Origin of the sequence: Nocardia amikacinitolerans NBRC 108937 (assembly GCF_001612615.1) — a bacterium.
Classification (GTDB): Bacteria; Actinomycetota; Actinomycetes; order Mycobacteriales; family Mycobacteriaceae; genus Nocardia; species Nocardia amikacinitolerans.
Genome location: NZ_BDAU01000033.1, coordinates 115,343 through 160,455 on the forward strand (window position 1 = coordinate 115,343; position 45,113 = coordinate 160,455).

Consider the following 45,113-nt stretch of genomic DNA (forward strand, 5'->3'; position numbering starts at 1 on the left):
CGGCATGCCACCTCGTGAATGCCGCTGCCGGCCGAAAGTCCCACTGGGGGCGCCTGACTCGAAGTCGGGCGCCCCCAGTGGTTTCAGGACAACCGTGCCCGCAGCCAGGCCGCGGTGAGCGCCAGGTTGGCGGAACTATCGAAGGCGGGATCCTCGTGTCCGGCGCCGCCGAGCACACAGTATGTCGAGTCGACCCGCGCTCGAGCGAGGGCGTCGTGCAGCATCCGGCTCTGAGTTTCCGATGCAATGTGGTCGCGGTCGCCGTGGGCGATGAGGAAAGGCGGAGCGGCCGAGTGCACGCGCGCGAGTGGACTGGCCGCGGCGACCTCGGTGTCGTCGACGGCGATCGAACCCCTTCCGAATAGGGCGGATTCGACAGGTGGGGTGACGACCAGCTGTTCCAGTCGAGTTCGCCTGCTGTTGGCGATGAGGTCGCTGGGTGCGAACCAGGCGACGACGGCCTGTACCGAACTGGCTCGGTCGGGATGATCCCCGAGCCGGCCTTCCAATTCGGTGTCACCGGCGGTCAAGCCGACCAGAGTCGCCAGACAGCCCCCCGCGGAGGCGCCCCACACGCCGATACGATCGACGCCGAGGCCGTGGGTGGCGCCGCACGCGCGTAACCACCGTACGGCGGCTTTCACATCGTGCACCTGGGCCGGGTACCGCGCGTCCGGGGCCAATCGATAGTTGACGGCCGCCACTGCGATCCCATGGCGCGCTATTGCGGACAATCGCTGGTCCGCGTTGTCCTTCTTGTCGCCGACGGTCCAGCCGCCGCCGTGCAGATAGACGACGACGGGGACTGGCGTGTCGGAGACGGGGCGATGAAGATCGAGAGTGAGCTTCTGCGTGCCGACGGTCGCATAGGGCAGGTCGTAGTCGATCTCGATGCGGTGTGCGGTGTTGTCCATGAAGTGGGTCCTTCCAGTGAATCTCGGGATCGCGTCGCGAACTGAGATGTCAGTCGCGTGCGGCGTCGAGGTAGGCGAAGACCAGGCCGCCGAGCATGGCCGCGTTCTTCTGGAACTGGATGCGCTGCTGCTTGCGAATCGCTGGTTCATCGGTGGTCCAGTAGGAGTGGCCGGCAAAGGTGGTCGGCACCAGCGATGCGAAGAGCGCCACCGCAGACAGGCGGGGCATGATCCCCAGCGCCAACAGCATGCCGCCCACGGCCTGCGCGGTGCCGTTGGCGCGCACGATCAAGGTGTCGTTGGACGGGATCGGGGCGACCTTTCGGATCGTCGCCAGTGTGCTCGCGGCGAGTTCGACGCGTGCACCGGGCTCGCGCGCGGCTTCCCATCCGAGCACGGCATAGGTGGATCCGGTAAGGATCCGTGCGGCAGTACGGAGCGCGTTCATACGCGGGTCCCCTTCTCGTGTTCCGGTGCGGTGATCGTTGACGGCCGATCGGTCGCCCGGCGCTGCCGCGTGGCGAGGTCGGCCTTCGAGCAGTGCCGGGTCCGTCCAAGCCGACCGAGTGCGGGGCGCACCACCAGAGACCGCACCGGGTGTCCTCGCAGGCGGGCCATGGTTCCAGGGACGGTCAACTGCTCGCGGTCTTCTGTATAGCAGAACATTTTCCGCTGTGCGAAACTTTCCAGAGTTGTCCTGTCAGAGCTCAGGCGAGAATCTGACCGCCGTGAAACCGCTCGAGGTCTTCGATGAGAAAGGCGACCGTCTCCACCGCTTGCATGGCATATGTGAGCTCGTCGCCGACAGCGCTCACGACGGTGACGGTGTCCGTGGCCTCGTCCGCCCAGCGGGCGAACAGGCGACGGTATGCGTCGTCGGCTCGGTCCGCCAGTGCCTGAACTTTGCCGCGATAGACCGAGAGCCCGATCGGATCCGGTTGGACCCGAAGAGCTTCCATGGTGCGGCGAGTGCCTTCGTCGAGGAGTCCGATCAGGGTGGTGAGCTCGTCGGGCAGGGCGGTGAGACGGTGCCGATCGGCCTGCGCTGCCGCCGCGACCAAGTGGTCCATGACCACGTCCAAGGCTCGGCACAGGCGGCGGAGATCTAGGGATTCGGCATCGGTGCGAGCACCGGTCGCGAGCACGGTGCACATCCGGTCGACCAGCACGTCCCCGGCTCGACCCAGCCGCGCCATGCGCTCACTGATCTCGCGATGATCGGCGTCCGGCCCGCTCAGGTATCGGAGCGTCTGGGCTCCGTGCACGAGGTTGTGCGCGACAGCTCGGAAATAGTCGCGGACGCTATACGGTATGAAGGTTTCTTCCTGCGGCATGATTTGCTCCTGTGCTTCGCGGATAGCCGGCACGGCGCGAGCTCACGATCGGTCGATCACGGGGTTGGCGGCTAGCGCCTCGGCGCGTCGCTGGAGACGCTCAGCGAGCTCGTCGGTCCGAGTTTTCAGTGTTTCCTCCGTCAGCCCGTCCGACGTGGGCACCGTCGCGGCCACCTCCTCGGTGATCTCGACGGCTCGGCCGTTCGCGAAGAACTCGTCGTACAGCTGCCGGTACGCGTCCTCGTACTGCGCGGTGAACGCGCTCGATGCGAGGTATCGATCGATCAGCGTATTGCCGATCTTGATTCCCGAAGCGCCCGAGGGCATTTCCGGGGGAATCTGTGCGTTGCCGCCCCCGAACGAGATGATGATCTCGTCGTGCGGGCCCGCTGTCGAGTCGCTCTGCAGGACGAGATTGAGATCCCAAGAAATGATGGAGAATTTCTGCGTCTCCAAGTCGTACCAGAGAAAGCCGTTGCGGCCGGGACCGGAGATGTCGTCGAAGTTGACCAGCAGGTTCTGAGTGGCGGTGTACCGGGCCAAGGATGCGGTGTCGACCCGGTTACCGAGTTCCGCCGCGAACGTCGCGTCGTCCGCCTCGTCCAGCCATTTCAGGAAGGAGATGATTGGCTGCAAGTCCATCGAACCCTGCCCGTTGACCTGAGTGAACTGCTCGGCGTAGGTGGTCTGGTCGTCGCCCTGGTAGCTGAAGTCCGCGTCCGCGGTGACCTTATATAGCACGCCGTCGCCCTCGGTCAACGAGTCCGCGTAGCCCTCGTCGGGATGTTCGAGAATCAGCCTGGTCTGGGATGCGGAACCGTTGACCGAATACACCGCGTAGCCGTACCGCTGGGTCGGTTGCCCGGACTCGGCGGTGATCTCCAGCGCCACCGCCTCGTTGAGTACCGGAGATCCCGGTCGGATCGACAACTCGGTCATCCCTTGATATGCCCGGCCTTCGACGTACTCGTTGAAGCTGAGCAGCAGCGGCAGCGAGGCGGGATCGTCCACGCTGAGGATGACCATATTCGCCGGTCCCATTCCTTGGCCCGCTTGGTCGCCCCTGGCCGGTGCGTGGGCTCCACCGGTTGCGTGGTCGGCGCCGGGCCGCTGTTCGCCACCGGGTTGTTGGGCGCCACCTAGTTGTTGCGCGCCGCCCGGCCGATGTTCGATGCCACGCAGGCTCATCAAGGTCGAATTGCCCTTCAGCCGGGCCGCGACATCGGTGAGTAGCGTGCCGTCGATTGTGACCTCGGCACTGACCCAGTCCTTTTCCCCCTCCTTTTGATAGGTCTCGATCATGTCCTGATATTCGGCGGCATTGATCTCGACGGTGATCTCGTGCTCGGTGGTCGCGTCGAACAGGTCGACGGTGCCCGCGATATTCTCGGTGATCGGCGAGCTGATCACCGACGCGTCACCGGTGATCAGCGGCCGTATCGGCGCCGTGCCGAAGACGGTTGCCATGACAGTGACGAAGACGCCGAACGCGGCGGCCAGTTTCCAGTTCTGCCGCAGTGACCTCGGAAACCGGTGGCGTAAGCGCGATTTCGGCGGCTGAGGGGCTCCAGCGGATGACATCAGATATCAGTCTGGTCGTAGCCGGTCAGCACCGTGACGCGCTGACCGGTGTTGACGCCGCTGAGGGCGGAGATCAACTCGGCGGGCCGGACGCCCTGCTTCAGCTGCGCGGTGTAGTAGAACTCGGTCAAGGCCCCTGCGCGGACGCTTTCGGTGCTGACCAGCTCGAACTCCTTGGTGTTGGCCACCAGGATGTCCTCGACCACGGCCTGATAGCCGGGCTCGGGCGGCACCTGCACCTTGATCACCTGCCGCTGCACGTCCAGCTTGAACCAATTGAAGCGATGCATCAGCAGCAGCACCAGGCATATGGCGACGGTGGCGGCGATGGCGAGCACATAGAAGCGGGTGCCGGTGGTCATGCCGATCGCCATCACCAGGAAGATGAAGCCGACGTCTCGGGTCTCCTTGATGGCGTTGCGGAATCGGATCACCGACAGTGCACCGACCAGCGCGAACGCGCGGGCGATATTCGACCCGACGACGAGCATGATCAGGCTGATCACCATGCCGACCACGACGAGGGTCTGCACGTAGGACTGGCTGTAGGAAATGTTCTTGTGGGTCCGTTTATAGACGAACGCGATTATTGACGACAGGACGAACGACAGCGACAGCGACACCACGATGTCGAAAGTGGTGAAGGTGCCGCTCAGGTCCTGGATGTCGAGATTCATGACTGTACCTCTGCGCGCGAGTCGGGACGATGCGCCGCGAAATCGGCTATGTCGTCGAGTGATTGGAACCGAGAGCGCGGAGCGAGCCGGTAGGCCTCGACGCTCTGGCAGTACTTCGAGATCCGCACGACCGACATGTTCAGCCGTGCGGTGAGATCGGAGACCCAGTACGGAATGCGCTCGTTGGCCTTGATCTCCACGATGCACAGGTGTGGCGGGATGATGAAGCGGTTCTCCGTCACCGCGCCCAGATGGAAGTCGCGGTCACGCCCGTGCACCCGGTGATCGATGGTGGCGCGCAAGCCGAGATCGGAGTCGGTGCCGACGAACGCCTCCCGGTTGTAGCCGGTGGTGACGATCGGACGCAGGTCCAGCTTGGTAACCAGCTCGCTGACTTCGTTGACGAAGGCCTGTTGGCGCCCCTCCAAGGAGATATCGAGACGGCCAGCGCACAACGCGCGGGCTTGATGGTACGGCAGCCGGATGCGTCGCTTCTGCGTCACACGATTCACCCGCTGTTTGATCTCGACGAAAACCGGTGTCTCTTCGGTCACTTCGCCCGGGTCGCCGTACAGGCGCAGCCGCAATTTGCGGCGGAACTTCAAGCCTTCGATCTTCTCCCAGTAGAAGCGCAGATTCCGGGTGTCGTAGTACAGGCTGGTCACCGGGTAGCCGCCGGCGTCTCCATGTGCGTCTGCGGCCATGCGGTCGCGCAGTGCGGCACGCAGCGCCGGGACGTCGCGCTCGTCGGCCAAGTACTTGATCTCGTACCGGTTGAACGCGTGTAGTGCGCTGGCGGTCTCGGTGACCACGCTGCGTTCCTCGTCGCTGTGGGCGACTATGGAAGTGCCGCCGGTGTCTTGGACGGTCCGGCCATTGAAATTGGACAGCCGTTCGAACAGTTTCACCGTTCCTCCTCTGTTGTGGACGTGCGGACCACGCTGCAATCGGCGATCTATCCGATGCTGAAAGGCTGTCCGTACACGGTGACCTTGGTCTTCGAACCCTTCTGGTACGCGGTGACATTCGCGTACAGTCGTGCCTGCGCGTAGCCGGCGCAGCCGGTGAGCCCGAAAGTCTTGTCGGTGAAGGTGAGGCTGCCGTTGTTGCCTTCGAACGTGAAGTAGCCGACCGTTTCGGTGTCGCCGTTCTCGTCCTTCTGCTCGATCTGCAGGATCGAATACCGCTTGACCTCGCCGGGCCCGAGCGTGACATCGCCGCCTGCCGCGGCGCTGACGGCGATGTCGCCGTCGCCGAGCTCGGCATCGCCGCCAGCGTCGGCGCCGGCACCGAAGGCGACCTGGCACCCGATGATGTAGCCGACCTCGATGCGGCCGCTGGTCATCGACTCCGCGCCGGTGACGGCGACATGGCCGGAGACCCAGACGTTACGGTGCAGCGGTGTGGCGCCCATCGATGGCGAAATCGTCGCGGAATCGTCGCTGGTGACCGTCACGATCCCACCGTCGATGAGTGTCTCACTGACAGAGACCGGCGGTAGTTCGACGAATTGATCGGCGTGCGCCGCGCCTGGCGACAGAAATCCGAGCGCGACGGCGGTGCCGCCTGCCAGGCTGACGATGCGAATAGCGCGGCTGCCGAGGGTCCTGTTCAAACCGTGTCCTTGTGCTGTGCTGATCATTCGAGCCTCAGCCGATGCTGAAGGGCTGGCCGTACAGCGCACCGGTGTACCGGTGCGCGCCATTGTCGGTGGTCAGGCTGACAACCGAACGGGCCTGCGCGTAGCCGCCGCAACCGGTGATCTCGATGCCCTGATCTCGGTATCGGATGCTCGCCTTGCCGTCGACGAGGTCGATATCGGTCACCTTCGCGTACTTCACCTCGCCCGCGTTCAGTGGCACCGCCAATCCCGCGGAGACCGAGGGGGAGTCGAGGTCGATCGTGGCACCGAGTTCAGCCTTCAGTCCCTCGAGATCGACCTGGCAGCCGACGAGATAGCCGATTTCGAGCTCGGTTTCGACGTCCGCGGGCGCTGTCCCGGTGGCGTTGCCGCTGACCCACGCGGTACGACCGGTGCCGTTGGCGTTGAGTGCGGGGGAAATCACGGCATGCTCGCCGAAGCTGTTGAAGAAGTACGGGCCCACGGTTCGTTCGCCGCCGGGGAGGTCTATCGCGGTGTCGGCGTGCGCGGTGCCCGCGCAGGTGGGAACCGCGATAACGGTGGCGATCAGCCCCAGTCCGATCCGGCGCCGGTATCCCGCCATCCGATTGTTGTCAGTTCGCATCGATGTCTTTCGCGTGCAGGGTTTTTGCTGGTCTGTCGACCGTTGTGTGGCTGCCGTGCGCCGCGAGCGGAATGCCCACGTGATGTTGCGCGCGGAATCACGCAGCAGCCATCTAGAAGACAAATGGATGAAGCTCAGGTGAATGCCCGACGAACCTGGCAGATTGCTGTGAGCAACGGTGCGGGTCAGTGCGGGTGGCGTGTGCGCGTCTCGAATCGAGAGCCCTATCCTGGACCGGTGCACGACCGCGTCAAGTCCCGCGCCGCGATCGGTTTGGTCGCCGGCGACGACTATGTCATCAGGCCGTTCGGCCTGGAGGAGGTCATGCTGTGGTTGCGGGCGATCCTGCGCAGGACCGCCGGGCCCGAACCGGACCCATGGCAACCTCGGTTGCGCCTGGACGTCGACGCCCACCGGGCGCATCGGGCGGGCGTGAAATTTATTTGTGTGCGACAGAATTCGGCCTGCTCGAGTATCTGATGGTGAATGCCGAGCGAGTGGTGAGCAAACAACAGATCATCGACCGGGTGCGGGGCGGGGAGAAGGGGCGAGACGGACGAGTGGTGGAGACCTTCATCAGCCAGCTGCGCAGGAAGGTCGACACCGGCCATCCGCCTCCGATACACGCCATCCGCGGCGTCGGCTACACCCTCCGGCTGACGAGCGATCGTTCGTGAAGGCTCCGGTACTGCCGCGCCGCTGGACGCTGCGCACCCGCTTGCTGGCGGCGCTAATGCTGATCGCGGCCTCGGGCCTCGCGGCCTTTGGTGTGTTGAGTGTACTGCTCCTGGATCGCTCGCAGCTGGAACGAGTGGATGCACAGCTGAGCGTGGTCGCCGGGGACATGGCTGGGCAGGACCGGCCGCCGCCCCCGGCTCCCGCGCCGGGTAGCCCACAGGTCCCGTCGGATTTCCGCGTCATGTTCTTCGACCTCCGTGGTGATCAGATAGGCCGGCTCGGCGCCCCGGGGCAAGCGGGAACGGTTCCGGAATTGCCGCCGATGGACGCCGCGGCGGTGGCGGCCCGCGGTGCCGCTCCGTTCACCGTCCCAGATCAGACGAACACGAGCATCCGATGGCGGGTGAGCGCTGCTGTCCAGGCCCCAAACTCGGCCCAGCCCGAGGGTGGGACGGTCGCGGTCGCAATGTCGCTGGCCACCTCGGATGCCACCACCGAGCGGTTGCGGACGATCGAGCTGGCGGCCGGGATTGGACTACTGGCCGCGATGGTGCTGATCGCAGCCGTGCTGGTCCGGATCGGACTCCGCCCGCTCGCGCGCATCGAGCACACCGCCGAGGCCATCGCGGGCGGTGACCTGGATCGGCGGGTCGGCGACACCGATGCGCACACCGAGACGGGACGGCTCGGCATCGCGTTCAACGTCATGGTGGCGCGACTGTCTACGGCGATGCGGCAACTGGAGGATTCCGAACAACGAATGCGGACATTCGTCGCAGACGCCTCGCACGAACTACGCACGCCGCTGACGACCATGCGTGGCTATGCCGAGCTGTACCGCCACGGTGGTGGCGACACCGAATCGGACGTCGGGAAGCTGATGGAGCGGATCGAGGCCGCAGCCATCCGGATGGGCCTGCTGGTCGAAGACCTGCTTCTGCTGGCTCGCCTGGATGAGCAACGACCGCTCGACCTGGCCGAAGTGGACCTCGGAGCGATCGCCGCCGACGTCGTGGCCGACGCTCGCACCAGAGCGCCCGCTCGCGAGATCGGCGTGGATGTGCCTCCGACGCCGCGGTATGTCGTCGGCGACGAGAACCGGTTGCGCCAAGTGGTCACCAATCTGGTGAACAACGCGCTGGTGCACACGCCGGGCGCCACAACGATCAGCGTCGTGGTGCGGGTGCAGCTCTCCGCCGCGATCCACAGTGAGATCGCGGCGGAGGCCGGCGCCGAGTTGCCGGATGCCGATGAATACTTGGTGCTCGAGGTGGCCGACAACGGTCCCGGGATACCGAGGGCGAAAGCTCCGCACGTATTCGATCGTTTTTACCAGGCGAGCAAATCGCGTTCCCATGCAGCAAGTTCCGGCCTCGGCTTATCGATCGTCTCGGCGATCCTCACTGCGCACGGTGCGCGGATACAACTGCTCACCACCCCGGGCGCAGGGGCGACATTCCGTATCCTATTCGCGCCGCGATGACACCCAGCAGGGATTCCAGTCCTTTGCCAGCGCAAGACGGCGCTCCAAATTCTATGCGGCGCGAGTCGGGTCACGTTCACGAGCCATCCATGTCCTTTGCTTGGTATGGCGATCGACTGCCTCAGGATGATGACTGAAGATGGTCCCCGCGATAAGCGGGCTCTCCCGCAGGGAATGAGACACAGCTGATTCGCAGCCGCGCGGGAGGTTTCCATGAGCTGGCCGCACCAGGATGGGAACGGTCAAGGGGGTCGGCGAATTGTCGCGACCGGCTCACCCGAGCAGAGGAGATACGAATACATGATGAAATCGAAGCTCGCCAAGGTAACGGTGATCGGGGGAATCGGCCTCGGTATGATCGGCCTCGGTGCCGGTGTCGCTAGTGCACAGCCGGGTCCTGGCCCGGTCCCTGGCAATCAGAATCCCGGCCCCGGCGGACCCAACTCAGGCCATGGCAATCAGAATCCCGGTCCCGGCGGACCCAACCCGGCGCCAGGCCCTCACCAGCCGACGCCGCGCGGCTTCTGGCTCTTCAACCAGTGGATCCCGTTGCCCTGAGCTCGCCAGCTGAGCTTCATCTGGATGGCCCGGTGACACGATACGACATAGCCCCGCTCCTGAGTTCGGTGTGAGCGGGGCTTCGTCGTATCGCGAGGCGCTACGCGGCCGCGCCACGATCGACCAACCTCTGTGTGAGCGCTCCTTCCGAGTCCGAAGAGGTCGTCCCCGACACTCGGGGTCATGCGAGCCCGCGCGGCAGATTGACGGTGAAGGTCGCGCCCTGGCCGAGTTCGCTTGTCACGCCGACATGGCCGCCGTGCGCCGTGACCAACGCATGCACGATGGACAGGCCGAGTCCGGTGCCCCCGCTGGCACGGGTGCGTGAATCGTCGGTGCGGTAGAAGCGCTCGAATACGCGAGCCGCGGCGTCTGCCGACAATCCGGGACCCGCGTCGATCACCTCGATCCAAACCTCCTCGGGGCAAGGCGTGAGGCGTACCGTGATCGCCGAGTCGGCGGGGGTGTGGGTGAGCGCGTTGCCCAGAAGGTTGGACAGCACCTGACGCAGCCGAGCCGAGTCTCCGACCACGTCAAGGGTGCCGACGCCTCGGACGAGCTCCAACGAGATCGATCGGGCGGGTACCGACGATTTCCGCGGCTGTGGGGCGGCCATCGCCCGTGTGCTGTCAACCGCGTCGCTCGCTAGGGCGAGCAGGTCCACCAGTTCGCGTTCCAACGGGCGATTGGCGTCCAACCGCGCGAGCATCAGCAGGTCCTCGACGAGCAGACCCATTCGGCCCGCCTCACACTCGATCCGTCGGAGCAGCATGCCCGCGTCGGTGCTCGCACCCTGCCGGTAGAGTTCGGCGAAACCTCGGATCGTTGTCAACGGTGTGCGCAGCTCATGGCTCGCGTCGGCGACGAATCGGCGCATTTTCGCCTCGGATTGGCGTGCGGCTTCTTCCGAGGCCTCGGTGGCCGCGACGCCCCGTTGGATCTGGGCCAGCATTTCGTTGAGTGAGCGAGCGAGATGGTCGACTTCGGTATCGATGTCGCGCACCGGCAGTCGCCGATGTAGGTCGCCGCCAGCGATGGCGGCGGCCGTCCGCTCCACCTCGCGCAAGGGGCGCAGGCTGCGCCGGATCACCAGGTAGCCGAAGACCCCGAGTGCGCCGAGGGTGGTGAGACCGGTGCCGATCTCGAAATAGATGAGGCGGGAGACGATGTCGGAATTCTCAGTGAGCGGCATGCCGATCGTGGTGGAGCCGTATTGGTTGGCGGTGGTAAGCACCCGCCACCGGGTGGCGGCGCCATCTGCCGAATTCACCGTCACCGTGAGACCTTCGGGTGTCGATGTGAGATCCGGCGTCGTGCCGTCCGCGCCCGGCAACTGCTGCATGACCTCTCCCGCGGCGTTCTTACGCAGTTCGTAGAACCGGCGTGGTTGCTCTTCCAGTGATATACCCACGACGGGAGGGTTTGGTAAGTCCGCCGGAACCCAGCTTGTCCGACCGTCCTCGGTGACGATCTGCGTCATCTTCCTGGGTTTCGCCCATGATCGGGCGGCGTCCTTTAGTTGTTCGTCCACTCGGGCGGTCAGGGAACGGCTCAGCGCGGAGGTCACCGCGGCCCCGGAGGCGAACAGCGCCGCGGCCGACAGAGCGAGCAGCGCTATTACCAGTCCGACGCGGAGCGGAACGGCCGCTGCCCGTCGGGCGAGTGCCTCGCGCAACCTCATGCCCGTGTCGAGCCCGGTTCGCGCAGTACGTAACCCACGCCGCGCAGCGTGTGGATGAGCTTGGGATCGGTGGTGTCGATCTTGCGGCGCAGATAGGAGACATACGATTCGACCACCCCCGCGTCGCCGCCGAAGTCATAGCGCCACACGTGATCCAAGATTTTCGGTTTGCTGAGCACCTTACCTACGTTGACCATGAAGTACCGCAGCAGCGTGAATTCGGTGGGCGACAGCGAAACCGGCTCGCCCGCCTTCCACACTTCGTGACTGTCCTCATCGATTTCGATGTCTGCCACCGTGATCCGCGAGTTCTCCTCGGCCGCGACGAACCGCCCGGACCGGCGAAGGATGACCCGTAGCCGTGCGATCACTTCCTCGAGGCTGAACGGCTTTGTCACGTAGTCGTCGGCGCCGAGGCTGAGCCCGGTGATCTTGTCCTCGACCGCGTCGCGGGCCGTGAGGAACAGCACCGGCGCCTGTATCCCGTTGGCGCGCAGGCGGCGCAACACCCCGAATCCGTCGATACCGGGCATCATCACGTCCACGATCAACGCGTCGGGTCGAAACGATCCGACTTTGCCCAGCCCCTCGGCCCCGCTGGTCGCCGTCGCGACTTCGAAACCCTGGAACCGCAGGCTGACGGCCAAGAGTTCGGTGATGGTGGACTCGTCGTCGATGACGAGAACACGCGCCTCCTGATTTCCACTGCTCATGGGATCTATCGTTGGTTCGTCACCTACGCGCGACCTCAGCGAAAACTGTGTGTCCGCTGTGGCTGGTTGTCGAGCGGTTCGACAGTGCATTAGCCAGCGGTTCATCCGACAGCTTGCAATGGCAGGATTTGACCACTCGCCGGGTCGATTCCTGTCGATGCGTCATCCGGCGGTTTCGCGGGTTCGTCGGTGGCGCTCGCCGGCCGGATGACGACTTGGAGACAATTCCTCGGCGGGCGTGTGGCCGCACGACCGGCGGCCACTGGTGACGTCAGAGCCTCTTCACCTAATGGCAAGTGCTGCAGTATCATTTGCAGCGCATTCATCGCTGGCAGCCTCAGGTGCGGTGACGATTTCCGCCCACTGGCTCGAGATCACGGTTGACCGGCTTTGGGCTGATCGGCCTTCGGTTTGTCGGCCCAACGTGTCGTGCCTTCCTCGGCGTTCAGTGTGGTCAACAAGTCGATGCCCGATGCGACCAGCGTGGGTCCGCCCGCGGCCACGGTGCCGAGGATGCCGCCGACGCTCGCGCCCGTCACCAGTCCAGTCACGCAGCCTGCGACCAGCGTGACGACGCACCCGATGGCAGCGCCCACCGCGGTGCCGAGAAACGCGCCGATGGAGGTGGCCATGCCGAACTGCGTGGAGAACTCGTTCATCGCGTGCTGATTCTCCGCCTGCGACGCGATCGGTTTGACGATCAGCGGGCGGCTGACCTCGAGAGCGCTCGGCTGCCGCGGAGCCAACGTCAGCACAGTGCCGTCCTTCTCGACGACACCCTCTACCGGGACATCCACGCCGGCGACGGTGAATGCCAGCGGCAGCGTCAAGACGGTGTGTCCGCTGTCGTCGGCGAGGTCGACGACGTCGACGACGTCGGTGGCGGAGACGGGCTTGCCTGTCTCGTCGATTGCCGTGCCGTTGATCTCGGTCAGCCTGGCACCCGAGGCCACCTCGTCTCGGTGTGCCTTCGTCACGGTGAAGGTGCCGTGTTTTACGGTGGCCACCACCGTATGGTCCACGAGCTTCGTCGAATACACGATGTCCGGCCGCACCACGACGTCAGGTTCGGCATGCGCGGCGCCGGCGGCGAGGGTGAGTGTTCCGACGACCGCGATGGCCGCCGCGCTACCGCTGCGGGGTTTCATACTGTCTCCCTTTCGATCAAAGGAATTTCGTACATGCGTTCCCGTGCTGTTTTCGGCAATTCCACCGCGTGGGTTCGGCGGAGAGGGAGACGCATGTGGCGATCAAGATCGGAGGAAGCTTAGCCGAATGGTATCGATAGATGCGAGTTCATAGTTGAAAATCCCCTGCGGTACGGGTGAATTCACGGAATTGATGAAAGAAGGAGTATGCGTCTTGCAATTCTGGATATCCGACGCGTGGTCGCTGTGAGATTTCTTCTAATTCGCTGGAAAGGGGCCGGGACGCGCTCGGCCCTAGATCTTCCGTGCTTGCGCTGGGATGTGATGTTCGGACGAACACTGCGACACAGATCGGTTCAGCGGCTTCGGCCCGCCGCAGCCGGATGTCAGCGGCCGCCGTCCGATGGTACGGCGCAGCATGCTCGAGGGCAGCCTGCCGGCGGCCATGTCGCGGCGCATTCGCCAGATGCCGCGCAAGTCCTTCAGCGCGGTGTCGACGATGTCGACCCGGCTGTCCGGGTCGTCGATCCAGTCGACCGGCACTTCGTGGATGCGCAGCCCGGCGCGTTCGGCGATGACGAGCAACTCGGTGTCGAAGAACCATTCGCCGTCCTGAACCAAGGGGAGCACCTGGCGGGCAACGTCGGAGCGCATTGCCTTGAACCCGCACTGCGCGTCGGAGAACCGGGCGCGCAGTGTGGCTTTGAGGATGGCGTTGTAGCAGCGCGAGACGAACTCGCGCTTGGGACCGCGGACCACCCGCGATTTGCCGCTGAGGCGGGTGCCGATGGACAAGTCGGAGTGCCCGGTGAACAGGGGGGCGATCAACGGCAACAGTGCGTTGAGATCGGTCGACAGATCGACATCCATGTATGCGACCACCGGGGCGTCGGAGGCCAGCCAGGCGGTGCGCAGCGCCCGTCCGCGGCCTTTGGCATCGAGGTGCACGACGTTGACGTTGTCGTACTCGCTCCGGATCAGATGCGCCAGCTGAAGCGTCGAGTCCGTACTCGCGTTGTCTGCGATGGTGATTCGAGTTCGGAAGGGAAACTGCGCAGCCAGGTGTTCCTCCAGGCGGTACACGCAGTCCGCGAGGCTGTTCTCCTCGTTGTACACCGGAATCACAATGTCCAGCGCGGGATTCGGGATCGGAGTCAGAGTGGTGTGCGGGGCAATGAGTGCTCGTGTCATGTTGTCCACGATCACGTTCGTGCCTGCCGTGGCCCTGGAACGAGGCTGCCAGCTCGCTGTGAATGGATTTGCGGACGGTCGAGCGGAACCCTGTGCGGCGATGGGTGGCGCGCCTTCAGCAACTTCCCAGCTGGGCCTGCGGCAGATCTGAGGTACGTCGCCGACCATGAATGACGTGGCGCTAACGGAATTCGGTGCTAACCGTTGGATGCCATGCACTTCCCGCGAGAAAATTCCTCATCCTGAATCCCTCGTGGGAAATCGAGCCGCCGGGCGAGGCCTTCCAATCCACTCGCTCGGCGGCTCCTGTGCTCTTCTCCTCGTTCAGATCGTGCACGGATTCTTGCAGCCGTTCGCCGGACCGTGCTTTCGGGCTATCTCGGCGGTGGATGGCGCTTTCGGCCGACCCGATTGCCCCGGACCGTGAGGGGGTCCGGGGCAATCCGGTCGGCCGAAAGCCTGCGGGGATCCGAAGAATCGCGCCCGGGGTATCCGCGTCTTCGACCGGCGTGTCGAGGATGCACGGGGTACGAAAAGACGCCATAGCATTCCCCGGCCGGGAGCGTCGCAAACTCCCGATTGGGCGATTTGCGGAGTTCGTCGACGTCTGTGCGCATCAGGGTGGGATTGCTCAGGTATAGCTGACGTCGCGAGCGGCGACTAGGATCGATCGCTATGTTGGCGGAACGCAGAGCACGGACGGGGCGTCTGCCTGCGGAAATGGACGATTTCGTCGGCCGCGATGCCGAGTTGGACCAGATTGTCGGACTGCTGTTGTCATCGGCCCGGTTGATCACGTTGGTAGGTCCGGGGGGTATTGGGAAGACACGTCTCGCGACCGAGGTGGTCCGGCGGATCCGTAAGTCGAGTCGGATACCGGTCTATTGGGTGCGGCTGGCGCGGCTCACCAGAGGCTCCGATGTGGCCGCAGTCGAGAAGGTAGTCGCCTACACCGTGGTCGAGTCCGATTTCTGCGGCCGGTCCGAGTGGGACGCGCTGATCGCCAAACTGGCCATGACCGACGAGTCGGAGCGGAGCAAGAAGTCGATCCTGGTGATGGACAACTGCGAGCACGTGCTGGATGGCGCCGGACAACTGATCTCGGAGTTGCTGGAGATAGTGCCTGGCCTGACCATCTTGGCTACCAGCCGTGAGGCGGTGGGTTGGGTCGACGAGCACGTTGTGACGGTTTCGTCGTTGTCACTCCAGGAGGCCGTGGCGTTGTTCCGGCAGCGCTCGGAACTTGCCGGTCACCCCATCGCGACGAAGGACGAGATTGCGATGGCGTCGCGGATTTGCCGCCATATGAATAACTATCCGCTATATATCCGGTTGGCGGCCGCACGGCTGATGCGTCGGCCGTTGGCGATGATCGTCGAGGAACTGAGCGGAGAGGTGACCGACAAGCGGATGCGATGGACGCACTGGCCGCGGTTCGGGGCCGAGACCCGTCACAGGGGAGTGCGCGACGCGATCGTCTGGTCCTACGACCTGTGCCTGGACCAGGAACGGCTCCTTCTGGACCGCATGTCGGTCTTCGCGGCCGGCTACGACACGGGTCCCGGGGAGGACTCCCTCTCCGACGCGGACGTCGGTGTCGACCTGGAAGCCATCGAGGTGGTCTGCGCGGACGATCCTCGAAGGACTGGGGACCACCCGGACCAAGTCGAGTCCACGACTCTACCGGTCGAGGATATCGGCCGCGTGCTCGAGCGCCTGGTCGACCAGTCCCTGGTAACAGCGCACATCACAGCGACCACGGTGCGGTATTCCCTGCTGGAGAGTGTCCGCGTATTCGCTGGACAGCGGTTGCAAGAACGCTCCACCGCAGAGGTGGACGAACCAGCACGCCTCGCGCAACGGCATCGGCGCTATTATCTGGACAAAGTCGTTGCAGCGCAGAAGAATCGGCTCTTCACTGGCTACCGCGAACTACAGGACTGGATCCGCGCGGCCTGGGACAATTTCGCGCGGGCCATCGAGACGAGCATCCCCTCCGGCGAGCCTGCGCTGGGTATGGAAATCGCGACAGGCATGATGCTGCTGCCGATCGTCAAAGGATCGCCGCACGAAACGTGCGGGTGGGCTGAACGTACACTCCGCGCGACCCGCGCGCTGACATCGGAGCCGAATGAACCCCAGATCAGAGCTATGGCGCTGATCGGGTGGTCCTACCTAATGTCGGGCAAGACCGACGAGGGTCAACGAATGTTCACGGAGTGCGTTGCCGCCTGCCTCCGTGACTCGGCAACTTCTCCGGACTGGCGGGCGACGCCGCAGATCGACGCGGGGCTGCCCGCTCCCGCCGAATTCGTATGGGGCGCGGAACTGCTTCTAGTGCACCGGGATCCCGTCGCTGTCACCCTGTTTGCGCGCGCTCGGGAGAAGTTCGGCGCAGTCGGGGACATCGGTTTCGAGGTGATGTGTTCGAATATGGAGGCGTGGGCCGCGGGCTTCGTCGGATCCGAAGATCAGGCCTTGCGGATCACTCGCAGCCATCTCGACAACGCCACCGCGTCCGGCTCCGAGTGGATCACAGCTCTTGCCGAGAATGCGCGGGCGGTAGCGCTGGCGAGGCATGGAAACCCCAGGGAGGCGTTGGCGGTAGCTCGCAGCGCGTTGGCGCATCACCTTTCGACTGAGGACAAATTGGGTGAATCGTGGGCGGTGCATATACGCATATTCGCGTTGGGGCTGATCATCGCTGATATGACGGCGGCAGGGAACGCTGACCGTGCCGAACTCGCCGCATTGGCCACCGAAACCGCACGACTCGCGGGCGGGGCCGCCACCTTGCGCGCGCGGCTAGGTGTCGCACTCGGTGATCTGCGACCTTTCACCGACGAAATCGACAAAGCGATTGAGCTCGCCCGCGAGGTGCTGGGACAGAAGGCATTCGCCACCGCGCAGCGGCAGGGCAGCCTGTTGCGTCCGGAGGCGCATGAGGTGGAGCGGCTGGCGCTGGGAACGCTGTCCATGGACCGGTTGCCGATCGACCATCCCGCCAGAAAGGAAAGTTCGTCACACTGGCACGAGCTTTCCACGGCTGAGCAGCAAGTGGCCGTTCTGGCGGCCGCCGGATGGACGAATGCTGCGATTGCGATCCGTCGAGGAAGTTCGTCGAAAACCATCGACGCCCAGATGGCCGCGATTCTGCGCAAGTTGATCATCACCTCGAGGGAAGAGATCATCAAGCTGGTTCCGGAAAATCAGATCGGTCTGGTCCGGGTAGAAGCGACGAAGCGGCCGCATCGGACAGCGAAGAAGCGATCGGGGTGACATCTGGGTGGATGAGGCGCACTCTGTGGCGCGACCGATCCGAGGCGTCCGCGTGCCCGTCCCGTGTGGCCGAGGGGCGTAGGTAGGTAGATAGTGAGCCGCGTCACCGACTGGCTCCGAGTACTCCCGATGCGCGCTGCCACCTTAGACCTCGAAGCTCGAGTGGTCCGTCGGAAACACAGTGCGATGAGGTCGTTGATGAGTACGAACACCTGGCCCGCTCCGGCCGAGCAGTCGGAGAGCCCTTCGTCGTCGGACGATGCCGTGCCCTTGTTGGATCCCGGAAAGCTGATTCAGGCGATAACCGGAAGGGTTTCCGGCGGCTCGGCACTCGTCGGGTGGGCGAGGGAACTCGGCGATCTGCACGCTGAACTGGTTGCCATCCAGTTCGGGCGGGCGTCCCGATCCGGCTACGTCGACGGCGACCGGATTCATGCCGAGATCGATCGAACGGTCGATGAGATCAACGCGTGGGCGGCGCGGCATGTTCGGCGTGTCAAATGTGCACGTAAACATACGCATTCGCTGGGCGAGGTGATCAGCCATATGGCAAGAACCTACGCCGAGGCGTGGTGGACGGTACTGCATACGTCGGACGTCGCCCTGTGGCATGAGGTGTGGTCTCAGCTGGGTGAAGTGCGGCAGGGCTACGCGGATATGGTCGTGGAAATACGTGCGCGGCATCTTCAGCTTCCGCTGGGCGCGCGCGCGATTCGGAAGCGCGGAATCGAATGATGCCGCGCTCGATGCTTATGCCGTCGCGATATCGGACGACGGCAAGGCCGCCCGCCCGTCGTAGGTAGATAGTTTGAGGCCCCGTGCGGAATAGTTTCGCAAGGCCCCGATGTGCGATATCCCCTCGAGCCTGCATGCTCGAAGAGTCATGAGGTGGTGATGCACTCGAATCATTCTTCGGCACTTTTCACCTCGACGAAGGTTCGCTCGGACGCGAAGTGGCAACGGCGCCGATCAAGGTTCACAACGGCGTGAACTCAGCCGCGTCCGAGACGGACCTGCTTCTATATCTGAGGACGGTTCTACGTGACCAAGGAATACTGCTCCCGGTGCGGAACGGCACTACTGTCGGAGATCGAGCGTCATCGACGCCTGCACGTTCGCTGTTCGACTTTCGAGGAACGTGCCAGCGCTCGAATGACTCCCGCCGATTGGGACGCCGTAGCCGACTGGCTCGATCCAGGTCGAAACCATCGAAGGGGGCAGATGGGGGCCGAATAGCGGCCCACTGTCCGGCGGCAGCATCATCGCGAGCCGACTGAGACGCCGCTGCAGTCACAGCTGCGCCGAGAACCGGCAATGCCACGATGCCGACCTAACGCCTCGCACCACTGGTATGCCACTGAGGAGGTATCGCATCCGTGACCGGAAACGATGGACGGAGTTGCGGTCTTTCGCAAGCCTCACCATCGTCTTCATCCAGATCAGGCCGAAAGGCGGCCGCGGAGCCGGAGGGCGGCCAGCGCTGCCCGCGCGATTTGGTCCGGTGGCGCATCGATCCCGATTTCGGCCACTTGCTCGTCGGGTGTCGGATCCTCCAGGGTGCGCAGTTGGGAATCCAGCAGGCCAGCGGGCATGAAGTGGTCGAGCCGTGTGATCAATCGCCGGTGCAGTTGCTCCCGAGTGCCGATGAGATGAATGAAGGTCACGATCGAGCCGGTCCGTCCGGGTACGGCGCTTCGCAGTACATCTCGGTAGGACCGCTTGAGCGCCGAGCAGGTGACAATCCCTGAGCGCCCGGCCCGGACCTGTACTTCGATCCATTGTGCAATCCGGGCCAACCACGGCCATCGATCGGAATCGGTGAGCGGTTCGCCGTCTGCCATTTTCGCGATGTTCGCCGCCGGATGCAGATCGTCGCCTTCAACGAGTTCCCAGCCCAAAGCCGCGGACAACATCCCGGCGACCGTGGACTTCCCCGAGCCCGACACTCCCATCACCACGACAATGTGCGGTCTGGCTGCACTGTGACGCGGGATATCAAAAGGTTCCGGCACATTTCCTCCTTGGCGGCAACGCTGCCGTGTGCGGCTCTATACGACGGCGCTGAGTGTGAGGACCCCGGCGAGTCCGACGACTGAAATGACGCACTCCATCACCGTCCAGGTCTTCAAGTTCTGCACGACATCGAGACCGAGGTACTCCTTCACCATCCAGAACCCAGCGTCGTTGACGTGTGAGAGGAACAGTGATCCAGTGCCGATCGCCAACACCATCAGAGAGGCGTGGGTGGATGTGAGATCGGCTGCCACCGGAGCCAGAATGCCTGAAGCGGTCACCGTCGCTACTGTCGCTGATCCGGTGGCCACCCGGATGACCGCAGCCACACACCACGCCAGCAGCAATATCGGCAGGCTGCTATCACGCACTGAATCGGCCACCCAGCTGGCGATGCCGGTGTCGACCAGTACCTGCTTGAATCCGCCCCCGGCACCGACGATCAGCAGAATGCCCGAGATCGGCGGAAGTGCGCTGTCCATTGTGGCGGCCAGGTCGGACCGGGTCATCTGTGCCCCACGGCCGAATACGACGAGGCCGACCAGCACGGCGAGTCCCAGTGCTACCACCGGTGTGCCGAAAAAGGTGACCGCTTGCTTCAGCATCGACCGGGACTGCGGTGCCATCACGTCGGCGACGGCGCTGGCCAGCATGACGACGACCGGCAAGCCGATGACAGCCATAGTGGCGGCGAAACCGGGCCGCGGGCGATCCGGCGACGAATCTGGGGTGAGGGCATGATGTTCGACATTGTCGGTGCCGGGGCGGGCGCTTTCGGAATCGCTCTGCGCGGGGCCGCCCACAGGCACATTGCTGAGCAGGCTCGGCACCGGGACCCGGACCCAGCGACTGGCCAAGGTCGCGAACAATGGGCCGGCCATAATGATCGTGGGTATGGCGACGGCGACACCCAGCGCGAGTGTGAGTCCGAGATTCGCCTGCAACGCAGAGACTGCAACCAGTGGGCCCGGGTGCGGCGGTACGAGGCCGTGCATGGCCGACAGTCCGGCCAGGGCAGGGATCGCGACGGTGATCAGCGACAGCCCCGAGCGCCGTGAGACGAGAATGATCACCGGCATCAACAGCACCACGCCGATCTCGAAGAACATGGGCAAGCCGATCACGGCTCCGACCACACCCATCATCCACGGCAACGTATGCGGCCTGGAGTGTCGGAGCAGGGTGTCGACTACTTGATCGGCCCCACCGGAATCGGCGAGGAGTTTGCCGAACATGGCCCCGAATCCGATGAGGATTCCCACGCTGCCCATGGTCGAGCCGAACCCGCTCACGAACGACTTGACGGTGTCTGCGGCACCGAGGCTGGCGACCACGCCCACCGCGACCGCCCCGAGTGCCAGGGCCAGGAAAGGGTGCACTTTGAGCCAGGTGATGAGGGTGACGATCAAGGCGACACCGGCGAGGGTGGCAACGATCAGTTGCGTGCCACTGGCGTTCGCGGCGGCTTGGGCGGCGAGCATTGGCGCAGCCAGTAATTGGTGATGATTCATGACACAACTTCGGGTCGAGACGGTGATGCATGCCACTATGGCGGATTAGTACGATGAAATCAAGGATCGTCGTTCATAAGTAGTACGTATCGAACGGCTGACTGGATACGTGTGCTCGCCGGCTTCGGCGCATGCCAGACTGAAGCGGTGGATGAGGTCAGTGGTGGGTGAGTGTGGCGAGCAGCGCCAGTTGCACGAGTCGGTGCTCGATCAGCTGGGGTTCGAGATCGTTTCCGGTGCGCTCCCCGCGGGGGCCCGGATCTCCGCGGAGGAGATCACAGCACGCTTCCAGGTGTCGCGAACGGTCGCGCGGGAAGTGCTGCGTGTCCTCGAATCCCTCGACATGGTGCGGATCCGGCGTCGGGCCGGGGTTACCGTACTAGACCAGCGGGAATGGAATGCTCTGGATCCCAAAATGATTCGCTGGCAGCTGGCCGGTCCCGGCCGCTTCTCGCAGCTGGCCTGGCTCGCCGACCTACGCTCGGGTGTCGAGCCCCTGGCTGCTCGATTAGCCGCCACACACGCCTCGCCGACCCAGTGCGGCGAGCTGACCGCAGCGGTGATCGGCATGTCAGCGACTGCCCGGGCCGCCGACACGGCAGCCTATCTCGAACACGACATGCAGTTCCATGCGACACTTCTAGCCGCGTCAGGAAATCCGCTGCTGGTGGCGTTCGCACCGATCATTCGGGAGGTGCTGGTCGGCCGAACGGAACACGCGCTCATGCCGCACCACGCCGACCCCCGCGCCTTGCAGCTGCACCTCGACGTAGCCTCCGCGGTACAAGCCGGAGACGGTGCGGCCGCGGAAAGTGCGATGCGGGAGATCGTCATCGAGTCGGCGACGGCGGTCGCCCGTCTAGAAGAACAGCCCCAAGCCGATCCGGGCCTATGACAGGACCGGCGGTGGCCACCGCGATCGCTGCATCCGCTGGGGCGAGCATTCCTCTGATCCGCGGATCAGGCGAACAGCTTCTCGGAATTCCCGCGCATCACATCGGCGAGCCTGTCACCGGCGAGTTGTGCCGCGTTGTCGAGCGCTTCTGCGTTGGTTCGCCCTTCAGTGAGGGGTGTGAAGGGCCAGTCGCTACCGTAGTGGATGCGGGAAAGATCGGCGACACCCAGCAGAGCGGGCAGCTGGTCCGGGAGCGGCGACCCGGCTAGGTCGAAGTGCATCTGCTTCAATGCTTTTCGCAGCGGCTGGTCCTTGCCGGTCTGTCGTCCGCCCAGGGCGTCGATGCGTGAGCACAGGACCGAGAGGGCAGCTCCGCCGTGCGGAACGATGACGCGGATATTCGGGTGGCGCTCTGGGACGCCTTCCAGCACCATGTTGGCGATGGTGCGGGTGGTGTCGAAGAGAAACTCGATCATCGTGTTCGGGTAGGGCAGGCCGGTGTCCAGAGTGCCGCAGGCGGTGTGAGGGCTCGTTGGATGCAGGAACAGCACCGCTTTGCGGCGATTCAGTTCGGCGTAGACAGGTTCGAGTACGTCGTTGCCGAGGTAGGTGCCGTTGAAGTTCGTTTCGAACACCACACCGGCGGCACCGAGATCATCCAAGGCGTAGGCGATTTCGGTCAGCGCCCCGTCGATATCGGGCAGCGGGGTCGAGGCGAAGAAGCCGAACCGGTCGGGGTGGGCGGTCTTCAACCGTGCGCCCTCTTCATTTACCCGGCGGGCCAGCGTGCGCGCGGCGATGTTGTCGGTCAGGTTGACACCCGGAGAGGTGATCGAGACATATTGCTTAGTGACACCGAGCTGGTCCATCGCATCGAGCGCCGCGGACTCGCTCCATTGGGGCAACACCGGGATCCCGTCGGGTTTCGAAAGGCCCGCTGCGACCATCTCTTCCCGATAGAAGTCGGGCAAGTAGTGACAGTGCACGTCGATCCGTGGTGTCGCTGTGGGCGTTTCGCTGCTCGGCTGTTGGTCGGCGCACGCCGTCAGTAGTGGAATCGATACGGCCGCGGCAGGCACCGCTGCTGCGGCGGTGCCGAAGACCCTGAACGCGGTCCGGCGATCGAAATCAACCATCTATGTCTCCTGAAAGGTGGCGGTGGCTGACAGAGCGGTCCGGGCTATCGCGTCTTGTCCACGACGGTCTTGCCGCCCTGGATCACAAGCTGCACATTTGCCAGATCGGTGATGCTTTCGGCCGGATTGCCGGACACCACGAGCAGATCCGCCAGTTTCCCGGCCTCGACAGTCCCGAGCCGATCCGACAATCCGAGCACTTCGGAGTTCGTTTTCGTCGCGGCCTCGATTGCTCGCAGCGCCGGGATCTGCTGATCGTTGACCATCATGACCAGCTCGGCGAGCAACCCCCACCCATGTACATCGGGTTGGTGCGCATCCGAACCGACCGCCAGGCGCACGCCGTGGTCGTAGGCGCGTTGGACCAGCTTGTGACCTGCGGTCAGGGTGCGCAGGTCCACCTCTTCGAGCGGCTGTGTCGTTTGCGCACTGACGATCATTGTGGGCGTCACAACCGTGCCCCTCTCCGCCATCAGCGCAAAGGCGCTGTCGTAGGCGGATTCGTCCGTCAACTGCCCCGAACGTGGAATATACATGTGCTCGATATGGTCGACACCCAGCTCGATCGCCCGCATCGCGTCCTCGGCGGTCTCGGTGTGGGCCGTGACTTTCAACTTGTTGCGATGTGCCGCGGTGACAATGGCGGCTATCACATCCCATGGCAGCTTCTGTCCGTTTCCGGCGCCGTTTGGGAACACAATGCCTGACACGATCACTTTGATCAGATCCACGCCTTTCGCCGCGAGGTCATCGACCATCCGGGTCGCCTCGTCGGCGGTCGTCGGCATGCGCGCCGCTTCGGCCGCTGCGGTCGAGTCATTGGCCCACACCGTGCCATTGGGGTGGCCGCCCTTCATCTGGAAGCTCGGGCCACTGGTTACGATCCGGGGTCCTGGCACAGCGTTGCGTGCGACCTCATCGCGTACTTGCAGTGAATCATCGAGAAAATCGCCCAGGCTGCGCACGCTCGTCACTCCGTAGTCCAAGGAACGTGTTCGCGGCACCGCGTAATCATCAGTCAAAGTCCGGCCTCCGAAAGCGGCACTGCTTCCGTTCGGCAATCCGCCCAGGTGTACGTGGGCGTCTATCAACCCCGGCAATATCGTCTTGCCGCGTAGGTCCACAACTGCGGCACCGGTGGGAGTCGGAATACCGGCTCCCAAGGACACGATCCGATCACCGGAGACGACGACCGTCGCGTTCTCGACCGCCGGTCCGCCCCGGCCGTCGATCAGCCGAGCGCCGGTGAATGCCCGGACCTGGGTTCCGGTAGGTGCGGAATCGGAACCCGGTTTTCCGGAGCATGCGGCAGCCATTGCCAAGGGCGCTACCGCCATGCCCATTAGAACCTTTCGGCGCTCAACTGAACCACCGTGTGCCACCAAGGTATGCGTCCTTATGTCTCAGAGAATGGGCCAGCGCGGAGTGCCGGTCGGATGCTTCGGTTCCCCGCTTGTTTGCTGGTTGCTAGAACACACGGTGAATCTCAGGCTAGTGCGCGGCGAAACTGATAACTCTCTGGGAACGCCATCGGGATGGCCCGGAGACCTCATCGGCGCTCGTCCGGTGACCTCCCGCATCCAGTCCGATGGCCTTCCCATAACACCCTCCGTGACCTCGGGTGTTGCGACCACCGGTTGAACCTGAGCAGTTCACCTCTTGGGTTTTCGGTGAGAAGATCCGATCGGCCGGACTACTGCCGTCGTTCGGGACTGTCGGTGACGGGCTCGACAACGCCATGATCGAATCCTTCTGGTCGTCGATGCAGATCGAACTGCTCGACCGCAAGAAATGGAAGATTCGCGTCGTCGACTCGCGAACGCGGCCTTCGGCTACATCGAGATCTTCTACAACCGCCAACGCCGCCACTCCTCCCTCAGCTACCGCACCCCGATCACTTGCGGTTGAGTGGTTCTGTCGAGCCTAGGTTCTGGCTGCCGAGGGATTGATTGAGCCCTGGTTCATGCGCTGCGGCGGCATGAAGATCGTCACCGAACTGTACAAGTGCGTGGCAGCCATGAGCGGCCGGTCGTGCACCGCTTGGATCCGGAGGTTCGAGTGAGCGAGATCGGTGTGACGAACCCTTGGGAAGCACTGCGTGATCAGGCGCAGGGTGGTGCGTTGGAATTCCATCCGCGAGCGGCGCTCGAGGTTGTGGAGGTGGTGGTCGAGCTCCTCGGCGGTGTACTGGCCATTCGTGAGAACGCGACGCAAGTGGAGCACTTCGAACCGCTGTCGAACTTGTCGTCGGGCGAAGCGCTTGCGGTGAAATTCGCGAACAAGGGCGTCGAACTCGGGCGGATCCTCGACGGGCATGTCGCTGTTCTCCGGAACATGATCGAAACTTTCGTCGACGCGGGCCGGCAGTACGCTCGTGTCGAGGATTTGAACGCGGAGGAACTCGGGCGCGTCACCACGCCCCGAGAAGCATCGACCGCGCTGGGACGTTCACCGGAATCCACGCCCATCGCCGGTGACATCGGCAGCGACGGACGTTATCGGGATCCGGGCGATTGGCTGGATCCGGTTGCCGCTCACGAGGTCGACCCCATGTCGGAACAGCTGCGGGAACACGACGAATTCGAGCCGTCCACGATCAGGGACGACATCGAGAACCCCAACGCCCTGCTCTACGAGGACCTCTACGAGCTGGGTCAGAGCATCCGCGCCCAGCAGGTGGCCGACGCGGGCGGGCGTTGGACGTGGATGAGTGAGCAACTCGACGCGATTACCGTCGAGTACGCCAATCGCGTCGATTCCGTGACGGTGGACCAGTGGCGCGGTGCGGGACGTGAGGCGGCCGTCGTGGCTGCGCGGGCGTACGCCGATGGTGTTCGGCAGCTGTCGAACAGCATGGGGCTCATGGCGGACAACCTCGCCTACACCGCGGGGTGGCTGGAAGCGACTCGGGTGAGCATGCCGCAGGAACCGATGAATCCGGCCGGGTCGTCTCGTGCCTTGCCCGCGAACATGGATCCCTACGGCCAGTATTCGATGTCTTACACCGTGGAGGATCCTACTCCTGAGTATCAGGAGGCGCTGCGACAGACGTATGGGGTCGGCATCGATGCCTCGGCCGTCCGGGTGCCGATTCTGCCGCCGGTCGAGTCTGCGTTCGCCCAGGTGCCGGTGCTAGAGCAGGGCGTGGAGGGCGGTGGCGGCGGACAGGGTTCTGGTGCCACGAGTACCGGCACCGAAACGGTGACTGCCGCTGTCACACCGTCGCCGGTTACGGTCGCGGGCGCGGCGATGCCGGTGGCGCCCGTTCCCGCCCCCGGAGGCGGGACGTCGCCTCTACCGACGGTTTACTCGGAACCGGACGCACGTCCGGCGCCGACGACTCCCGCCATGGCGGGTTCAGCGCCGCGCAGCGCCGGGCAGAGTGGGGACAGTACGCGGGAAGTCGCGCGATCACTATCGCCTGATCTCGGTCAGGGTCTGCCTGCGGCTCTGGGGCAAGCAGCTCAACAGGTCTCGGCCGCCCAACGCCCGTCGTCGGGTTCGGCGCCGCCCGCAGCCGCCCGCTCGTTGCCGCACCACGCGTCAGCGGAAGCCGGATCCGGTGCGCGCGGTGCGGGACACTCGACACCAACCGTCGCCGCTCCCAAGCATGACCCGGCCCGCATGGCGAAACTGTTTCCACGCGCGGCCCTGCCTGTCGAACCCGGAGGTGTCGGCGCGGCGGATCGCTTGGCGGCCGCATCGAACTCACCCGGCGTGCCAGGGCCCGCCGGGATGGGTGGCGCCGCCAATAGTGGTGACAAGCGCGACGGGCATCGGCGCGCCGCCTACCTGGAATCGTCGCACCACTTCGAGGAGGCGCTGGGCGAGGCGCCTCGGGTGGTCAACACTCCGGTGATCGAACGATGACGACATGGACACTCGACGACTTCGAGTTCGTCGTCCTGTGGGAACGGTTGCGCGAGGGCTTGCTACCACGCCCTTTCACCTACATCAGCCGGATTCCGCTGGAACGCGACTATCAGCGGGCACGCCGCGAGATCCGGGAACGGTTGCGCACCACGGTATCCGCCGAACTCGAGCGGGCCATCGATGTGGTCGCCCGCCCGGATATCCGGGTGCTCGTCCGCGGCGTCGACGGCAACAACCCCGGCGATCCACGCGGCAGCATTCGGATGCTTGCGGTGCGTCGCGGTGCGAACGGCTATCTGCTGACCCAACGACCGGGTGAAACGATCCAGCACAGTGCGGGTTTCACGATCACCGACTGCGATCCACTGCGCTTGGCCGATCGTGTGGTCGCCGCCCTGCCCGCCATGCCCGGTGGTGGGCACGACGTCGTGCTCCCGATTCCCGACGAGCCGAGCTGCTACGACGACCATGTCGCACCGCCGCGGATATCGGCAGCCTGGCATGACACCCACGAGTCGCTCGGCAGGCAATTCCTGCAACAACAGCCTGCGCGAGTCGGCACGATCGAAATCATCCAGGGCATATCCGTTTTCGGTCCACGCGGTCGCTCCGCGAGACGACTCCACTGGCGAGACCTGCCCGCCGACGGCCGCTACGTGATCCCGAATCGCCAGCCCTACTCTGCCCTTTCCGCCGACAGAGAACGCTTCGTGCGACTGATCAACCACGAGATCGCCGCCGTGGTCTCAGCTATCAAAGACCAGCGATCCTGACTCGGCGGTGCGGGGCGGCCGCCATATTCGTCTTGGCGCCGCGTGGCGCGACTCCGGCAGTCGTAGGCTTCGGGAGCGGTTGAAGCCTGTCGAGCGGGGAGCATCGCCGCGCTGTGCGTATTCGGGGCGAAGCCTCGCCTACCGATGGCCGCCGCGCGAGACCAGATACGACCGCAGCACCACCCGCAGCTCGTCGACCAGAGTGGGCCGCTCATCGGCGTCGGCCTCGACGATGAGCGGCATCAGGCCGCGCAGGAGTTGGATGGCGATGGTGGTGACCCGGTGTCTGTTCGGCGGATCGAGGTCGGGGAAGACCGATCCCACCAACGCCTCGAAGCGCTCATGCAGCGCCGTGTGCGCTGGGCCGACGGCCTCGCGCAGCGGCTGGGGCATGTCGGTGCGGGCGAACAGGGCCTTGAATCCGGGGTGGGCGAGATTGAACTCGACCAGTGGGCCAAGCAGTCGATCCAGCAGGCCGTCCAGGTCGAGACCTTCGGACTCGTCGGGGACGTCGTCGCCGAAAAGTTCGAGCTGGCCGCGATAGTACTCGGCGAGAGCGGCAGCGATCTCATCTTTGTTGCGGAAGTACTGATAGAGGGATCCCGGTGAGATGCCCGCGGCCGCGGCGACCGCGTTCGTCGTGGTCCCCTCGTAACCACGTTCCGAGAGGACCGTCGCGGCGGCGCGCAGGATGTCTTCGATGCGACGGCGGCCTCGCTCCTGACGGCGCACCTCGGGCATGGTCCTCCTCTTGAAAATGCGAGCAACTACTCGTAATATCGGCGATTGCGAGTCTTTGATCGCATATTACGGAGCTTAGCAGAGGGGCCGACCGTGCTCGCATCGTTCATCACCCGCCGTCCTCGCGGCCTGCTCGTCGCAGTGGTGGCGCTGTTCGGTCTGCTGACCGTAGTCGCCACCGGGACGCTGAACAGCCTGTCGCTCAACCGATACGAGAACGCGCACTCCGAATCCGCCTCGGTGCGTGCCGATCTGGCCGCGACGTTCGGCACGGGCAGTCCGAATGTCGCGGTGCTCGTGACGGCGGCCGACGGCGACGTGCGCGCACCCGCCGCAGCGACGGCCGCCGCGCGGCTCACCGATGAGCTCGCGGCCCATCCTGCGGTGGCAGAGGTCCGCTCGTTTTGGCAACCGGGATCTCCGGATACTCTGGCCAGCAAGGATTTTCGATACGGTCTGATCCTGGCTGTCGTCCCTGGCGACGCCGACCAGGTGCGCCGTGATGTGCTCCCTGGCATCGAAACCGATTTGCTCCGCGCGGCTGATCCCGCGATCACGCTGACGCTCGGCGGTGCCGACGAAGTCTTCCGAGATGTCGCCGCGCAGGCCGCCACCGATTTCCTGCGCGCCGAACTGATTGTGATTCCGCTGGTGCTGCTGCTTTTGTGGGTGGTGCTGCGACGGTGGGCGCTGGCGTTGGTGACGATCGGGATCGGCGTCTTCTGCGTGGTCGCCGCGCTGGCGTTGCTGCGTGTGGCGACCATGTTCGTCGAGATATCGACCTTCGCCGCGAACATCGCGCTGGTCTTGGGAATCGGGCTCGGCGTCGACTACGGGTTGTTCATGATCTACCGGTTCCGTGAGGAACTCGGCGCGGGCGCGGCGACAGCCGACGCCGTGCGGTCAGCGGTGAGGGGAGCGGGTCGGACCATAGTGTTCAGCGCCGCGACAGTCGGTGCGAGCCTGGCCGTGCTGCTGGCCTTCCCGTTCCCGTTTCTGGCGTCGTTCGCCTACGCCGGGATCGCCGTCGCCGCGGTTTCGGTGCTCGCCGCGGTGGTGATCCTGCCCGCCGCGTTGCGGCTACTCGGCCACCGCGCAATGCCGCGGCGGCCCGCGGGCGGCCTCGAGACCGGGTTCTGGTTCCGCGCGGCACAACGGGTGATCCGCAGACCGGTGCTGGCCAGCGCCGCGGCGCTACTCGTGCTGGCCGCGCTCGGCGCGCCCGCGCTCGGCGTGAACTTCGGCCCGCCCGACGACCGCGTGCTCCGCGCGCAGCATCCCGTGCGGTCGATGTACGACACGATTCGTGCCGACTTCGCGACCGAGGAGGCCGACGCACTCCAGGTGTACGCCGGCGCGGCCGATCCCGGCGGGCTGCCCGGCTACGCCGCAGCCCTGTCCTCGATTCCCGGTGTATACCGGGTGGATTCGGCCGCGGGCTCGTTCGCGGGCGGCATTGTGGTTGGCCCGCCGTCGGTGGGGATGGCGTCCGACGCGGCGACGTGGCTACGCGTGGTGCCGACAGGCGAGCGGCTTGTGGCCGACCCAGTCGGGCTGGTCGCTGAGATACGTTCGATGCAAGCGCCGTTCGAGGTGCGGGTCGGCGGCTATCCCGCAGAGCTGGCCGACTATCGCGACGGTGTGGCGGCCCGCCTGCCGCTCGTCGCGCTGCTCATCATGTTCGTCACCTACGCCGTGCTGTTCTTGATGACCGGCAGTGTGCTGGCCCCATTGAAGGCGGCGGTGCTGAACATGGTGTCGATGTCGGTGATGTTCGGCGTGCTCGTCTGGGGTTTTCAGAACGGTGCGCTGGCAGGCCTTCTCGGCTTCACGCCCACCGGCAGCATCGAGCCGAGTATCCCGATCCTGATGTTCTGCGTCGCCTACGGCTTGTCGATGGACTACGAGGTCTTTCTGCTGTCGCGGATCAAGGAAGACTACGACCGCACCGCAGATCCGGTCGGCTCCATCCCACGCGGCATCGCTCGCTCGGCTCCGCTGGTCACGGCCGCCGCACTCATCATGGCGGTCTCGTTCGCCGTGTACGGCACCGGCGAGGTGGTCTTCCTCCAGCAGCTCGGACTCGGCATGGCACTCACTGTCGCTGTCGATGCCACCGTGGTGCGCGGCGTGCTCGCGCCCGCGCTGATGCGGTTGGCAGGCCGGGCGAACTGGTGGGCACCCAGACCGCTGCGCAAGTGGCACGACCGCATCGGCCTGCGTGAGCAGGTAGGTCCAGAGCCCGCGGTTGGCCGGGAAGATCTGCTGGTGTGACCCACGGGCATTGCAGTCTCATACGTCATAGAGACGACATGAATATCGTATTTTCTCAGCGGCTTGTGGAGGGGCAGGATGAACCGGTCCGCGATATCCGAGTTCTTACAGTCGCGACGGGCCCGAATCCGGCCGCAGGACATCGGCATCCGCGATGGGATCGGTCGGCGCCGAGTGCCGGGACTGCGACGCGAGGACGTCGCGCTATTGGCAGGCACGAGCGTGGACTACTACGTCCGGCTGGAACAGGGGCGGTGCGCGAACGTCTCCGACGCGGTGCTCGACGCGGTGGCCGGTGCGCTGCGGCTGGATCCCGATGAACGCGAACACCTGTTCCGCATCGCCCGACCGCGTCGTACGCTCGCCGGGGCGCGCCCATTGCCGGGTCCCGAGCTGTGGCGGCTGCTCGACTGGATCGCCGCGCCGGCGCTGGTGGCCGATCACAGGTTGGACGTGCTCGCCTGGAACCGGGCGATGAGCCGCCTTGTCGCCGAAGATCATGGGCCCGCCGCGCGTACGCCCAATCTCGCACGCATGCAATTGGTGGATCCGCGCTCGCGTGAGCGCTATCCGGATCAGCGGGCCAACGCGGCGGTGCTCGTCGCCTACCTGAGGGTCGCAGCGGGCGAATTCGCCGACGACCAGCAGCTGACCGCGCTGATCGATGAATTGCGTGCTTGCAGTGCGGATTTCCGCCGTGAATGGGATGCCTATCCGGTGGGCGTCAGCGCGCACGGCGCGGTCACCGTGGCGCACCCGACGTTCGGCACCCTCGATTTCATCTACGAGGTCGTCAGTGCCGCCCCCGATCGGCGGCGGTCGCTGTGGGTCTATACCGCGGCGGCGGGGACGCGCGAGGAACAGGCGCTAAGAGAACTCGCCGCGGGATGAACATCGAGCTACTCCAGCCGTAGTCCGCAATGTTGTTTCGTAACAGCAGCTTGGCCCGGGTTATAAGCATCTGGTGGCGTCGTCGGTCGGGGTTGGAGCAGGCTTCCGGGCAGGTAGCGGACGGCGGGGGTAGGGCTCTCGTCGGAACCCAGTTGCGGTCGCGATCGTTTGTGCGCGGGGACTATTGGCGCCATTGCCGAGTAGGAACGGTATGGCCGTTGGCAGAGTCGGCCGGGGGCAAATCAGCCCGTAGACCTCATCGGGCGCACCCTACAGGTGATCAGGATGATTCCGTGGGTCGGGCGTCGCCCCAGTACTCGTGTAGGGCGCTGACCCGGTCGCCGCGGATCTCGACGATGATGAGTTCGCGGTTGCGGTAGCCCGCGGTGGTGGGGGAGGCGCCGTGCGATTCGTATTCATAGATTACTCGTGACCCGGCGACGTCGGTGCGTACGCGGTTGCCGGAGACGCGGTTGCCGGAGCGGGCGTGGAACATCACCCATTCCTCGATCTTGTGTCGTCCCGCTGCGCCGGTGAAGAGACCGCGGGCGGGGTCTTCGGGGAAGAGGAAGCTGAATTCGTCGGTCAGTACGGCGAGGAAGGGCTGCCAGTCGCCGGTGCGCCAACCGGTATCGAAGCGGTCCATAGCGTTGTCGGCGACGCGGCGAACGTGGTCCGAGGTGGTCGACGGGTGTTGGGCCGCGGGGTTCGCGGTTGTTGTGCAGGCGATCATCGTGGCGGCGACCAAGGCCGTGAGGCAAATTCGCGTGGCCGCGTGGCGTGATCGTGTGGATTGGCGAGATAGGGATGCGGGTTGATGCGACATGCCGGACTCCTTTGTTGGCCGCCCACTGCTGAAAGCCAAGGCCTGCCTGCGGGTATGCCGGGCCTTCGCGGGGAAGCCCAGTGCGCGAGCGCGCTGGTTGGTGTGACGTCGGATGGGTTCGCTTGTCCGGCAATTCTATTGGGCGACCAGTGTGGAGCCAGGGCTTGCCAGGACCTGGAGCCGCGAGGTCTGCTGTGCTGCTCGAGGCCCCACGCACCACCCGGTCGCCTGCGGAGAACGCCTCCCTTCTCCGGAAGCCCGGACGAGACAGTGCTCGATGTTCAGACCTGCCACGTGCAGTCGTTGTGCATCACCGCGACGGCATGCCGGCGCGGTGCGAGACCGGGCTGTCGCTGCTGATCACGCCTGAACCTACCGCCCCGGAATCGCCGATGCCGGCCGCTGTGTTCGAGTCGTCGGTTGGATGATCTCAGCAGTTCAGGTGCTCGAGGGTTTGGCAGAGTGTGATGGGGTTGGCGTACTCGTCGGTGTGCACCATCAGGCCGTCCTTCCAGTCGAAACGATAGATGTAGACGTTGCGGTACGGGCGGCCGTCGGCTGTGACGAAGTCCCCGTTGGCCTGCGCGAAAGACGTTCCCCCTCGCTCAGCCACGCTGATTCGTAGATCGGTGAACCGCATGGACTGAAAGTTCGTAACGACTCCGCCGATGTAACCCAGGATCTCGTCCTTGTTGGCGAAATGAGCCGCCGGTTCCAGCGCGCCGGAAAATGACATCGGGATGGTCAATGTGGCGTTCTGATCGATCAGCGCATCGATGGCGTCCAGGTCTTTTCGTTCGAATGCCTCGAGGAGTGCGCGGGTCGCTGCCTCGGTCTTCCGCTCCGGTCCCACATCGGCTGGTACTGAGGGTGCGTTGCCGACCATCAGAGCCAGGGTGCCCGCGATGAGGGCGACAAATGTGTGTATGCGCATGACAATTCCTTAGTGGTACCGCGCCTCAAGTGAGACGCAGTATCACTATAAGGGTTCGATGTCCTCTTGGCTAGAATGGTCCGGTGGATCGGTCGGATCAGCTGGAGACATCGCTACGCGACCGCAAGCAACAGCGTGCGCGGCAGGCGATCGTCGAGGCGGCACATGCTCTGTTCGCCGAACGCGGTTTCGACCGAGTAACTGTCGCTGACATAGCCGCCAGGGCGGAGGTCGGCCGGGCGACGTTCTTCCGATACTTCGGCGACAAACAGGAAGTGGTCTTCGCCGACAGCGGCCGTGATCTGGAGGAGGCCCTGGCCGAAGTCGAGCCACCGCTGAACGGCGCCCCGATCGGCGACTCGTTCCCCGCTGCGCTGGCGTTTGTGCGCGCCCTCGTTTTGGCGTTTGTCGGTCAACTGGTCCAACGGCCAGGGGAATACCGCAAGTATGAACGGTTGATCGCCGAGCAGCCCGAACTGCGCGCCCGCAGCCTCGTCAAGCAGCGCGGCTATGTGGACCGGATCACCGCCGAGTTGACCGAACACGGAGCCGATCCGGAGGTAGCGGCACTGGCCAGTGAGATCGGCATGGCCTGCTATTTCGCGGGCCGAGCGGTGACCGACAACGACCCACGTCACCTCCTCGCCGCGATAGCAGCCGCCTTCGACCGGTTTTGGCGAGAGACGGAGTCCGGCGGCGGCGCGTCCGGTTGAGCGGTTGTTCGACCGTGCGGTCGGCGCGACGAATACGCGGTCCTGTCTGGCGTCGGCAGCGTCGCGCCGCCCTTTCCGTCGCTTCGCCGTCGGCTGCGTGGTAGATCAGGTACCGGCTTGTGTCATGAGTCGACGCTCGAGCTCGGCGTTCACGGTATGGGAGAGGGGCGTGGAACGGAGTCGGTCGTTTGGATGATCTGGCCGGTGACGAATCTGCTCCAGATGCCGAGTTCGAGTGGTTGGCCGGGAAGGGCGAAGGATTCGAGGTAGCTGTGGGTGCCGGTGTGGTCTGTGCGGGTGGTGCCGAAGGTGACTCGGAAGCGGGTGGTGGCGCTGCGCTGTTGCGGCGGTAAGGGTGACGGGAGTAGTTCGTCGAGGCCGACTCCGTAGGGGCTGCCAGGGTGGCCGGTGACCGGTTCGAGGGTGTTTTCGAGGATCGCGCCGGTGGCGGGGATGGTGATCAGGACTCCGTGGTCGCCGTTGGAGTATCGGGTGTTGAAGACGAAAACGTCGGCGGTGGTGGCGGGATGGATCTCGGCGGTCCCTGAGCCGACTTGGGAACCGGTGGGGCAGCCGGCGATGCCGTGCGTGGCTAGTTCGGTACGGCTGCAGACCGGGAACCGGTCGGCGTTGATGCGGATCGATTTGTCGAACAGGAAGACGAATTGGGTTGCGGCAGACGGCTTTTCGCCTGATTCGGTGCGGCTGGTGCGGTCGAATTCGACGGTGATGCCGGTGAAATACCCGTGATCAGGGGTGACGGTCGCGGTCAACGTGTCGAAATTGACGGGACCGTCGACGGCAGCGTCTGCCGGTGCGGCGGGACCGCCTGGAGTCGGTGGTCCGGGGCTTTCGCCACCGGCGGCTCCGGGTGCGGCGGAGAGCAATGCGGTGCAGCCGATGACCGCGGCGATCGTTGTCGATGGCCTTCTCATGGAGTCCTCCTGGTGTTGTCGACTCGTCCCGGGGTGTGGTGTGGTCAGGTGGGGCAGGTGTCGGCGCGGGGTGGTTGTAATGCGGTGATGGTGAATGGAAGTTCGGGACGTTGGTTGCGTTGCCCGATGTTGTATTGGCTGTTGACGATCAGCAGGCGGCCCTCGGCCATGCGGGCGGTGCTGGGGTGGAGGAAGTCAGGATGCGTGGTCGCGCAACGCAATTGGGCGCTGGTATGGTCCGATGACAGGTGTAGCAGCGACACCTGTGGTCGCGGGTTCTGTGGTGACAATCCGCCCTGGACGACATACAGGTCGCTGCCGGAGACGACGAGACCGTCTCCGCCGAACAACCGAGTGGGGCCGAGATCGACTTCGGTCACGTCGCTGGTGCGGGTGTCGATGCGGTACAGGCCGCCGGTCATCGAATGCACCGCCAGCAGCGTTGTTTCGTCGACGGCGGCGATGCCGTTGAGGTTGTGCCCGTCCACCCGCGGCACCGTGGTGCCAGTCAGGTCGAGCCAGGTGTGCAGCTGCCATTGCCCGCTGGATTCGGTGACTCGGTAGATCACATGTGCCAGGGAGTCGGTGAGGAAGGCGGTGCCATCGGGTGTGATGGTGATGTCGTTGACGAATCCGCCGTCGATGCCGGTGAGGGTGGCGAGCAGGACTCCGGATCCGATGTCGTGGATCCACAGCCGGTTGGTCGGGCCACCGCCGATGAAAAGCCTGCCACGGTCATCGGAGACCAGCCCGCTTGTCGTTGTCCGGCCCTCGGCGCCGCCAGGAAGCCATTCATGCGCTTGCGGATCGTCCGGGTAGCCACGGAATACGGTGCCGTCGCGGGTGCTGCCGGTGAAGAACGACCCGCTCGCATGGTCATAGGCCAGCCCGCCGGGGAATGCGGAATCGCCGGGCACCACATACTGCTCAGGTCGCACCGGCTCCGCCTCGGTGCCACAGGATCCCAGCACGATGGCGAAAACCGCCATCACTGTCGCGACCCGGCCCCTGCGCAACCGTCGTGTAGGTGCCACCGAGCGAGTTCGAATCCTCATGTCCCGCAACGGTATGCCCGCGCTCCGGCGATATCCAGGACCGCGGCAGACCTGGTAGAACCAATCCGATTGTGCTAGACGCGCCGGAGTGTGACGCAGATCAGTGTGGCCGGGCCGGCGCCGTAACTGGTCACCATGATCCTGGGACAGCGAAAACCAGGATCGGCGAAACCTGGCACTGGTTACGTGCGCGTGCGATCCTCGCTCGCATGGAGCCGACGCCGACCGCTCTGACAACGGGAGGGCGCCGACACGACCACGGCGTCGGCCACCGCGGTAGGAGCCAGCGGCATTCTCATCGCTTGTGTGAGGAGTATGTCTCGTGGTGGCGGGCGCTCAGCGGTCCGCGCAAAGGTGACTCGAACCCAGCCGCCCACAGCCGACTGCGGAGCTGTTATCGACACGAGGTTCGGTCGGCGCGGCTACCGCCGCGGTTGTGGTCCGGTGTAGCGCAGAATCCACAGGCCTTGGTTCTTGTCGGTGATATAGATGAAGCCGCGGCGGTCCACGACGACGTCCTCAGTTTGTGTAACCAGGGCGTCTTCGGGCATGGGTCCGTATCGGCGGGTAGGTTCCGGCGGCAGGAAGTACCCGGTCTCGCGAACCAGGCGGGGATTGGACACGTCGTAGATCCGCAGGCCGGCGTTGAAGTGAGCGATATAGAACAAATCGCCTTGCGGTTGCACATCGGGGTGGTGCTGGTTGTGGTTGATGTTGTGCGGACCACGCCACCCACCCCGGGTGGCGAAGTCGGCGTAGGGCGCACCAGGCGGCGGCACAGGCTCAGGGAACAGCGACAGCAAGTACGGACTGGTGGGGTCACGGATGTCGACCACCGAAGCGTGGTGCGTTGCGCCGTCGGCGTAGGTGGTGTGCTCGGAGTTGACGAACGCGATCCCGTGTTGCGGCAACGGCAATACGCTGTGGACGCCGAAGCGGGAGTGAAACGGCGGACTGAACGACAAGTGGCCGACTTGCCGGGGGCGCGCGATATCGGAGATATCGAGCACGATCATTCCCGCGCCCCCGTAGGGGAGGTAGGCGAGACGGCCGTCGATGTAGGCGGGACCATGCAGGGACACGTCGTGCCCGCTCGAGCAGCACGGCGTCGGGAAGTCGAGATGGCCGTCTTGCCGGTCGCGTGGTGCGCTGGCGGGCTCGCCGCCTGCGGCGTGCTGGCCGGGAACCCACCACCTCCCGGCCTCGGTGGGCGCGGCCGGATTCGAGATATCCACTGCGACATAGATATTGCCGCGGTAGCCAGGCATACCCGCGGCCAGATGCGCATACCTTCCACCCGGGTAGTGGTTGCGATGGGTGCCGCTACCGCCGGTGCGGAAATGCCCGAGCTGCTTCGGCCGGACCGGATCGGCGATGTCCCACAGGTAAATTCCTTCCTCGAACGCCGCGATCGGGTCGCCACCGAAGTTCGGGAACACCTTTTCCAGGGCTGTCACCATCAGATCGCCGGACAGATCGACCTGCAACGTCCACGTGTCGACCGGACCGGGCACGAAGGCCGCGACTTCCGGTCGAGTCGGATCGGTCACGTCCACCACACTCCACCCCGAATGCCACACATGCCCCACGTACAGATACCAGCGCCCACCTTTCTGCCGAATCGCCATCTTGAATCCGGGCCGGTGCTCGAGATCGCTGTATCCGACGGCCTCGACATTGTGAGCTGCGCCCCCCGGCGAGCCCGGAACCGTCGGACCGGAAAGCTGGTGTGTCCCGGCACCGAAAGCTCCGGCCATTACAGCCGAGCTGCGCAATACATTTCGCCGCGACAACTGAGAATCTGTCATGGGCGGACTCCTGCCGTTGTGCCGATGTGTCTTTCGACAGTCCCAGCGGGCAGTGCCGACACCCAGGCCGCGCCACTTCCTCGGATGAATCTACCGGGGGACCGGCGATACCACCCTGAACGTTCCCACAACCTGACCGAGGAGTGACGACATGGCTGCCCATCCGGATCTTGGAGCATTCCTGAAATCCCGGCGGGCCCGGATCACCCCCGCCGAGGCCGGACTCGCCGACGGACGCGGTCGCCGCCGGGTCCCGGGGCTACGCCGCGAAGAACTCGCGCAGCTGGCGTCGATCAGTGTCGACTACTACATCCGGTTCGAGCAGGGCCGCGCAGGCCGGGTCTCGGACAGCGTGCTCGACGTCATCGCCGATGTACTGCACCTCGATACCGACGAACGCGACCACCTGACCCACTTGGCCCGACCCATGGCCAGACCTGTTACGCCGCCGACTCCGCAGCGGCCGCATTCCGGGCTGCTGCGCGTGCTATCGGCCCTCGACGCCCGGCCGGCGTTCATCCTTGGACGCCGCATGGAAGTGCTGGCATGGAACGCCTTCGCGTGCCGACTGATCACCGACTTCGACACCCTTCCCGCCCGGCAACGCAACCTGGCGCGGCTGGTACTGCTCGACGAAAAAGTCCAGCGCCTATACCCCAATCGCGACCTGGCCGTATCCAACGCTGTGGGCTACCTACGGCGCGACCTCGGCCGTCACCCCGGCGATCTCGCGCTCGGCGCACTTGTCGACGAACTCTCCTCGCGCAGTGAGGAATTCCGCGAAAAGTGGGACCAGCACACCGTCCGGCGCAAGGGACACGGAATCAAGCAGTTCGATCATCCACTTGTCGGAGAATTCGAACTCACCTACGAATCTGTCGAACTTCCCGGCGAGCACGACCAAGTACTCGTCCTCTACACCGCCGACACCGGCACCCTCGCGGCAACCAAACTCGAGCTGCTAACCCCTCCGCCGCCCTGAGGTGTGGCATGCGGGCAGTAGAGGGACCCAGACTTGCGAACTCCGAGATGGCCGTCTGGTTCACAGGCATCTCCAGCGGCTGGTGCGCGGCGGGGGACTGCTGCGAGCGCGGCGGGTTGGCTCGTTCCAGTGCCGCATTGAGCCGGTAGGCCCCGCCGGTCCACCGAGCGCAGTCGAGGCGCTTCCGCCGCCGCGGGGCCGGGCTCGGAAGGCGCTCCCGGCAGGACGCACGCTCGCCGCCATGGACAACACGAACCACCGCTGTCTCGACCCCCGACCGGGCCTGCCGCCAGGCAAGATCGCCTTCATCGCCGGCGCAGGTCGCGGTATGGGCGTCGCCAGCGACACGACTGTTCGCCCGCGACGGCGCTCGCGTCCTGCTCGCGGCCCGGACCAAAACACAGCTCGAGGCGGTGACCGCCGAGGTCCGCGCGGCCGCTGACGCCGCTTTACACAGTCTGTGATCTGGCCGACCGACCCAGCATCCAACGCTCACACCCTCGTCCGCGTGCAGCCGACGCCACGAGATCGTCCAGGTCGGCCGCTTGGTGCTCAGCAACCGCGCCTCCCACGTGACCGGGCCGGTCCTGCCCGTGGACGGCGGGATGGCGGAGCGAACGGGCCAACGGTGGGTCCTCAGCCATAGCGGGATTGTCGCGGACCGGAGGTCGATGAGTTGTGTGGCCCCAGACCAGGTCCGGAGAGAAGCGGGCGCGAGAGCAATTGCGGCGCGATGTCAACAGTACAGCGGGGTCCTGGCGAACCCAGGTTCAGCAGACCACAGGCTTCGCAGGGCGCTGGCTAGTGCGCAATCGTGGCCCGAAGATCGTGTCACGCTGCGGGATTCATGGAAGCGCGACGGCGCGGCCCGCCTTCCGCGGAGTTGCTCCGGCATGCGCGAATGGCCGAGGGGACCGCCGGCCGCGCCGAGACCGACCGCATTACAGGATTCGCGGCGCGGCGCACGGCGGCGAATTGCGTGCTCGATCATCGTTTCCGCAGGTGAATTTCTGTGGTTAAGGCATGTGTCCCCCTCCGGACACCAGTGCAAATCGGCCCCGGCAACTTCGGTTGTCGGGGCTGATGCCGTTTGCAGAGGTGGAGGGTCTGGTAGAGTCCGCTCGGTTGGATCGGCGCTCTCGCGGTGTCAACCGCCGGGAATGTCGCCGAGGGAGTCGATGAGCTCGCAGCGCAGCAATCCGCGCAGCAGGTACTCGCGTGGCGAGGGTTTCCTTGTGCGTTCCAGGCGGCCGCGGACGCCGTTTCCTGTGCTGGCGCGTTGTCTGCGGATGAGTTGGGCTTGGGTGAAGGTTTCGACCGTGGCGACGGCGGGATGCGCGGGTTTCTTGGATCGGATGATGCGGTGGTTGGGGGAGCGGCGAAGGCGGGTGATGTGGCCGGCGGCGACATCGTCGGGATCGAGGAGTTCTTCGTGTTTGTTCCAGCGGCCGAAGATGGCGTAGCCGGTGTAGCGAGGGTTCTGCAGGATGGCGGAGACGGTGCTGGCTTGCCAGCCGTCTTGGGATCGGTGCCGGTTCTGCTCGGGTCGGTGTGCGGACGGGCAGGGGATACCCTCGCGGTTGAGTTCGTGCGCGATGGCCTTGTCGCCGCGACCGGCGATGTAATCGCGGAAGATTCGTTGGACCACGGCTGCGGCGGCCACGTCCAGTGACAGGATCCGCAGCCGGGACCCGTCGGAGGCCCGGTTCGGGTTCGGGTGTGGTGGACCGTCGACAACCGTGTAGCCGTACGGTGCACGGCCGCCTTGATGGCGACCTTCGTTGAGGACTTGGGCGTCCATGCTGGCTCGGGTCCGCTGTTGAACGTGCTGGCGTTCGGACTCACTCAGGCCACCGAGCATGCTCATCATGATCGAGTGGGTCACGTTGTGGGGATCGAAGCGTCCGCCCAGTTCGGGCACCCAGACCTCGACCGCGTGGGCCTGAATGCGAGGCGCCACGAGACTGAACTGGTTGCCGAACCAGCAGATACGAGGTTTCGGGATCTTGGTTGTCCTCCCAATGCTCAACATCAACCCCAGGATGCTCACTCGTTTGGCCGAGATCGAAGAAGACCTGGTCGCACAGCGGGCGCACGCCGAACAGAAATCCTGGCTCGGCGAGATCGAAGGGATCGACCTGACGTTGTCCTTCCTGCGGCCGCAGCGCAGAGAAGAGCGATTGGCACGGCTTGCGCCAGCCGGGCCGGTCATGGTCACACTGGCACCGCCGCCGCGCACCGGATAGAACACATTCACGCCCTTGCGGGACAGCCCAAATTGGTTGTCCCGCAAGGCGACACATCAACCCAGCGGGGCCATCCACGGGACCGCGTTGCTCGCGAAGCTCTGCTTGACCGGCACCAGGTCGGAATGGTCATCGAGCGCCGTGATCGTGACTCCCACCAAGCCTGCTTCATCGCCCTTGGACGCAACCGACGACCCACACGCCGGACAGAATCCCCGACCGATCCCCGGGAACGTCTCGAACCAGATCGGTTCCCCGCCTGGGCCCGTCCAAGCGAAACCTTCCTCGGGAAAGGACACCCACGACATCACTGGGCCGCCTGAAAGCCGCTGACAGTGCTCGCACGAGCACAGGTGAGGGAAATCCGGGTCACCGGTCGCGGAGAACCGGATATTGCCGCAGAGACAGCCGCCGTTCACGTCGCTCCTTCTTGTTGGGCACCATGCCGTTTCATTCGAGGCCGCGCGATCTGGTCGCCGATAGCGCCGCTGCTCGGCACATCCTTCGCCGTCGCGACACCGCGCGGGCACGGGCAACTCTGTCACACACCCGACGGCGAGTCCGCTCGCATGGTGCAGAGAAGCGGCAACATCCGATGTGAGGCTTCGGGCGAGCTGACTTTCCCTCATCTTTGTTTCGTCCCCCCTGCCAGAAATTGTCCGGCGGAGCTATTCTGCGCGGTGTCGACGTCTGCGCTGGAAACGGGATCGCTCAGCAGCCGCCTTCCCATCGTTACGAGCCGGCGCCCGGCGACTGTTCGCAACTTATTGCGGTGAGCCGGTGCTCGATTGTCCCCGGATGGCATTGCCGCACAGTATCGCGCGCATTCGGCCCCGACCGGCGTCGTGGCTCGGCGAAGTACATCGCTGCGCTTCGACGTCGTCACCTGTGTCTTTCCGGCCGATCGAGCGCAAGACATGATGGAGGCCTACGGGAACCTCACCGAGCAGCTTCACGCGCGGTGGGGCGTCCTGCGCTATGTGCCCTGGCCGGAGTCGCCGTTGTCGACACGTCGGCGCCGCGCCGCCCGCAACTCGGGGTCCAGACGTTCACGCATGAAGGGGTCGGCCCCTGGGCCCGCCAAGAAGGCGAGGTCGACGGTCGAGAGCGGGCGTCCGCTGTGCTGGTCCATGAGGCTGGGCACGATCTCGTCCCCGGTGTCCCGATCGGTCAGGACAACACTCGGCGCGTCCGTTCCCGCGTGTTTGCGGCCCCAGGCGTACAAGGCGACGATGACCGGGGAGAGGTCTCGGCCCTTGTCGGTGATGAGGTACTCGTAGCGGGGCGGGGACTGGCTGTAGCGCCTGCGTTCGAGCAGCCCGGATTCGACCAGTGCGCGCAATCGCCTGGTCAGCATGTTCGGGGCGATGCCGAGGTTGTGTTCGAACTCGTCGAATCTGGTGAACCCGTCCAGCGCGTCGCGCACGATCAGCAACGTCCACCAGTCGCCGACATACTCCAGAGCGCCCGCTATCGGGCACCCCATCGCTTGGAAACTCGTTCGTCGCACCCTCTGATCCTTTCACGACCCCATAGTAACTTGCATAATAGTAGTCACTAGTTCTAGCGTTGGCGCCGCGGCCGGATCTCGAGCCGCCACATCTCACCCCTGGTGAACGATCGAAAGGCGCACTTGTGACTTCCTCTACCGACAGCCCCTCAACCACCCTGGTCATCGGCGCGGGCGGGCGACACGGTGGCACCGGTTCACATGTCGTGCGGCGTCTGCGCGAACACCATCACAAGGTGCGGGTGCTGGTACGCACCGATGACGAACGCGCACAACACCTTCGCGCCCTCGGCGCGCAGATCGTCGTGGGCGATCTGCTCGATCACCGGACGTTGGGCGCGGCCGTGCAGGACGTCGACACCGTGTATTTCACCTACCCGGTCGCTCCCGGCATCGTGCAGGCCGCGGCCGATCTGGCCGCCGCGATCCGGCACGCCGCGACCACGCCGCGACTGGTGGTGATGTCCATGGGGGTCTCGGCCTCCGACAGCCCCAGTGGACTGGGACGCGCGCAATGGGCCGCCGAGGAGGTGCTGTCCTGGGCGGGACTGGAACCGACGATCTTGCGGATCCAGGCGCTGTTCTACGAGAACATCGTGCTGCTGCACGCCGGATCCATCCGCCGGACCGGCGGCTTCGCCAACAGTTTCGGCGATGCCGCGGTGCCGTGGATCAGCGGTCTCGACGCCGCCGATCTCGCCGTGGCCGCCCTGACCGACCCGGCCCGATACCCTCGCGGCGCCACGCTCTACCCGCTGGGGGCGGCCGTGCACAGCCACGCCGAAATCGCCGCTCTCATCGGCGCCGAAACAGGGGCACCGGTCCGATACACCCACATCCCCGCCGGGCAATGGCAGAGCGAACTGGAAGACCTCGCACACAGCGGCGCCGAATCATCCGTCAACCTCGCGATGGCACAGCATATTTCGACCATCGGTGCGGGATTCTCCCGGCTGCCCTCGGCCCCGCCGACCGATGCCGCCGCGCTCACCGAGGCCCTCGGCCGCACGCCGCAGACGTTCACCGAGTTCCTCCGCGAGCACCGCCACCACTTCGTTGCAACCCCCGGCCGTTGATCCATCGGACACGGAAACTGTTCAGGCATATGCACCCTTAGTCCGGAGAAAGTAGTTCCAGATCCGCGCTGACTGCGGGATATCGGTGCGGACCCACAATGGGTCCTCGCTGTAGGGCACTGGTGGTCTCCTCGTCCGCTACGCCGAGCGGCCGTGGTTGGCGGCACGGTCGAGTTCGGCGCGCAGGCCACACAGCGTCGCGTGCAACAGTTCGAGGTCAACGCTGGTTGGGATCGCCAGGACTTCCGTTTCGCTCAACAGCATGTCGGTGATAGTTGGGTCCTCGCGCTGGCGGGCGGGAGAGTCTGTTTCGGTGGCGGCGTCCATTTTGGTGCTCCTGATGAGTGGTAGACGAACTGCCGGTGCACGGAAGCTGTTGCGCGGCAGTTCGTTCTGGCGTCAGGCGAGTTGGGCGGCGCGCAGGATGAGCTCGATCTGGGGTCTGATGCCGGAGATCGTTGCCTGGATGCCGTTGTCGTGTTGCACGGTCATGCCGATGACCACGGTGAACAGGAACGACACCGCCAGGTCGACATCGAGCTTCGGCTCGGATGGATCGAAAGTGACTGTGGCGGTGAGTAGTTCGGTGATCGCGTCGCCGATAAGGGTGAGGCATGATGGGCGCACCTTCCAGAAAACGAAAGAACGCCAGACCGGAGCTGACGCTCCGACCTGGCGTTCACGGGGACGGGAAAGGCAAAGCAACTACGGCGCAGGACGAGACATCGCAGGCAGGCCGAGGTTTAGGCCGCCACAGGCACTGCGGTCGCCACCGCGAGCGCGGCGTCCTCGAGGGCGAGGAGCCGATCCTCGGCGAGCTCGTACCAGCGGGCTTCGAACCCCTTGCGCGCCTTGGGCGCCACCACATCCGGGGCTGAGACGAAGAACTCCTCCAACCGCGGATAGCTCGTCGACGGCGCGGTCAACCAGACACGGACGTGCTCGCCGTCGACCTGCGGGCTGATCCGCAGTTCGGCGGCGAGGCGATGCAGCAGCGCCGTGGTGTGGGCGCGGTCGCCGCGGGCGATGACCTCGACCGCGCGCCACGCGCGGGCGGGAACGCTGTAGCAGCGCCGCACCCGATACGCCGCCCACCGGCAGCGGTCCAACTCCGCGGCGGCCAAGGCCAGAACTTGGTGTGCGCCATCGCGGCGCAACCGATTGGTCAACGACTTGCCCGGCCCGAACAGCCCCGAGTTGCGGTTGAGGGCGAGCGCGACGTACTCATCGACCAGATGCTTGAACGCCTCGGCCGGGGCGGCTTGGAAGCGGGCCAGCTGCTCGGGCCAGCTCGGGCGGGAGACGAAACGACAAGTTATTGCGAATATCTGATAACGATCGCCGACAGGCCTCACCGAGTCCGTGTCAGGTGTAGCCCGGCTGGACTGATGGCGACAGCCCGAGATGACCTCGGGCTTGTCGCTTCCGGCTGAATACT

Annotated in this window: 40 protein-coding genes and 2 pseudogenes; 13 read left to right on the top strand and 29 right to left on the bottom strand. The window is 65.0% G+C overall.

Annotated features, from left to right (window positions below; all coding sequences use genetic code 11):
- Window positions 1-83: 83 nt before the first annotated feature.
- The 8 genes from NAM01S_RS24515 to NAM01S_RS36220 form a co-directional block, all read right to left on the bottom strand.
- Entirely contained in the window at window positions 84-914 is an 831-nt protein-coding gene (locus NAM01S_RS24515) for an alpha/beta hydrolase (RefSeq protein ID WP_067789141.1), read from the bottom strand.
- A gap of 49 nt (window positions 915-963) precedes the next feature.
- Entirely contained in the window at window positions 964-1,362 is a 399-nt protein-coding gene (locus tag NAM01S_RS24520; RefSeq protein WP_067789144.1) for a DoxX family protein, read from the bottom strand.
- 259 nt (window positions 1,363-1,621) lie between these two features.
- Window positions 1,622-2,248, bottom strand: coding sequence for a hypothetical protein (locus NAM01S_RS24525; RefSeq protein ID WP_157107890.1), 627 nt, complete (start codon window positions 2,246-2,248; stop codon window positions 1,622-1,624).
- Between the two features lie 42 nt (window positions 2,249-2,290).
- Entirely contained in the window at window positions 2,291-3,829 is a 1,539-nt protein-coding gene (locus NAM01S_RS24530) for a CotH kinase family protein (protein WP_067789150.1), read from the bottom strand.
- On the bottom strand, window positions 3,829-4,506 hold the full coding sequence (locus NAM01S_RS24535) for a DUF4956 domain-containing protein (protein ID WP_067789153.1): 678 nt from the start codon (window positions 4,504-4,506) through the stop codon (window positions 3,829-3,831). The genes NAM01S_RS24530 and NAM01S_RS24535 overlap by 1 nt, the downstream gene beginning before the upstream one ends.
- Window positions 4,503-5,348, bottom strand: coding sequence for a polyphosphate polymerase domain-containing protein (locus NAM01S_RS24540; RefSeq protein WP_067789282.1), 846 nt, complete (start codon window positions 5,346-5,348; stop codon window positions 4,503-4,505). Before NAM01S_RS24540 ends, NAM01S_RS24535 begins: the two co-directional genes overlap by 4 nt.
- Before the next feature lie 113 nt (window positions 5,349-5,461).
- Window positions 5,462-6,121 (bottom strand): MspA family porin, encoded by a 660-nt coding sequence (locus NAM01S_RS24545; protein ID WP_253799269.1) that lies wholly within the window; start codon window positions 6,119-6,121, stop codon window positions 5,462-5,464.
- A gap of 34 nt (window positions 6,122-6,155) precedes the next feature.
- The gene (locus NAM01S_RS36220; RefSeq protein ID WP_218018455.1) at window positions 6,156-7,166 is read right to left on the bottom strand and encodes an MspA family porin; all 1,011 of its coding nucleotides are present in this window, start codon (window positions 7,164-7,166) and stop codon (window positions 6,156-6,158) included.
- 29 nt (window positions 7,167-7,195) lie between these two features.
- On the opposite strand from NAM01S_RS36220, the gene NAM01S_RS36225 reads away from it, so the two are divergent.
- Together NAM01S_RS36225 and NAM01S_RS24565 are read left to right on the top strand one after the other, a co-directional pair.
- Entirely contained in the window at window positions 7,196-7,429 is a 234-nt protein-coding gene (locus NAM01S_RS36225) for a winged helix-turn-helix domain-containing protein (RefSeq protein ID WP_218018456.1), read from the top strand.
- Window positions 7,426-8,913, top strand: coding sequence for a sensor histidine kinase (locus NAM01S_RS24565; protein ID WP_067789168.1), 1,488 nt, complete (start codon window positions 7,426-7,428; stop codon window positions 8,911-8,913). Before NAM01S_RS36225 ends, NAM01S_RS24565 begins: the two co-directional genes overlap by 4 nt.
- 739 nt (window positions 8,914-9,652) lie before the next feature.
- Here the strand turns inward: NAM01S_RS24565 and NAM01S_RS24570 are convergent.
- From NAM01S_RS24570 to NAM01S_RS24585, 4 genes and pseudogenes are all read right to left on the bottom strand, one after another.
- Entirely contained in the window at window positions 9,653-10,882 is a 1,230-nt protein-coding gene (locus tag NAM01S_RS24570) for a sensor histidine kinase (RefSeq protein WP_307188702.1), read from the bottom strand.
- 266 nt (window positions 10,883-11,148) lie between these two features.
- A complete protein-coding gene (locus tag NAM01S_RS24575; RefSeq protein WP_067789174.1) occupies window positions 11,149-11,865 on the bottom strand; it encodes a response regulator transcription factor in 717 nt (238 codons plus the stop codon).
- Window positions 11,866-12,239: 374 nt separating this feature from the next.
- On the bottom strand, window positions 12,240-12,923 hold the full coding sequence (locus tag NAM01S_RS24580) for a DUF8020 domain-containing protein (RefSeq protein ID WP_253799266.1): 684 nt from the start codon (window positions 12,921-12,923) through the stop codon (window positions 12,240-12,242).
- Window positions 12,924-13,391: 468 nt separating this feature from the next.
- Window positions 13,392-14,204: pseudogene (locus NAM01S_RS24585) on the bottom strand (dolichyl-phosphate beta-glucosyltransferase); the annotation flags it as partial.
- Between the two features lie 720 nt (window positions 14,205-14,924).
- Between NAM01S_RS24585 and NAM01S_RS24590 the strand changes: the two are divergent.
- Together NAM01S_RS24590 and NAM01S_RS24595 are read left to right on the top strand one after the other, a co-directional pair.
- Complete coding sequence (locus NAM01S_RS24590) at window positions 14,925-17,483, top strand: AAA family ATPase (RefSeq protein WP_169810898.1); 2,559 nt, start codon at window positions 14,925-14,927, stop codon at window positions 17,481-17,483.
- Between the two features lie 198 nt (window positions 17,484-17,681).
- Entirely contained in the window at window positions 17,682-18,218 is a 537-nt protein-coding gene (locus tag NAM01S_RS24595; RefSeq protein WP_157107891.1) for a hypothetical protein, read from the top strand.
- A gap of 704 nt (window positions 18,219-18,922) precedes the next feature.
- On the opposite strand, the gene NAM01S_RS24600 is transcribed toward NAM01S_RS24595, so the two are convergent.
- Together NAM01S_RS24600 and NAM01S_RS24605 are read right to left on the bottom strand one after the other, a co-directional pair.
- Window positions 18,923-19,435: a gluconokinase gene (locus NAM01S_RS24600; RefSeq protein WP_067789186.1), complete on the bottom strand. Its 513-nt coding sequence runs from the start codon at window positions 19,433-19,435 to the stop codon at window positions 18,923-18,925.
- Window positions 19,436-19,531: 96 nt separating this feature from the next.
- Window positions 19,532-20,977, bottom strand: a complete 1,446-nt coding sequence (locus tag NAM01S_RS24605) for a GntP family permease (RefSeq protein ID WP_067789189.1) — start codon at window positions 20,975-20,977, stop codon at window positions 19,532-19,534.
- Between the two features lie 181 nt (window positions 20,978-21,158).
- On the opposite strand from NAM01S_RS24605, the gene NAM01S_RS24610 reads away from it, so the two are divergent.
- Window positions 21,159-21,902: a FadR/GntR family transcriptional regulator gene (locus tag NAM01S_RS24610; protein WP_067789191.1), complete on the top strand. Its 744-nt coding sequence runs from the start codon at window positions 21,159-21,161 to the stop codon at window positions 21,900-21,902.
- Between the two features lie 65 nt (window positions 21,903-21,967).
- Here the strand turns inward: NAM01S_RS24610 and NAM01S_RS24615 are convergent, their stop codons facing one another.
- Both NAM01S_RS24615 and NAM01S_RS34320 read right to left on the bottom strand, forming a co-directional pair.
- Complete coding sequence (locus NAM01S_RS24615) at window positions 21,968-23,038, bottom strand: amidohydrolase family protein (RefSeq protein ID WP_253799263.1); 1,071 nt, start codon at window positions 23,036-23,038, stop codon at window positions 21,968-21,970.
- Between the two features lie 44 nt (window positions 23,039-23,082).
- The gene (locus NAM01S_RS34320; RefSeq protein WP_169810899.1) at window positions 23,083-24,375 is read right to left on the bottom strand and encodes an amidohydrolase family protein; all 1,293 of its coding nucleotides are present in this window, start codon (window positions 24,373-24,375) and stop codon (window positions 23,083-23,085) included.
- A gap of 311 nt (window positions 24,376-24,686) precedes the next feature.
- Between NAM01S_RS34320 and NAM01S_RS24625 the strand changes: the two are divergent.
- A pseudogene (locus tag NAM01S_RS24625) lies at window positions 24,687-24,946 on the top strand (integrase core domain-containing protein); the annotation flags it as partial.
- A 15-nt stretch (window positions 24,947-24,961) separates the two neighbouring features.
- Here NAM01S_RS24625 and NAM01S_RS35305 read toward each other — a convergent pair.
- A complete protein-coding gene (locus NAM01S_RS35305; RefSeq protein ID WP_157107892.1) occupies window positions 24,962-25,354 on the bottom strand; it encodes a hypothetical protein in 393 nt (130 codons plus the stop codon).
- Window positions 25,355-25,372: 18 nt separating this feature from the next.
- Here NAM01S_RS35305 and NAM01S_RS24630 point away from each other — a divergent pair, with 18 nt between their 5' ends.
- Window positions 25,373-26,908 (top strand): PPE domain-containing protein, encoded by a 1,536-nt coding sequence (locus NAM01S_RS24630; RefSeq protein WP_157107893.1) that lies wholly within the window; start codon window positions 25,373-25,375, stop codon window positions 26,906-26,908.
- Window positions 26,905-27,684 (top strand): ESX secretion-associated protein EspG, encoded by a 780-nt coding sequence (locus tag NAM01S_RS24635; RefSeq protein ID WP_067789198.1) that lies wholly within the window; start codon window positions 26,905-26,907, stop codon window positions 27,682-27,684. Before NAM01S_RS24630 ends, NAM01S_RS24635 begins: the two co-directional genes overlap by 4 nt.
- Window positions 27,685-27,822: 138 nt before the next feature.
- Here the strand turns inward: NAM01S_RS24635 and NAM01S_RS24640 are convergent, their stop codons facing one another.
- The gene (locus tag NAM01S_RS24640; RefSeq protein WP_067789200.1) at window positions 27,823-28,425 is read right to left on the bottom strand and encodes a TetR/AcrR family transcriptional regulator; all 603 of its coding nucleotides are present in this window, start codon (window positions 28,423-28,425) and stop codon (window positions 27,823-27,825) included.
- Between the two features lie 45 nt (window positions 28,426-28,470).
- Between NAM01S_RS24640 and NAM01S_RS24645 the strand changes: the two genes are divergently transcribed.
- Together NAM01S_RS24645 and NAM01S_RS24650 are read left to right on the top strand one after the other, a co-directional pair.
- Window positions 28,471-30,699 (top strand): MMPL family transporter, encoded by a 2,229-nt coding sequence (locus NAM01S_RS24645; RefSeq protein WP_218018457.1) that lies wholly within the window; start codon window positions 28,471-28,473, stop codon window positions 30,697-30,699.
- 78 nt (window positions 30,700-30,777) lie between these two features.
- Complete coding sequence (locus NAM01S_RS24650) at window positions 30,778-31,590, top strand: helix-turn-helix domain-containing protein (protein ID WP_067789205.1); 813 nt, start codon at window positions 30,778-30,780, stop codon at window positions 31,588-31,590.
- A 280-nt stretch (window positions 31,591-31,870) separates the two neighbouring features.
- Here NAM01S_RS24650 and NAM01S_RS24655 read toward each other — a convergent pair whose 3' ends face one another.
- Both NAM01S_RS24655 and NAM01S_RS24660 read right to left on the bottom strand, forming a co-directional pair.
- The gene (locus NAM01S_RS24655; RefSeq protein ID WP_067789208.1) at window positions 31,871-32,338 is read right to left on the bottom strand and encodes a nuclear transport factor 2 family protein; all 468 of its coding nucleotides are present in this window, start codon (window positions 32,336-32,338) and stop codon (window positions 31,871-31,873) included.
- A 508-nt stretch (window positions 32,339-32,846) separates the two neighbouring features.
- Window positions 32,847-33,302, bottom strand: coding sequence for a nuclear transport factor 2 family protein (locus NAM01S_RS24660; RefSeq protein WP_169810900.1), 456 nt, complete (start codon window positions 33,300-33,302; stop codon window positions 32,847-32,849).
- A gap of 131 nt (window positions 33,303-33,433) precedes the next feature.
- Here NAM01S_RS24660 and NAM01S_RS37570 point away from each other — a divergent pair, with 131 nt between their 5' ends.
- Window positions 33,434-34,063, top strand: a complete 630-nt coding sequence (locus tag NAM01S_RS37570; protein WP_067789214.1) for a TetR family transcriptional regulator — start codon at window positions 33,434-33,436, stop codon at window positions 34,061-34,063.
- A 149-nt stretch (window positions 34,064-34,212) separates the two neighbouring features.
- On the opposite strand, the gene NAM01S_RS24670 is transcribed toward NAM01S_RS37570, so the two are convergent.
- The 3 genes from NAM01S_RS24670 to NAM01S_RS24680 all read right to left on the bottom strand — a co-directional run bounded on the left by NAM01S_RS24670 (window position 34,213) and on the right by NAM01S_RS24680 (window position 37,681).
- Entirely contained in the window at window positions 34,213-34,998 is a 786-nt protein-coding gene (locus tag NAM01S_RS24670) for a hypothetical protein (protein ID WP_067789217.1), read from the bottom strand.
- Between the two features lie 44 nt (window positions 34,999-35,042).
- Entirely contained in the window at window positions 35,043-36,053 is a 1,011-nt protein-coding gene (locus NAM01S_RS24675) for an NHL repeat-containing protein (protein ID WP_157107894.1), read from the bottom strand.
- 422 nt (window positions 36,054-36,475) lie between these two features.
- Window positions 36,476-37,681 carry an LVIVD repeat-containing protein gene (locus tag NAM01S_RS24680; protein WP_218018458.1) on the bottom strand — a complete coding sequence of 402 codons (1,206 nt, stop codon included), beginning with the start codon at window positions 37,679-37,681 and terminating at the stop codon, window positions 36,476-36,478.
- Between the two features lie 331 nt (window positions 37,682-38,012).
- On the opposite strand from NAM01S_RS24680, the gene NAM01S_RS24685 reads away from it, so the two are divergent.
- Window positions 38,013-38,843, top strand: a complete 831-nt coding sequence (locus tag NAM01S_RS24685) for a helix-turn-helix transcriptional regulator (protein ID WP_067789226.1) — start codon at window positions 38,013-38,015, stop codon at window positions 38,841-38,843.
- A gap of 1,147 nt (window positions 38,844-39,990) precedes the next feature.
- On the opposite strand, the gene NAM01S_RS24690 is transcribed toward NAM01S_RS24685, so the two are convergent.
- The 3 genes from NAM01S_RS24690 to NAM01S_RS24705 all read right to left on the bottom strand — a co-directional run bounded on the left by NAM01S_RS24690 (window position 39,991) and on the right by NAM01S_RS24705 (window position 42,599).
- Window positions 39,991-41,136: a recombinase family protein gene (locus NAM01S_RS24690; protein WP_255284332.1), complete on the bottom strand. Its 1,146-nt coding sequence runs from the start codon at window positions 41,134-41,136 to the stop codon at window positions 39,991-39,993.
- Window positions 41,137-41,145: 9 nt separating this feature from the next.
- Entirely contained in the window at window positions 41,146-41,718 is a 573-nt protein-coding gene (locus NAM01S_RS34330; RefSeq protein ID WP_084483260.1) for a GFA family protein, read from the bottom strand.
- 347 nt (window positions 41,719-42,065) lie between these two features.
- Complete coding sequence (locus tag NAM01S_RS24705) at window positions 42,066-42,599, bottom strand: winged helix-turn-helix transcriptional regulator (protein WP_084483261.1); 534 nt, start codon at window positions 42,597-42,599, stop codon at window positions 42,066-42,068.
- 125 nt (window positions 42,600-42,724) lie between these two features.
- On the opposite strand from NAM01S_RS24705, the gene NAM01S_RS24710 reads away from it, so the two are divergent.
- On the top strand, window positions 42,725-43,675 hold the full coding sequence (locus tag NAM01S_RS24710) for an NmrA family NAD(P)-binding protein (protein ID WP_084483262.1): 951 nt from the start codon (window positions 42,725-42,727) through the stop codon (window positions 43,673-43,675).
- Window positions 43,676-43,813: 138 nt separating this feature from the next.
- Here NAM01S_RS24710 and NAM01S_RS24715 read toward each other — a convergent pair whose 3' ends face one another.
- The 3 genes from NAM01S_RS24715 to NAM01S_RS24725 all read right to left on the bottom strand — a co-directional run.
- A complete protein-coding gene (locus NAM01S_RS24715; protein ID WP_067789240.1) occupies window positions 43,814-44,002 on the bottom strand; it encodes a hypothetical protein in 189 nt (62 codons plus the stop codon).
- Between the two features lie 72 nt (window positions 44,003-44,074).
- A complete protein-coding gene (locus NAM01S_RS24720) occupies window positions 44,075-44,302 on the bottom strand; it encodes a hypothetical protein (RefSeq protein ID WP_067789244.1) in 228 nt (75 codons plus the stop codon).
- Between the two features lie 116 nt (window positions 44,303-44,418).
- On the bottom strand, window positions 44,419-45,113 hold a 695-nt coding region (locus NAM01S_RS24725), incomplete at its 5' end, for a hypothetical protein (protein ID WP_373862692.1).

Coding starts and splice junctions, on each gene's coding strand:
- NAM01S_RS24515 (WP_067789141.1), bottom strand. CDS start 914: ATGGACAACACCGCACACCGCATCGAGATCGACTACGACCTGCCCTAT.
- NAM01S_RS24520 (WP_067789144.1), bottom strand. CDS start 1,362: ATGAACGCGCTCCGTACTGCCGCACGGATCCTTACCGGATCCACCTAT.
- NAM01S_RS24525 (WP_157107890.1), bottom strand. CDS start 2,248: ATGCCGCAGGAAGAAACCTTCATACCGTATAGCGTCCGCGACTATTTC.
- NAM01S_RS24530 (WP_067789150.1), bottom strand. CDS start 3,829: ATGTCATCCGCTGGAGCCCCTCAGCCGCCGAAATCGCGCTTACGCCAC.
- NAM01S_RS24535 (WP_067789153.1), bottom strand. CDS start 4,506: ATGAATCTCGACATCCAGGACCTGAGCGGCACCTTCACCACTTTCGAC.
- NAM01S_RS24575 (WP_067789174.1), bottom strand. CDS start 11,865: ATGAGCAGTGGAAATCAGGAGGCGCGTGTTCTCGTCATCGACGACGAG.
- NAM01S_RS24590 (WP_169810898.1), top strand. CDS start 14,925: ATGGACGATTTCGTCGGCCGCGATGCCGAGTTGGACCAGATTGTCGGA.
- NAM01S_RS24595 (WP_157107891.1), top strand. CDS start 17,682: ATGAGTACGAACACCTGGCCCGCTCCGGCCGAGCAGTCGGAGAGCCCT.
- NAM01S_RS24600 (WP_067789186.1), bottom strand. CDS start 19,435: ATGGGAGTGTCGGGCTCGGGGAAGTCCACGGTCGCCGGGATGTTGTCC.
- NAM01S_RS24605 (WP_067789189.1), bottom strand. CDS start 20,977: ATGCTCGCCGCCCAAGCCGCCGCGAACGCCAGTGGCACGCAACTGATC.
- NAM01S_RS24610 (WP_067789191.1), top strand. CDS start 21,159: ATGAGGTCAGTGGTGGGTGAGTGTGGCGAGCAGCGCCAGTTGCACGAG.
- NAM01S_RS24615 (WP_253799263.1), bottom strand. CDS start 23,038: ATGGTTGATTTCGATCGCCGGACCGCGTTCAGGGTCTTCGGCACCGCC.
- NAM01S_RS34320 (WP_169810899.1), bottom strand. CDS start 24,375: ATGGCGGTAGCGCCCTTGGCAATGGCTGCCGCATGCTCCGGAAAACCG.
- NAM01S_RS35305 (WP_157107892.1), bottom strand. CDS start 25,354: ATGCCCGTCGAGGATCCGCCCGAGTTCGACGCCCTTGTTCGCGAATTT.
- NAM01S_RS24630 (WP_157107893.1), top strand. CDS start 25,373: ATGATCGAAACTTTCGTCGACGCGGGCCGGCAGTACGCTCGTGTCGAG.
- NAM01S_RS24635 (WP_067789198.1), top strand. CDS start 26,905: ATGACGACATGGACACTCGACGACTTCGAGTTCGTCGTCCTGTGGGAA.
- NAM01S_RS24640 (WP_067789200.1), bottom strand. CDS start 28,425: ATGCCCGAGGTGCGCCGTCAGGAGCGAGGCCGCCGTCGCATCGAAGAC.
- NAM01S_RS24650 (WP_067789205.1), top strand. CDS start 30,778: ATGAACCGGTCCGCGATATCCGAGTTCTTACAGTCGCGACGGGCCCGA.
- NAM01S_RS24660 (WP_169810900.1), bottom strand. CDS start 33,302: ATGGTCGGCAACGCACCCTCAGTACCAGCCGATGTGGGACCGGAGCGG.
- NAM01S_RS24670 (WP_067789217.1), bottom strand. CDS start 34,998: ATGAGAAGGCCATCGACAACGATCGCCGCGGTCATCGGCTGCACCGCA.
- NAM01S_RS24675 (WP_157107894.1), bottom strand. CDS start 36,053: ATGAGGATTCGAACTCGCTCGGTGGCACCTACACGACGGTTGCGCAGG.
- NAM01S_RS24680 (WP_218018458.1), bottom strand. CDS start 37,681: ATGGCGATTCGGCAGAAAGGTGGGCGCTGGTATCTGTACGTGGGGCAT.
- NAM01S_RS24685 (WP_067789226.1), top strand. CDS start 38,013: ATGGCTGCCCATCCGGATCTTGGAGCATTCCTGAAATCCCGGCGGGCC.
- NAM01S_RS34330 (WP_084483260.1), bottom strand. CDS start 41,718: ATGAGGGAAAGTCAGCTCGCCCGAAGCCTCACATCGGATGTTGCCGCT.
- NAM01S_RS24715 (WP_067789240.1), bottom strand. CDS start 44,002: ATGGACGCCGCCACCGAAACAGACTCTCCCGCCCGCCAGCGCGAGGAC.